Below are 44,883 nucleotides of genomic sequence, written 5' to 3' on the forward strand. Positions count from 1 at the left end.
TAACCGCCGTCAATCTAATCCCTTTAGTAGCAGTCAAAGCTGATGATTCGACTGCCGTTTCAACAACGGCAAATTTTCTAAAGCAGGGGACCAATGACCGTTCCGATGCGGCAAATTTTTTTGATTCAACTGCCACACTTAAAAACAATAATGGCCAATATCAATTAGTTTTGACAATGCCAAGGGGCGCCAACTTCGTTCAAAAGCTGCAAATTGAAGGCGGGCAAGCGGCCCAGATCCAAAAGCAAGCCAATAATCAGGCTACTGTTACCTTTGATCTTCCGAATACTAGTGGAAAGTATACGGTTGATATGAACCTTAATATCATGGGAAATACCATGAATGAAAAGGCTGACTTAAAAGTTGATATGAGCAAGCTTACACAAGTCAGCTCCAGTAGTAGCACTAGCTCAAATTCCACTTCGACCTCCTCAACTAGTTCCGCAGCCACCAGCTCCTCCTCACAATCCACTAAAAATTCGAACAGTTCGCAAACTGGAACTTCCCAAGCAACTAGTACGACCTTTACTAAGCCGCTCGCTGTCTTAAACAAAGATAACCCTGCTAAGACTTCCGAAGCCGCTGGATTCTTTGACAAACAAGTTACGGTTAAACCGGTTGGCGATAATTACCAACTAACCTTCCACCTGATTTCTGGTTTTCAATACTTTAATGCCGATCAAGGAGTTTCAATTGACGGGCACGTAATTTCACCAACTAACCGCCATGACGATGCCGCTAACTACACTGTTACCTTAACCAAGGCTCAATACGAAAAAGGGGGCATTCTCGCAACCTTTAAGTTAGCAATCTTAGGTAACCAGGATGAATCCGCCTACCTAGTCTGGGATCAAGCCGCCTTCAAAGGTGAAAATTCAACTTCAACCTCCCCAACAGTTGTTACTAACCAAAATAACGGCAACGTTATCGATCCAAACAAACAAGTCCAAGACATTGGTTATGCTGTTTACAAGGAAGACCAGGGTGGCCTTTCAGATGCCAATGCTTTCTATACACATACCGCTCACGTTGTTAAAACCGGATCCAGTGGCTTTGATGTTACGATGACCATCCAAGCTGCCCACGGAGCAGCAACTTTCTCCCCGGTTTCAATGGCCGCTGGTCCCATCACTAGTAAAAGCCATCACCTAAGCGGGGGTAAGGATATCTGGACTTATACCTTCCACATTAGTAACGCCAGCGCCTTAAACCAACGGACGGCTGGTCAAATCTTAGTTGGCGTGCCCATTTTAAATATGCCCGCTCAAAATTATCAAGTTTGGTTTGACTTCCATGGTGCTAAAAGTGGTGGTAACGTTTCTGGCTACGGTACTGGTAATGGTACTGCAGCCCTTGGTGGTGGTGCTAACGGCGCAATTAGCGGAAATACTGGTGGCGATATCACCAGTAATATTACCAGCACTCCTGGAGCGGTCAACGCGGCTGCAATTACACCATTTGACCTCAAAGCTGCCCAAAAGTTGCTTGCTCGTTATGCCGTTCCCCACGGGATTAAGCATCGCGTCCAAGCATCGCTGATCGATTACCCAATCATCTCTACCATGATCTTATTTATGCTTGTTGGTTTAGGAATCATTGGTGGAACGATGATTTGGAACTACCGCTTTACGAAGAAAACGAAGGGACATTACTACGATGAATAAAACCAAGTCATTCTGGTATCGGTGGTTGTTAGTAGCGGTTTTTACCATCCTCGGTCTGTTTACCGCTACTTCAGCTAACGCCGCTAACGTTAATTACCAGGCCTTAAAATACGGAACGAACGAAACTTCAATGGCTAGTAGCTACTACGTTCGGCCGGCACAAGTAACGGTTTCTGGAAACCAATACGTGGTGACCATGACCATCCACACGGCCGCAAACCTTGGTCAATGGCCCGTTACTGTCAATAGCATTAATGGTCAAGCACCCCAAAACGTTTCGAAAACCCAAGGTGATGGTGGATACAACTATACTTACTCCTTTACCGCTAAATCACTTAACGGAGTAATTTCAAGTGCCATCTACGTTTCGATCCCCAATGTCTATACTGCCAACCACAACATTAGTTTCAAGTTTGATACTAGCCAACTCCCAGCCCTAAACGGGAAGAGTGCTAAAGTTGGGAGTACTCAAACCAGTAGCGCGGGAACTAGTAGTCAAGCTGCAAGTGTTGCGGGGGCAAATGATCCCCAATTACAACAAAAGCTTAAAAAATTAAACGCCCAAGCAAAGTCCCAATCCCAAGCTGCTAGTAAAAAGGAAAGTCGTCTTGCTAAAAAGACCTTAGAGCAAAATGTTCAAGCCCAAGCAGCTAACGACCGGAACCAAAAGTTGTTCTACTATGTATTAATTGGCGGTTGTCTTGGTTTGGTCATTATCATTGCGGCTGCTACCTACTTTGTCGTTAACGCAAAGAAGAAGCTCCCTCGGCATTAATAACCAAAATTCACCGCTGATTGGTTCGTTTGAATTATCAGCGGTGTTACTTTATCACCTTTTTTCGGAGGCCTTTTATGAATTCTCGCAAACGCTTAATCATTATTCTTGTTAGTTTGTTAGTCATTATCGGCGGTGGTGCCGTAGCAATTCGCTACTTTGTCAACAAACAAGTTGCTCAAAGCCAACGGATCGTCGCGACCACAGATGCTATTACTGAAATTTTTGATAAGTTGGATGTTGACTTAGTTGGCGTGCCAACGACTTCACAAAAACTACCAAGTCGTTATAAAAACGTAACCCATGTTGGTAGCCCCATGTCACCCAGTGTGGAAAAGATCGCTTCTTTAAACCCCTCAAAGGTTTACGCAGTTTCAACCTTAAAAGATCAATATTCTTCATCATTTAAAGCCCAAAGCGTTCCGGTTACCTACCTCAAACTTGATACGGTTGGGCAATTAAAGACGACCTTAAAGCAGCTAGGGAAAGAATATTACCGGACCCGACAAGCTAACCAACAAATTAAGTTAATCAACCAGGCAATTAGCCAAGTTAAGGGCCGCCAACATGGCCGGCACCCCCGGGTCTTAGTTTTAATGGGGATGCCAGGAGCTGGCTATTTAATTGCGACGGACCACTCTTACGTTGGGGACCTCGTGCGCATTGCTGGTGGAAAAAACGTTTATGCTTCTAAAGGTCAAACTTATCTTTCCCCAAGCAATGAAACTTTAGCAACCAAGCATCCAGACGTAATCCTCCGTTTGTCCCACGCCATGCCATCAGTCACGATTCCACAATTTAAGAAGGAATTCCAAACAAACCCGGTTTGGAAGAACATGCCCGCCGTCAAAAATCACCGGGTATATGATTTAAAGCAACCAACCTTTAACGCTTCAGCTAATATGGAAGCGCCAAAGGCTTTACGGCAAGTCAGTCAATGGCTCTACCCAAATAAATAACAATGAAAAAAATAACTTTAACCTATCTCAGCCTTTTAATTTTCTTAGTTTTAACCTTAGGATTGGCCTTTACCAACGGTGCTAGTCACTTTAGTTTAACGAATCTAACCACGACGAACCAAAATACCCTTTTTAATATCCGCCTTCCCCGGATTCTAGCGGCCCTCTTAGCGGGCGCTACCATTTCGGTTAGTGGGGCTTTCTTTCAAGCAGCGCTACGAAACCCGATTGCTGACCCCGGAATTATGGGGGTAGCCACCGGCGCTAATTTTTTTCAATTAATCGGCGGCCTCTTAATTCCTGGGATCTTTTTAAACCGAGTTGCCTGGGCGTTTCTTGGTGGTTTGGTCGCTTTTGAAATTCTCGTTCGTTTCCAACCCAAAATGGATCCTTACCGGCTAATCTTAGTCGGAGTTGCTATTAACGCAATGTTTTCCGGCCTAGTTAACCTAATTCCAACCCTGCCAGGAACCGCCAGTACTTCCCTTGCGACCGTGACCTGGACGAGTACCTTAACCCTCGCGGTTTTAGGCTTAAGCGGTCTAGTTTTAGCCGTTATTTTAGCCCCGTGGGGAAATTATCTCAAAGTTGACGATGCTCAACTCATTTCCCTGGGGCAATCTCCAAAGCGTCTCCGGCGGGGACTGCTTCTCGTAGCGGTTTTCTTGGCCACCACCGCGACCGCCTGCATTGGTGTCTTAGCTTTTATCGGTATTATCGTTCCTCACGTTGGTCGCCGCCTAGTTGGTCATGACTATAACCGACTTCTTCCCTTCGTCATGCTTGCTGGCGGTTGGCTCTTACTCTTCTTCGACACGGTTGGTCGCTTGATCGTCCGGCCAAGCGAGTTACCAGCTGCGGCGCTCTTAGCGATCTTTGGGGGGCCAGCCTTGATTGGTATTTTGCAAGGGGGTCCGCAAAATGCTTAAAGCTGAACACCTAACTTTCGCTTACCCTGGTCAACCAAACCTCATTCAAGACTTACAAATCACCATTCCAGAACACCAAATCACTACCCTCATAGGGCCCAATGGTTCTGGAAAATCGACTCTTCTTCAGCTACTAACTCGTCAATTACGACCAACTAGCGGGACTGTTTTCTTGGATGATAAAGATCTTTGGGAACTTGATGCCCAAACGAGTGCCCAAAAAATTGCCATCGTTCAACAGCAACACCAACTTTACGATGAAATAACGGTTAAAGACCTAGTCCAGCTAGGCCGACTTCCTTATCAATCAACGCTTTTTAGTGATCCCGATAACGAAAATACCGCCTCGATTCTACAACAGCTCAACCTCACTGAGCTAGCAACTAAATTGGTTAACCAATTATCTGGGGGCCAAGCCCAACGAGTCTGGTTAGCCTTAGCTCTTAACCAACATCCCCAATACCTATTTTTGGATGAACCTACAACTTACCTCGATCTCCATTACCAGGCTCGTTTTTTAGCACAACTGAGAGCCCTTAACCAATCGACCGGCCTCACTATCGTCATGATCCTTCATGACCTTAATCAAGCCTTGCGATATAGTGACTATTGTTGCTTATTTGCGAACGGTCAATTAATTACTACGGGCACTCCCGATGAAGTCCTGACCGCTGAGCGAGTAGCTTCAACCTTTAAAATTAATTGTGATCTTGTGCAAACTGATCATGGTCCCGTCTTAGTCCAATACTAACGGCCACTCAGAGCAATTTCTTGTCCACGTGACTTTTGCTTTCTCATGCAAAGGCTTATGATAAAGATAAATTAATCTCATAAAGAAGGTTTGATTATGTTTCCAATGCTTGGTTTAAAAGCAAGTTCTGACCCCGCCCAAATTATGGATCGGCTACGACACCGGCCGGAAGTCTTTGAGTTTTTCACGGACGTTCCAGACTTCACTCCGGAAGGGCTTAACCACCTTAAAAAAATGATTGGCCTGGTTCAAAGCCAAGGGATTCAGCACATCATTCTTCACCAACCAATGAAGTTTCAAGGCCACCATACTGAACTCATCACGCCAGAAAAAGTTTTTCCTGAATTATACGACTTCGTTCACCGGACCGCAGTTACCCTCATCGAAGTTGCCCAGGAACTCGGCATTCAAGCCTTAATTCATGGTTCTTACGATAGTGAACATGGCTTTGACGAAATGTTGGCCTACTATCCCGACCTGGCCAGTGCCCGGCAACTTAACTTCCAAATGTTAGATCGGCTCCAAGCAATCGGTGGTGATAATGTGATGTTTGAAAATTCCATTTCACCTATCTTTTTCTATGGTGACCCAGAAGTTGAACAAACGATTTTGGATCATCACTACCGGCTAGTTTGCGATGTCTCCCACGCTTTTATTAGTGTCCACGGCAATAATGACAAGCTAGTTGCTAGCCTCAATCATGTTAAGCCAGCTATTGTCCACTACCACTTAGTCGATTCAATGGGCCAAACCCACGATAGTCTTCAACTCGGTAAAGGTAAGATTGACTGGCAACGAGTATTGCCGACCCTTAATCCAAAAGCCACTGATATTTACGAAATCAACCTCAAAGACCAAGGTAATTGTGCTGAACAATTGGCAAGCCATGAGTACCTGAAACAATTCGTGAAGTAAGGAACGACAACTTGGATAAACCTTAGATATAACTAAAGAAAGCTGGGAAAAACTTCACGAAGACCTGGAAAAGATAAGGATGAAGGTTGATTTGCAAGCCAAATGCCACTTTGAGTCATATTCAGAGATAACAAAGAAGAGAGGAGGCCGGGAAGAAACACGAGTTTCTTTCCGGCCTCTTGAACTAATCTTAGGTTGTTAGGCTTTATTTATCAGCCTTCGAATACATATCAACAATTTCCTTAAAGAAGCTTACTACTTCACCCTTTGGAACATCAAAGTTTTGATTTTGCCACCAATAAAAAGTACCGATAATTGCACCACCTAAACTATAAGCTAAAAGTTTTGGTTGCTTAGTAGTATTCAATGCCTTATAAATTATCGTATTTTTCGGACCATTTTCTTTGATATCCATCAAAATTTCGCTATAAATCCGCAAAACTTCCGTATACAAGGAATCCCGGCTCCCACTCCGGGTTAAATTTTTGTAAAACCCATTATGAGCTGCGACTGAATCAACTACGGCTTCAATTAAATTATCTTCAGTTTCAGACTTTTCAACCAAAATATTCAAACGATGTTTAATCGTTTGTTCTAGCAAGTCATACTTATCCCGGAAATATCGATAAAAACTACTCCGGTGAAGTAAGGCTTCTTCACAAATTTCATTCACCGTAATCTTCTCAAAATGTTGCTCCTCCAACAGTGCTGTTAAGGCACGTTCAAAATCACGCACTGTCCGATTCATCTTCATCGCAAAGATCTCCCCTATTCCAAAAAAATTTAAAAGGGCTCCCTAGTTATTTAACTAGGTGGGCCCTTTTTGCCTCTCACTTAAGTTAACACTATTTAATGATCAGTCGTCAAGTACCCATTAATTAATCAAATTAAGAGCTATTTCCCTTTAAAAACAAGCATTAATTGACGATGGAGGTTCGTTAAGCTTCCGTCCTCATCATCACTCTTCAAGTGGAATAAATTTGTAATTAAAGCATAACTAAACAAGGGACCTAATACCCCTCGAAGTAATAATTCAGGATTCAAATCTGGATTGGCATCTGGATACTTAGCTTTTATTTCGGCAATATATTTATTAATATGACCGTTATTTACCACCACATTGGCTATCGCAGTCCTAAATGATGGATTCATAAACACCTCTTGGCCAATTATCCTAATTAAAGCGAAATTTTCCCGAGCAAAATTTAACCGATCCCTCATGAACGCTGTAACTAATTCATCAAGCGTGGCATATTCTCCCACCCCTTCTAAAAAAGTATTGCGAAATTGATCATAAAAGCTTTTGGAAAGCTCTTCTAGTAAGCTATCTTTTGACTTAAAGTACTTGTAAATTAAACCTTCACTAACACCAGCTTCCTTAGCAATTTCTGCGGTCGTGGTTCGATCAAATCCTTGCTTAGCAAAAAGCTGTAAAGCAGCAAGCAGAACCTTCCTTTTACCCGCTGGCATTGTGGCTTCCATCAGCGCCTTCTCATATTCTGATCTAACTTCCGCCATTTTGATCACCTAAACTTTCCGGTAACGTTTTAAACCAATAATATTCAAGAATACCAAAATCACTAAGAAAATACAAAGCGCCAAGATATCGCCCCCTAGTTTGGTAATGGACGTCCCTTGTAAAACGATCTTTGACAGCGCATCGCCAGTATAAGTTAGCGGTAAAACTTTCCCAATGTATTGAACCCAACTCGCCATTGAATCAAGGGGGATAATCCCGGAGAAGAAGACTTGGGGCACTACCACTAGGGGAATAAACTGCATCATTTGAAACTCAGAATTAGCTAAGGTCGACATTAAAATTCCAAAAGCTAACGCAACTAAGGCAAAGAGTAAGCTAATCGCAATAATGCTAATTATACTTCCGGATACTTGGAGCTTCAGTAGCCAAATTGTTGCTAAAACAATAACTGTTGATTGAATAACCGCTAATAAACCGTAACTTAACATGTAACCAAAAACAATCTCACTCCGCCGAACGGGGGTGGCCAAAACCCGACCTAGCGTCCCCGTAATTCGTTCGTTGAGTAGGCCCATCCCAGAAATCAAGAACACGAAGAAGAAAATAAAGAAGCCCATTAGAATTGGAATAATCTTAGCAAAGAAGTTAGTATTAGCATCGCCATAACGGTAGTGATTCTTAATTTGCGGTGCGGTTACTTGGTGCTGCTGACCCATTTTTGCTTGTACTGCTACTGGAAGTTGGGCCTGTAACTTTTGAATTGTCGTCGCCATCGTTGTCATGGTTTCGCCAGTAATCGCCGAGCGTAGAGCCTGCTTAGTTAAAGCTGTCTTACTGGAATCGGTGTTGGCATAGGTAACATCATATTTGTGATTAGTGTAGCGAATGATCCCATCGACTTTGTGGTCTGCCAACTTTTGCTTTGCTTGGTGATTACTCAGCTGCGTCACCGAAACGTGCTTAACCTTATCCAGGTTAGTGACTACTGTTGTGTTTACATTCACCGTCGCCAACTTAACGTTGGTGGAGCTGTTAGCTGAAAACATTACGTTCATCAACCACATAATCAAAACCGGCGCGATAAACATTAGGGCAAGGGTTCGCTTATCCCGAACTAATTCCTTTAGGACCCGTTTAGCAATTGCTAGCGTTCTCATTTTTCTACCTCCGCTTCCGCCTTTAGGAAGACATCCTCAATCTTTGTAACTTGGTACCGTTGTTCAAGTACTTGCGGCCGATCAAATTCAACAATCCGGCCCCCAATCAAAAGGGCAACCCGATCCGTTAATTCGGCTTCATCCATCACGTGAGTCGTTACCAAAACACTCCGTTGCTGATCCCGAATTGCTTGTAATTCCTGCCAAATTTGGCGACGGAGCGCTGGATCAATCCCAACCGTTGGTTCATCCAAAATCAATAATTCAGGATCTCCAAGGAGGGCAATTGCTAAGGAAAGCCGTCGTTTCATCCCACCAGAATAGCCGCTTACTCGCTTGTCAAGATCATCCTGAAGGTCAACCACCTGGCTAACGTGTTCGATCGTCGTGGCTAATCCTTTTTGTTGAACCCCCTTCATTTCACCGAAAAATTTTAAATTTTCTCGTGCCGTCAATGATTCATAAAGTGCATCACTTTGGGCCATATAGCCAATTCGGCCAAGAATTTCACGATTAGGCATTTGGGTGTCTAATACCAACGCTTCTCCACGATCTGCTTTTTCAACCCCAAGCATGGTACTAATCGTTGTCGTCTTGCCTGAACCTGAAGGCCCAATCAAACCAAAAATTTCCCCCGGCTTAACATTCAAGCTAACGTCAGCTAGGACTGTTTGTGTACCAAACGTCTTTTTTAAGTGCGTTAATTTAATCTTATCCACTGGAAGCACCTTCCTTATTTTTGGGTAGGTAAGTAATCACTTACCTTTTTAACCACATTATAGTGAGCGTTCACTTACCTGTCAAACAAAAATAAAAAGGGATCCCATTCGCTTAAGCAAAACCCTTTGCTAGTTGTCGAATCACTTCTTTTACCGTCATGATTTCATTGATCCGGGAAATCCCAGTCCCAACTGTAACATAACCATTATCAAAATCCCCTTGTAACATCCCTCGCCGTAGTCCATTTTGATTATCCATCAGGGTACTATTGATTTGCAAAGCATGTTCAAGATTACGAATCCGGGCATTTTCGATAAGCTTATCTCGGAGACCAGTCGGCAATAATCGGTAATAAGCTGGGGTCGTCCGGTATAAAGTTAAATCTTCTGTCTTTGAATCTACAATCAATTGCTTAACTTTTTTAGCCGCTGGATTTTCCCAGGTAGGGATCAAACAAGTCCCTACATATACCGCTTGGGCCCCCAAAGCACAGACTGCGCGGACCGCCCGAGCATCACTAATCCCTCCAGCACAAGCAATTGGAATTTCAACTTGATCTGCGATTCCCACTACCCCAGCAAAGGTACCAAAGGTTATCGCTGGTAAATTACCCCCCTCATCAAAACTGGTAATAATATATAAGTCTGCTTCCATTTGTTCTGCTAGCTGGGCATCCGCTACCGTTGGATGCTGCGTGCGCACCAGGACCTTTGTTTGATGATGATGAAAGGTCTTTACTAGTTGGCGAGCAGTTTGAAAATCATCATTGCAATTTGTTAAGGTCAATAACACCACCGGAACTTGCTCATCAATAACTAAATTTGTTAATTCATCAACTGCCGCGATCCCGGTCCAATCTTGGTGGAGGTTAAGCGTAATTCCAAACGGCGCCGTGGTAATTTTCTTTACCGCTTGAACCTGTTCTTGTATCCGACTGGCTAAAACTTGTGGATCATCGGTAACCATAGTTTGGCCAGCATTCGGTCCCAAAATCCCCAACGCTCCGGCCTTACTAACGGCAGCCACAAAGTTAGCATCGGTCAACCAGTTCATCGCTCCCTGAATGATTGGATATTTAATTCCTAGTAGTTTGGTAACTTCATTTACCATCTGTTTATCATCCCCTTGACATCAAAAGAGTGGGGTTAAGGCGCAACCCTAAATCCCACTCGCTAGCTAAGATTAATTGTTGGAATTGTCCAAAAAGAGTATTCATATGATCGTTTACTTAGTGATCAAATCATCACGATGGAAAAAGTATTTTCACAAATCTGCTCAATAGTGAAGGTTTTGAGCCGTGAGCTTTTATCGTTTGTTAGTATTTATCGGGAGAAGTCCTCGTCTTATTTGACGAATGTCCTCTAATAAAATTAGCTTTAAACTCAAGATGAAGAACCGGATATTTGCTTAGCCAATCAGTTATTATCGATATCCCAAAACCAATTAATCTTAGTATCTCTATCGTAGTCACGCTAGTCAACCAAAACAATAAGCAAAATTTAGTCAAGTGTAGGGATACTCGACTTTTATTATCATATTTGTCGTTTATACTAACACTAATTATAATATTGATATAAGGAGGAACGGTCATGACAGATTTACGCATTCGGCGAACCAAACGCCTAATCCAAACTGCTTTTATCGAGTTAGTCAACCAGATTGGCTTTAAGCAAGTCACGGTTACTAAAATTGCAACAACTGCAATGATTAATCGTCAAACCTTTTATCATCATTATACCGACAAATATGATTTAGCAGCGAGCCTCCAAACCAACTTCTTCGAAGGCCTAGACCATGTTATTTTCACTCACCGGACTGACTTTGCGGTGAATCTTCCCTTCCATCAACGGATCGCCAGCCTGCACAAGTATATTAGTCAATATATTCTTGATAATCGTCAACTAGTCCTAACGCTTAGGAAAACCAATCCTGGTCCTCAAAGTTTTGACCAAATTCTAATTACGCGAATTGATCCTTTATTTAGTAAGATTATTGACCAACCAACGACGGCTTTAACTAAGCAAGCCCTCACCTATCTTGCCTTAGGAGAGCTTGACTACGTGATTGATCACAACCGACTCCCCAATGAAGCAGAATTTCAAGAACTCCACACCACATTAAAGAAAATATTTGAATAAAAAGAAAAACGACCTTATCCAAAACTGAATAAGGTCGCAACGGTAGCTTGGATGGATAAGACCCTAAAATGCCTCTTAGCCATTGTCAAGCACCATGATCGATACCGTTATCGGTATCAGGGCTTAAGGCCCTTAGTTGAGGATTAACCCTCTTCTTTAATATACCACTTTTTCCTGATTTTTAAATCCTTATTTTGATCAGGTTTATTTGGTATATGCTTATTTTCAATAATTTTTCGCTTGACTAATCGTAGGAAAGAGGCCGGGAAGAAACATTGGTTTCTTCCCGGCCTCTCTCTTGGTGTGTGATTGATTTGAGAGCCCACTGATCGTGAACGCTAATTTAAATTAAAGGCCTAACTTAGCCTCAACCAAGTCCTTAACTTCTACATCAGTGGCGCAGTTGTTGATAGCTTCTTCAACTAACTTTGCACATTCCGTAGTGTCTAAGTTCTTCATCGTGCTCCGGGTCCGGAGAATAGACGTTGCACTCATGGAGTATTCATCCAAGCCCATTCCCATTAGTAACGGCAAAGCATACTTGTCACCGGCCATTTCACCACACATGGCAGCTTTGGTTCCATGACGGTGAGCAGCGTCGATAACGTGTTTAACTAAGCTTAAGAAGGCTGGATTAAGTGGTTGGTAAAGGTAAGAAACCTTGTCGTTCCCCCGGTCAGCCGCAAAGTTGTATTGGATCAAGTCGTTGGTCCCAATACTGAAGAAGTCGACTTCCTTAGCCATATTATCAGCGTTAATTGCGGCCAATGGCACTTCGATCATCATCCCAAGCTTAATGTCGTCACCAAGGCCGGGGTAATCTTTTTGCAATTCCGCCTTGCATTCGTTGAAGAGAGCCTTAGCCGCCCGTAATTCAGCTAAGGTCCCAATCATTGGGAACATAATGCTCAATGGGCCAAATTCAGAAGCTCGGATTAAAGCCTTCAATTGAGGCTTGAAGATTTCTGGTTGATTTAAGCATAGCCGAATTGCCCGGTAACCTAAGAATGGGTTCATTTCCTTTGGCAATGGCAAGTAATCCAATGGCTTGTCGCCACCAATATCCATCGTCCGCACAACTAATGGCTTACCCTTCATCCCAACCAAAGCTTGCTTGTAAGCTTCAAATTGTTCATCTTCAGAAGGCATATGATCAGAGTCCATATAAAGAAATTCTGACCGGAAAAGACCAACGCCGTCAGCCCCTTGCTTAACAGCATCCGCAACGTCATCTGGGGTCCCAATGTTAGCGGCAATTTCAAATTCCTTACCATCCTTTGAAACGGAAGGCGCATCAACTAGCTTTGCCCATTCAGCACGTTCCTTTTCAAAGTTAGTAGCCTTAGTTTCGTATTTCGTAACTGTTGCATCATCGGGGTCAACAATAACGTCACCATCGAGACCGTCAACAATGATCATTTGACCATCCTTAGCAACCGTTGTGATGTTTTCGGACCCGACAACGGCTGGAATCCGTAAGGTCCGAGACATAATCGCAGCATGACTCGTCCGGCCACCAAGGTCCGTTACAATCCCCTTCACAAACTTAGCATCCATTTGTGAGGTATCGGAAGGCGTGATTTCCTTAGCCACAATAACTACTGGGTGATCAATCCCAGCAATGTTTGGTAATTGCTTACCAAGCAAGTGGGCCAAAGCTCGCTTAGCAACGTCCTTAACATCAGCGGCCCGTTCTTGCATGTACTTGTTATCAACCATGGCTGCTAACATGTCAGCAAAATTCGTCATTACTTTGTCAACTGCTTCTTCAGCCCCGGTATGGTTATCTTCAATGTCATTCTTAATTTGGCTCATCATTTCTGGATCAGAAAGGATGGCAATGTGAGCATCAAAGACTTCAAGTTCTTCATCACCAAGGCGACCCTTGGCGTTTTCCTTGATCTTATTTAATTCATCAATGGAGTCTTGGAAGGCCTTTTCAACCCGCGTATATTCCGCTGCAGTATCTTCGACCTGCTTCTTGTCGTAACTTAAGTCTGGATCAACTAATAAGTAAGCTGGGGCAATCCCAAACCCATCACTAGCAGCAATCCCTTTAACATCAGTAGACATTTAGTTATTTCCTCCTCGTCTTGGTAAACGTTTAACATTGACCATTATAAAACGCTTCCACAAATTTTACCACCGTTTTTTCTAAAATCGATTGCAAATTCCGTTAACCGCAGTTTAGCGCAATTGAAAGCTGATGTTGGCGAGCTGAAAGACTAAAAATATTACCTTTACCATCCAGTAATACCAATCAGGCGCAAGTCTTTAAGTTTGCTGTTGACAGCGTTTACAACGATATATTAGGGTTAAAACGGAGCAAAAAAGGACATGGTTTTCGGGATTGTTTGTTTTTTATTTCATTTTCAATTTCTTGCAATTATTCAAATATTGAACGATTAGCCAATTCTGCTTTGCTACGAATCGTTTTAATGCTTAGTTTAGTTAGAAGGACGTGGTAATTTATGTTTAATTTTCTAAAGCCATCCCCTGATGCCAAAACCTTGGTTCCTAAGGATAAAATCGAAAGTGTCTATAAGCGGAAACAAACCGGGGTCTTAATTGCAACCTGTATTTCCTACCTTTCTTATTACATTATTCGGTTAATCTTTACGACGGAACAAAAGCCTATCATGAAAGAATATGGTTTTTCTGTCGGTCAAATTGGGTTAATTCTTTCCTGCTTTGGGGTTGGTTATGGGGTTGCCAAGCTCTTTATGGGTGGTTGGGTTGATAAGTCCAATACTAAGAACTTCTTAGCCTTTGGCCTTTACCTTTCCTGTTTATTCAATGCCTTCTTAGGCTTTACACGAAATTTCTATGTTATTTTATTCTTAATGCTGTTAATTTCCTTTACTCAAGCAATGGGGGCTCCTGCCTGCCAACGGGAAATTAGTCTTTGGTTCTCCAAGAAGCACCGTGGGGTTGCCTTCTCCGTATGGTCCTCTGCCCACAACGCTGGGGCCTTTGCCTGTGTGGCAACAATCCAACTGGCAACCTTTCTCTTCTCTGGTTCCTTAACGGCCGTCTTCATCACAGCCTCTGTTGTTTCAGCAATCATTGCTACCTTAATGTTATTGATCAACGCTGAACGGCCAGAAAGTGAAGGGCTTCCCAACATGGCCGTTTACTCCGGTCACGTTGAATTAGACGAAAAGGGCCAATCAACGGCCCAAGAGCTTTCTGATAAGTCCTTTATGCAAATCTTGCTTCACGACATTTTAACGAATAAGGTTGTTTGGGCCGTTACCTTAACTTCCATGTCCATCTACATTGTTCGTTATGGGGTTATGTCCTGGATTCCTTCATACTTACCTACTAAGGGCTTCAGCATTGAATGGGCTAAGTGGTTAGTTGGGATCTTCGAACTTTCCGCTGTTCCTGGAGTAATTATCTTAGGGTTAGTTTCTGACTTACTTAAAGGGCGGCGCTCCCTGGTATGTTTCGTCTGTGTAATTGCTTTGATTGTTTGCTTAATAACTTACTTTACCAGTACCAGCAAAGCGGTAATTACGGTCGTTCTCTTCATCATGGGGAGTTTGATTTACGCTCCCCTTTCCCTAGTTGGGTTGATGGTTAACGAAGCGGTACCAAATTACGCCGTTGGGATGTCGACCGGGTTCATGGGCTTCTTCCAATACGTCTTTGGGGAAACCATGGCAACGGCCTTGATTGGTTTGTTAGTTGACCGCTTCGGTTGGGGTGCTTCCTCAACGATTATCTACATCGCTGCTGCCGTTGCCTTCTGCTTACTTGTTTACCTCGTCTTTAAGGAACGGGCAATCATGAAGATGGAAGACAATGTGAATGATGAAAAAAACTAAGTAATTAGTTTATATTCAAAAAGACGGGGCTGGGAAGAAACGCACGTTTCTTCCCAGCCCCTCGTTCATCTCCGAATGTTACTCAGTAACTAAGGTCAAAGCAGTAGCTGAATGGCAGTTGCTTCCCTAACGGTCGCACCAACCGATTCAGCCTTGCATGGGCTCACAAACGCCAAACCAGTTGGCTGGTTCGCTCCAAAGCACGGCCTTAGTGGATAAGTGCGAACGAAAGGTCGATTCTATGAATCAACCCTCGTCCTTCTTATCCCAACCAGGCCGTCAAGGAGCTTTTTTCCCAACCTCAAGATCGTTAAAACTAGTCTCCGCGCCGGTCTTACTGATCATCACCAAAATTTCGACAAAGCCTTTCATTTTGTCAACGGGTTCTTTTTAACCGGAATAGCTTGTAGAAAGGTGGTGGCAAGGATGAGGAGCGAGCCAATCACCATTGCCGTTGTTAACTTTGTCCCTAAAAAGCTAACCGCGATAATCGTCGCTACCAAAGGTTCAAAGGCGCCTAAAATTCCAGTTGTTGTGGGGGAAATAAAGTTCAGACTCCCTAAGAACATCGAATAAGCCGCCATTGTCCCAAAAATAACGACGTAACCAACCATCCCCCAGTCAGCGGTAGTTAAGTGCGGAACATGGGTAATGAATAATTCTGGCGACATAATTAAGCCCCCAATTAGCATTGCTAAGCCACAAACCGCAAAGGTGTCAAACTCTTTGAGTAACTTAACCGGCATCACCGTGTAAATAGCGGCCGCGACTGCACACCAAAGGCCCCAGAACAAGGCAATCGGTGTCAAAGTCAAACTTCCTAGGCGGCCACCCGTTACTAAAAGAAACGTCCCCAAAATTGCGAGTACGACTGAAATATCATCGATTCGCCGAGGCCAATGCTGATTAACTAAAGCGAGCCAAATAATGATAATTACTGGTTGAAGGTATTGAATCACTGTCGCTGTGGGGGCATTACTATACCGAATAGCTAAAAAGTAGGTTAATTGCGAATTTAATGTCCCAAAAATAGCAAAAGCTACAAGCTGGATTAAAGACCATTTCTGAGTAAGAAGACGTTTTACCCCTTGCGGATTCCGAAACAAGCTAATTAGTGTTAAAACGATCCCGGCTCCTAGCATCCGCACGGCCACTAACCAATTGGTTGTTAACGGGGTATCATGAAATAAATATTGGGCTGCCGCACCAGAGCCACCCCACATCATCGCTCCGACCGCAGCCAAGAAAATTCCCTTAGCTTGCTTACTCATTTTAAATTCTCCTCTTTGATTAGTTTCCTTACTTTAACGCAAGAGTTGTATGTAGTTCAACCATTTCTAAGAAAAGAATTAGCGAAATTAACTCCAGCTTGGTCGCATTTAAAGAGCAATCGATTTTAATTGCTAAACTTTATTTTTTAATTAGACGTTTTAGCCAAACAGAGTGGCTGACTAAAATCATCCAAAATACCGTTATATCAATGTTTTTCAATTTTAAAATAACTAATTTCAAATTAGCTAAATGTCTTATTAAGTAATTCTTGTTATCCGCCCACTTTAAAATTTTTCATCATCAATCCCACCCACTCAAAACTCTGCTATATCAACAGTCTAGCCCCTTATAGAATTTTTTGACCATTTAGCCAAAAGCTTAGTTACTAACTAAAATATCTAATTAAATCAAAAAAGAGACCCTCCTTTGGATCTCTTCTATTATTTTCAATAAATTAACTTGATCCTTTATCCTTCAGCCGTATGGATATCAGCCTTCAAGGTAGCCAAATTAACCTTACTTTGTCGGAAAGTTGGATCATTAACTGGCAAATGTTGTTCAAAACTATCAAAGATTTCTAAGTTTCCATCTAGCTTGCCACCGGTAAATTCCAAGACGTGACCTTCAAACTGCCGATCATCACTAATAAAGTGCAAATGCCACCCCGCTGCCGTCACGGTTCCGAAAACAGCTGGCGAATAATAACCTACCAAACTTCCTTCAATCTTTTCCCGCTCAAAGGTTGGCTGGTGCTTTGCAACCTCAAGCAAGCTCGGATAAGGTGGCTCTTGTTTTGGCGCAATCCGCACTTTAACATGCTTAAAAAAACCATGAACCCGAACATAAGCAAAAACATTTTGAAGTTGGTACTTCGTGATTAACGCCGTTTCCAAGGTGTCCTTAGACGCTTCTCCAATCGTTATTGCCTGAGAAGCTTGGCTTGGAAAATGAACGGTCGCAAAGGGCACGGTTATTGTTAAGTCGGTGACATTGTGAACCGTTCCCGTTGAATCTGCTTGGTAAACTTCACCATCTAAGAAAACCACTTCCCCATCGACCCCCTCAAAGGTCCCAAGACCTTCCGAGCCATGTTTTAATAATTCCTTGAGGGTAATTGTCCCGGCCATGTTACCTGCCATTAAAGATGCCAACGTTCCGTGTTCATAAACTGTTGCCATAATGATGCCTTCTTTGAAACTAGTTTTTAATTCAGAGCTAAATAGTTTTCAATCGCTACTAAAACACCATTCTCATCGTTGGATAAGGCTTGGTGCTTGGCAACTGCCTTGACGGCCTCAATACCATTTGCCATCGCATAACTTTCACCCGCTAACTCCAACATCGTCAGGTCATTTTGACCATCCCCAAAGGCCATTAATTCAGCTGGCGTTAGCCGATGATCGGCTAAGTACCGTCGTAAGCCAGCCGCTTTGTCCATGCCGGCTACAATAATATCTAAGTTACCATAACCGCTGGAAACCGCCGCTAACTTCCCGGCATAGTCCCAGTTAATTTGCCGGCGCAATTCTTCAGTTCGCTCTTTTGGAACTTCAAACATTAACTTAGCAATGGGATCGTTAACTTCTGCTAAACTTTGAATCGGCTGACAACCTGGATAGTGACGCTCCACAATGGCTTGAAAATCAGCGGGGATCTCACCTAGCCAATAAGCTTGGTGCCGGCCAGAAAGAATCGTTTTCGTGTGCGGAATCGCTTGAATCTCCGCCACTAAACTTTGAACTGCTTGGGGATCTAATTGACCGACAAAAACATCTTTTTGATGGTCAATCAGTTCAACCCCGTTTTCCGCTACGTATACTAAGTCATCCTTAACTTCCGCAAAAGTCCGTTGGAGTTGGTAAACTGGATTTCCACTCGCCGCAATAAATTGAATCCCTCGGGCCTGAAGTTCCTGAAAAACCTTTAAGAATCGCGAATGGTCATAATCACTTTGAGAATTTAAAAAGGTCCCATCCATATCCGTCGCAATTGCTTTTATCATGGTTAATCCTTTCCTAAGCTAACAAAAGTGTTGTAACGCATGTACTTATAATGAACTCGCATGTTAGAAACTTCAAACGGCGTCCCATCGTCTAAGAAGAAAACCCCTTCCATTACGCCGACTGGTTCATTGGGGGCTAGTTGCATTTCTTTTTGGTCTTCCGGTGTTGACGGTTCAACCGTAATCGTCATAAAGGAACGGGTAACCGTCTTTGATTTAGCCTCTTCGAGGTAATTAAAAATTGATTTTTCCGCCACCGCTGGTGAAAGGGTTGGAATAATTTTAATCGGAATAAAACCAGTTTCGACCATAAAAGGTTGGTCATCAATCAACCGCAGGCGTTCGATTTTATAGACAAAATCATCGTCACTCAAGAAAAGATCTTGCGCAAGTTCGGGACTTGCTGGAATAACTTGGTAATTAATTAACTTAATACTTTGCTTTTTACCGTCTAGTTGGAAACTGTCGGTAATCCCCAGGTTACTCCCTTCATAGCGAAACATTGCCCGATTCTTTAAGTACAGGGGGTTAATAAAAGTCCCCGCACCCCGCTTTTTAAAAATAATCCCTTGTTGGACTAAAACATCGAGGGCCCGCTTAATCGAACTCCGGCTAACTTGATAGCTTTCCGAAAGGCTCCGCTCGTCTGGAAGGCGCATCCCCGGATAGGCATTTTGTAAAATCTTGGCTTTTATATCGCGCATTACGGAGCGGTACACTAAATCTGCCATTCTAAGTTTGTCCTCAGCTTTCTTTAATTGTGGTTCACATTCCCACGATTTCCGTTTAACATTATTAGTATATCAAATAATTACCAACTGGATACGAACTTTTTGATAATTGGACCGTTCCAGAATAGTAAAATCTGCTTAAAAAGGAGCCCAATTTCTATGAGTAAGAAAAAATCACGGCTTAAGAAGACCCAAGTAGAACAAATTCTTGATAAAAATAAAATTGCCTACAAACAAATTGAATTTCCAACTGTTCAAGATGGGGACGTTCGTTCATTAAAGATCGACCACCAAGGAATTGATGAACACCGGATTTATAAGACTTTAGTCCTTGAAGGCCCGACTACTGGTCCGCTCGTTGGGGTCGTTCCTGTTGATACTCATCTCGATGAAAAAGCCTTAGCTCGGGTTTCGGGAAATAAGAAAGTTGAGATGGTGCCTTTAAAAAAACTGGTTAAAACGACTGGTTATGTCCACGGCGCCAACACTCCAGTGGGAATTTACGAAAAGCACCATTTCCCCATTTATATCGATACTGATGCCCAAAAGGAAGCGACGATCTTCGTTTCGTCCGGGCAAATTGGCCGGTCGGTTGAGCTTAACGCTAACGATCTTGCCAACCTAGTTCACGCCACCTTCGCTGATTTACAAAAAGCCTAAATGCAAACCTATCTAGAAATTTTAAGCCTAGTTTTTGGTTACGGGATCGGAATCCCGGTGATTTTGGGCGCCCTAGTCGCTAGGGTTAGCCATCAAAACAAATTCCTCAGTGTTCAAGTGGCTGGCTTCTGGGCTCAAATTATCTTTGGCGGCCTCGGGATTATCATTCATGAGCTCAGTCACTTAGTGGTTGCTCTGCTATTTGGCCATCACATCAAGGAAGTAGCCTTGATCCGAATTCCGAACCGTCAGGACCCCACTGACCAAAGTCTTGGCTACGTTAGTCATACTTGGAACCAAGCCAGTCTTTACCAACGAGCTGGTAATGTCTTCATCGGGATTGCCCCCGTCTTGCTTTGCCCCCTCGTAATGCTCGGTTTAACCCGACTATTAGTTCCTGAGATATATACTTTCTTATTTAACCATTCCATTGACCAGGTCAACCACGGCTGGGCCACCATCGTTTGGTTCTTGGTAATGGTTAGCATTGCCATTGGCGGTTTTGACCCCTCGCGGGCTGATTTGGAAAATTCCCAAACCGGACTTACTTCTTTATTAATCGTGATCTTAGTAGCCAGCGGCGTTTTGACCCTAATCACTAATCCTACAAGCTTAAAAACCAGTCTATACGCCCTTATGGCTCCGTTGGATGGGGCCTTACTTTTTGCGCTCGTTGTCAATGGACTTGTTTACGTTGCTTTGCTGTTCCTACGCCACTTACTTCACCGATAAACCCGTTGATTCTACCCTTTAAAACGCCTAAAATCAAAGTAATTATCAATATAGAAAGAGGAAATTACCATGGAAACTCGTCATTCATCTTGTACCACTATTTTAGTTGGGAAAAAGGCTTCGCTTGACGGCTCCGTAATGGCCGCCCGCAACGATGACACCTTTTTGCCAGTAACACCGCAACGCTATGTCGTTTACCCGGCTTACCACAACCACCCAAACCAGGTAAAGTCATACTTAAACCACTTTGTTGGTGACCGGCCAGCCGATGGTTACCGTTACCAAGGGGTTCCAAATGTAGAATTAACCAAGGAAGGGGTTTACGACGAAAACGGCTTTAACGAAAAGAACGTTGCTATGTCCGCTACCGAAAGTGTTTACGCTAACGAACGGGTTTTAGCTTTTGACCCCTTAAACACTGAATCTGGGATCAACGAAGACGTGATTGTCGCCCTCACCTTACCGTTTATCAATTCCGCTAAGGAAGGAGTGCAATATCTCGGGCAACAAGTTGCCAAGTACGGTTCCGCCGAAGGTAACGGGGTCATCTTCGCTGACAAAAATGAAGTTTGGTACATGGAAATCGTAACTGGTCACCACTGGGTTGCCCAACGGATCCCAGACGATTGTTATGCCTTGACCGGAAACCGGATTGCCATTCAAGAAGTTAACTTTGACGATCCAGCCAACTTCATGTGGTCCGATGGAATCCAAGCATTCGTAGCCGATCACCACTTGAATCCTGATCGAAAAGGATGGAACTTCCGCCGGATCTTTGGGACTGCTGACGTTTTTGATCAACACTACAACACTCCCCGGCAATGGTACGGTCACAAGCTTTTTAATCCAGAATTGAAGTTTGAACCAACTGATTTTGACCTGCCATTCGTAATGAAAAGTGACCGGCTAATCTCCTTGGAAGACGTTGAATACTACCTTAGTAGTCACTACCAAAACACGCCATATGATCCGCTAGGTCACGAGGGAACGGAACAAGAAAAGCATCTTTACCGGCCAATTTCCCTTAACCGGACTCAGAACTCCCACGTCTTACAAATTAACCCGAACTTACCAGAACATGCTCAAACAATCATGTGGATGACTTTCGGGGGAGTTCCTACCTTCACGCCATACCTGCCCCTCTTTGGAAACGCTGACGAAGCCGACGCCCGGATGCGAAATACTCCAGTTGAACTGGACTTAGATAATCCAAGCTTCTACTGGCTCTTCAACCGTCTAGCTGTCATGGTGGAAGCCTACCACGCCGAATTTGCCCAAGCGGACCTTGATTACCTCAAGAACTTACGGCAATACTTCCACACCTGGGTTGCCCAAACGGCTGAAAAGACGGCTGGCATGGACGCTAAGGCAGCCACCGTCGTCTTGAACAAGGCCCAAACTGAGATGTTAGACAAGGTTGAACACGATACCAAGCAACTCCTTGCTAAGTTAATTACGCAAGGAATTGGCCTTTCCAAGTTGACTTTTAAGATGGATGTTAACTTGTAAAATTAGTTTTAGATAACAGAAAAAGGTAGCCACTTTTGATCAAAGTTGGCTACCTTTTTTGTTAGGTCTTCAAAAATTTCCAATAGTTAATGTCTACCGCCCCATTTTCAACAGAGCATCCCCAATTCCTTTTGGTAAATCTTGTCCATCTCTTGGTAACTCACCAGTCACATTTATCTTTGAAACTGGTCCAGTTAAGATTTCAAAGGGAACCTTCTTTTGTAAGACAAGTTGTCGTAACGCCAAATTAATATAAGTATTTAAACTCATCCCTACAGTATTAAGAATTGGGGTAACTGCTTCTTTTAATTCATCATCTAAACGAATAGTAGTCGGTGTATTACTCATAATAATCTCCTCCTTTTTCAAATTATAACATACTTTTAACATACTTTAGATATACTTTTAAAAACAATTTACCAGTTTATTCTTTCGCTACCGAATCGCCTTGGCCGGGACCCCAAAATTGGCTGTTATTAGGAATATCCTTGGTAAAAACACTTCCAGGGGCAACGACTATCTTATTTCCAATCGCAACTCCTAGGAATATTATCAATTGACGCCAATCCAAACATCATTTCCAATCATAACTAGCTTAGCTTGAACTAGCTACCGTCATTAGGTGATCGGTTGGTGTGACCGTTACAACTACCATTCAGCTACTGCTTTGACCTTAGTTACTGAGTAACCTTCGGAGATGACAAGAGGCCGGGAAGAAACACGAGTTTCTTCTCGACCTCTCTTAATTATTTTATCTAGCCCTAGTTCAAAGCGGCCATTGCCTTGTCTAATAAGGTCAAGTTTGTGTCAGCCGGGTAAACGGCCATTATTTCGTTAATTTCAGGAGCGGAACTCTTCCCAGTAAAGGTAATGTTTAATGGGAAGTAAAGCTTCCGGCCCTTAACGCCAGTATTCTTACCAACTTGCTTAATCAAAGCACTGTAATCAGCGGCCGTTGGTTGCCCATCAAAGGCTTCAATTCCAGCCTTAATCCCGGCTAAGACCTGCTTAGTTTCTGTAGCGTCAAGGTCGTTGAAATCGTCGTATGACAAGTTTTGGTCAAGTACCGTTGCGTAGAACCAAGCATAGTGTAGGACTTCGATCAACTTAGTAACGTCCCGTTGGTGGATCTTGATGACCTTAACCAACAAGTCCTTCAAAGTGGCGTCATCCAGCTTCAAGTCAGCTAATTGGTTAGCTTCTTCGGAGTCATTTTCGTGAACCAAAGTTAACGCCCGGTCAGCTAATTCATCAACATCCATCTTCTTGATGTATTGCGCGTTGATCCAGTCTAACTTCCGTTGGTCGAAGTAAGCTGGTGAACTTGACATCCGCTTAGGATCGTAAGCCTTGATTAATTCTTCCTTGGAGAAGATTTCTTGTTCACCCACTGGTGACCAACCTAAGAAGGCGATGAAGTTGAAAATGGCTTCGCTCAAGTAACCGTGACGATGGTATTGGCTGATGAATTGCAAGGTGTTCGCATCCCGCTTAGAAAGCTTCTTCCCCGTAGCTGGGTTGAAGATTAATGAGATGTGGCAGAAGTGAGGGTGGTCAAAGCCCAATGCTTCGTAAATTGCCATTTGCTTTGGCGTGTTAGAAATGTGGTCCGCCCCCCGAATAACATCGGTGATTTCCATCAAGTGGTCATCAACTACCACGGCAAAGTTGTAGGTTGGCAAACCATTACTCTTTTGGATAACAAAGTCGCCACCCAAATTGTCCGAGTTAAATTCGATGTGGCCTAATGCCCAGTCATCCCATTCGTATACGTGGTTTTTGGGCAGGTGGATCCGAATACTTGGCTGTAAGCCCTTTGCTTCAGCAGCTTTAATGTCTTCTTCAGACGCACCATACCAACGGCCATCATAGTGCGGAGCTTCGCCGTTAGCCTTTTGTTGTTCCCGCATTGCTTGCAATTCTTCTTCCGTGGCGAAGTCCTTGTAAGCAATACCCTTATCTAACAGTTCTTGGATGTACTTTTGGTAAATTCCTTTGTCGTTCCGTTCCGTTTGGTGGTATGGAGCGTACTTTGGATTGGGCTTATTTGGACCTTCATCCCAGTCAATCCCTAACCAGTGAAGGTTTTCCATTTGGGATTCTTCCCCATGGTCAACGTTCCGGGCCAAGTCAGTGTCTTCGATCCGCAGTACCATCGTTCCCCCAAAGTGACGGGCGAAGAGGTAGTTAAATAGTGCTGATTGTGCATTCCCAATGTGCAAGAAGCCCGTTGGACTAGGTGCATACCGAACTCTTACCTTTTTATCCATTACAAAAAGATCCTCTCTTCATATTTACTTTATGCAAGCAAAGAGAGTGGACTAAAAAAGGACCACTCTCAATGAAATTCGTTTTCCATTTTACCACAGAATTTCCCGGGAAATAAAAGAGTTTACTCTTCTAAGCACAGAAGCTCATAATTTTTCTCAATTAGCGGGGCACTTTTAGTTGTAGTCGGTCGGTAAAGTAACTCCGATAGGATAAGTAAATTGCAATTACCGAACCCAAACTCGTCGCCGAAAGTAACATAAAGACCACCATAATTTGATATTTGATGGCGTAAACCGGATCAACGCCGGCAAAGATTAACCCAGACATCATCCCTGGTAAGGCCACTAACCCAACTGTCTTAGCGGAATCAATCGTTGGTTGCATCGCCGTTTTGATACTTTCCCTGATAATAGCCTTTGAAGCTTGAGCGGCCGTTGCCCCCAGGGCCAACATTTCGTTGACTTGCTGTTCCTGTTGCTTATACTGAGTCCGCATTGACCGGAAAGCCAACCCGATTGCCACCATTGAATTTGACGCCACCATCCCCGTAATTGGGACTAGTTGTTGGGCGATTGGCTTAATCGAACCCGAAAGAACCAACAAACCAATCGTAAAAGTGGTGCTACAAAAAATCGCCACGAAAGAATATAAAAAGCCCTGCTTTTGTTTACCGTTCCGTTGGTAAGAATTCCACGAAGCGTTCACAATAATAATTAGTGATAAGGCCAGGGTTAACCAGATATTCGCTACGTGGAAAACCCCTTTTAGGACATACCCGACGATGGTCAATTGGATAATCGCCCGGCAAACTGAATAAATAATATCTTTATGGAGACCTAGTTTTTCTTTCGCACTAATCCCAATCGCTAACAACATCCCTAAAGCAGCAATGACTAACGATAAGTTTGAAACGGTAAGGTTATTACTCATTGACCAAGTGACCTTCTTTCATGTGGAGTAAGTGGCTTGCGGCAGCAATTTCTTCGTTATCGTGGGTGACTTTAATTAAAGTTTTCCCCCGTTGATGCTCCGCCTCTAGTAAATTGAGGACAATTTGTTTTGATTCTTTATCTAACCCAGTAGTAACTTCATCTAAAAGTAAGACTGCTGGTTCCAATAAAAGATTTCTTACTAGGGCGACCCGTTGCCGTTCTCCACCAGAAAGTTCAGTTATCCCCTTCTCAACATAGTCCGTTGGCAGATCAACCGATTTAAGGAGGTGGTTAATCCGGTCATGATCAACTGCTTGGTTGGTAATTTCATACGGAAACGCAAAGTTATCCGCTACCGTTTCCCCAAATAGCAAAGGTTGCTGGATACAATAAGAAACTTGTTGTCGGTAAGCTGGGATTGGATAAGTCTTCTGGGGCTTCCCCTTGAAGTTAATTTCACCCTTACTTGGGGTTAAAAATCCAGCTAGTAACTTCAGAAAAGTACTTTTTCCACTTCCCGAAGGACCAGCAATCGTCAGGTAATCACCTTTTGCTACTTCAAGATTAATTTGCTGTAAAATTTGATGGTCATCGACTTGATAATCAAGCTCCTTTACCGTAATTATCAATTTGGCCGCCTCCTTTTTAGTTTAGAATCATTTTACTTTATCACTAAAGAAGCCGGCAATATATTAGCTCATTGTGATATGGTATACAAAAAAAGCCCCACCGCATTAACGGTGAGGCGACAATGACCCGTACGGGACTCGAACCCATGTTACCAGCGTGAAAGGCTGGTGTCTTAACCAACTTGACCAACGGGTCATCATTTGAGCAAAAATAATCTTACCATAGGGATAGTCAAGTTGGCAACTACTTAATTTAATGTTTTGCAATTCCAAATTTTTGTCGAGCGTAAATCGCTACGTAGACAAGGGTTACCGTAATAATTCCAAAAGCAAAAATAAATAAGGCTTCGTAATTAAACCAATCAATTACAAGGCCACCGAGGAACGGCCCAATTGCCCGGCCAATTGACATAGCGATGTTTGGCATTCCTTGGTACTTTCCCGTTTCACTGGGGTCGGTTAATTGAGCAATATAAGCTGGGACTGCCGGAATTCCCGTCATTTCCCCAATCGTTAAGATCACAAAGGTAATCACAAACATGGTAAAGGTGCGGGCAAAGGTCAGAAGTAAAAACGAAGCCGCAAAGATCAAAATCCCCAATTCAATCTGAGTTCGAATTGACATTACCTTCGCTAGGTTTGGCACTAACGGTTGGAAAATTACGATAATTGCGCCGTTAATTGTCCACAATAAGCTGTAGGCAAAGAAGGGAATTCCCATATCAGTAATCCGCACCGCCATCACTGTTTCCCAAAGCGAATAAGCAAGGTATACAGTCATTAAACATAAACAAAGCGCATAAACTAGATGAATGCCCTGCCGACTACTTTTCTTCTGCTTACTAATAGTTTGAACTTGTTTCTTTGTTTTTTGAACGGGAACATTGAAGGTTACGACCGTCACCAAACTAAAGATCACGTAAGCGCCTGCCGTCACCGTAAAAGTTAAGGTTGGACTTATTGGTAATAAGACCCCAACTAGCAAGGTCCCAATTACAACCCCAACGTTCATTGCCATGTACAAAGCGTTAAAAATATAGCGGGTTGACTTACTAGTTACGGCAGTTCCGTAAGCGTTAATGATCGTCAAGCTAGAACCATCTGCAAAACTGACAATACAAAGCAGGATCGCAAAAATCGGCCAACCGTGGAAGAAAATTAATATTATGGTAGCAATCGTTGCCACCAAAACGGTAACCATCGCTGCTCGGTAAGGTTTCCAGTGGTCAAACAACCAGCCCCCAACATAATTACCGGCCATCATTGACATTGAGATAAAGAACATCACGATTCCGGCAACCGTCATAGTTTCGTGTAAATAGTCGTGGACATACACGGTAATCAACGGCCAGAGTAGCGCGGAACCCGTGTTATTTAATAAACTCGCGACAAAAAGCCACTTTAATTTCATTGTTTTTGGACGCATTATTTTTCCTTTCATAAATGATTAGTAATCGTACCAGCTGAATTGCTAACCCTAGCGTCCCTGTCCGCCACAGCTGGTTCTTAACCATCCTGCCGCTTTCACCAAAATCCTCCTCCGTTCTTTTATTTTTACACTTATTTTATCATAATTTAAATAAAAAAAGCCGATCCAGCAGTGAACCGACTTTTTACTTTTTAATGGTCCTACCCAACTTTACTTGTTGTTAAATGGCACCGCGTTTTCCTTAGTGATCTTAGTAATCCCGTGGAAGTATGGAACCAAGACTTCCGGAACCGTAACAGAACCGTCTTCGTTTTGGTAGTTTTCCAAGATTGCGGCGACTGTCCGGCCAACAGCAAGTCCAGACCCGTTCAAGGTATGCACATATTGGAGCTTACCATCTTCATCCCGGTATTGCATGTGTAAACGCCGAGCTTGGAAGTCCAAGCAGTTTGAGCAAGAAGATACTTCCCGGTACTTGTTTTGGGCTGGCATCCAAAGTTCAAGGTCATGAGTTTCAGAAGCCGTGAAACTCATGTCACTCGTCGTTAGGGTAATTACGTGGTATGGCAAGCCGAGCTTCTTCAAGATATTTTCGGCATTAGCCGTCATCTTTTCAAGTTCATCCCATGATTGATCAGCCTTCGTGTACTTAACCATTTCTACCTTGTTAAATTGGTGCATCCGAATCAATCCCCGGGTATCCCGACCAGCAGAGCCAGCTTCAGACCGGAAACTTGGCGTTAAAGCTGTTACATAGATTGGAAGCTTTTCCATTGGGATGACTTCGTTCCCAAAGTAGTTTGTTAATGGTACTTCAGCAGTTGGAATCAAGGTCATATCTTCCCCATTAACTTGGTAAACATCTTCCTTAAACTTAGGGAATTGTCCCGTCCCGTACATCGCGTGCGCATTAACAATGTATGGTGGTAAGACTTCCGTGTAGCCTTCCTTCATGTGTTCATCTAACATGAAGTTGTAAACGGCCCGTTCCAATTGGGCCCCTAAACCAATGTAGTAAACGAACCGTGCCCCAGAAACCTTAGCTGCCCGATCGAAGTCCAAGATTCCAAGTTGTTCACCAATGTCCCAGTGATGCTTTGGTTCAAAGTCAAAGTGCCGGATTTCGCCGACTTTCCGAAGTTCTTTGGCCCCTTCTTCAGTTAGGCTAACCGGAACCCCTTCATGAGGAACGTTTGGTAGACGCGACATCTTATCGAATAAAACTTCATCATTTTGCGCAACTTGTTCATCAAGCGCTTTAATGTCGCCCCCAATTTTTTGCATAGCCGCAATTGCTTCATCCGCTGATTCGCCATTCCGCTTAGCTTCCCCAATCTTCTTGGAAGCTTCATTTCGTTGCGCCTTCAAAGTTTCGGTCTTCTGCAACAATTCCCGCCGCTTAGCATCAAGGGCCAAAACTTCATCAATTTCTTCGGCCTTAACGCCCCGGGTTGCTAACTTTTCCTTATACCAATCTGGTTGCCGCCGGATCTTCTTTAAATCTAACATTGCAATTCCTCCAAATCATATCTTAGGTATCAAAAAAGGAGCCATTCATCCAAATGATTGGGACGAAATGACTCCTGTTCCGCGGTACCACCCAAGTTTGCTTAAAAAGCACCCTCAAAAGATGGATAACGGCCATTGACCGTGCGGCATTACCCGCCCACATTTACCGTACCGGAAATTCAGCTACTTCTTTTCACCACCCAGAAGCTCTCTAAAGGCCTACTTAAAGTACGTTCCGTGTTTAATATCTGACAGTTATTTTAGCCGGTTTTAATCCTAAGTTCAACCGAAAACCTAAATTTCATTTCCATGACGATAGGAAACTTCGCTTCGACCATTTTGGCTAGTTACCACTAATTGATCGCCAATCTGTTCTTTTAATTCTGTAACGTGGCTGATAACTCCAATCATCCGGGAACCCTGAATTTCAAGTAAAGCATTCAAAGCCGTTTGTAAGGCAGTTTGGTCAAGTGAACCGAACCCTTCATCAATGAAGAGGGCTTCAATTTTTACTCCTCCAGCTTGCCGTTGAATAACTTCACTAAGGCCAAGCGCTAAGGAAAGTGAAGCAATAAAGCTTTCCCCACCGGAAAGGGTCCGGGCACTCCGATCCCGGCCAACATGATTATCATGTACATTAATTTCAAGGCCGGCCCACTTTTGACCATTACCATGCCCAACTTGATCATCAAGCTTAAATTCATATCGCTGTTGGGATAAACGAATAAGATATTCGTTTGCAACCTGCAAAACTTGGCTGAAGTAGCTCTTTAAAACATACCGTTCAAGGCTTAACTTAGTTTCACTATTTCCAGTCACGACCTTAACCAAGGTATTTAACTCCGTTTGGCGGGCTAGTTGATCGGCCTGGTTCTCAACAATTTGGGTTACCTTCTTAATTAGGGTTTGGCGGCGACTAACCTGTTCTTGTTGTTGGCCTTGGTTAGCTAACAACAAGTTTAACTGCTTTTGCGCTTCTGCCAATGCTTTTTGTGCCGATTCAATCGGTAGCGCTGTGGTAACTTTTTCGAGCCGAATTTGAACCTGTTTTTGTTGGGCTTGATTTGCGGCAATGGCTTGTTGATACTGATTAACCGCTGCTTGCAAATCAGTAAGTTGGCCAATTTGTTTCTGCGCTCCCGTTAAAAATTCCCAATCTAGGTCAGGATTAAATTCTGCTAACGCGGCGATCAATTTCTGCTGCAATTCTTGCCGTTGCTGATTGGCATCCTTAGCTTGCTGTTGCAGTTGGCCCAATTCTGTTTTAGCAACTGCCAAGGCTTCCTTAGCAACCTGTTGCTGGTGTTGATTGGCTTCTTGTTTCTGTTCAAACTCCGTAACCTTCTTTGTTAAGTCCTTAATCTGAGTCTGGACTTCTTCGAGGGTCTGGCTCCCCAACCGCTGATCCAAGCTTGTCAACTGGGCTTGCCGACCGGCTAAACCTTCCTTAAGCGTTTGGAATTGATGGGTTTGTTGATCAATTTGCTCCCTTAGGCTCGTTAACTGGTCACCTATGTTTGTGAGCTCAGTTTGAAGGGCTTGGTACTTTTGTTTTTCTGCTTTAATCGTTGCTTGTTGCTTAGTTAAAGTTTCAGCCCGGGTCTTTAAAGCTTGCTTAACATCAGCTAGCTTGCTCTTAACCTGCAAACTAGTTGCTAGTTTCGTTAATTGATCCATCATCGTTTGCTTAGTTGCCACTAAATCGGCTTGGGCATGATCAGCATTCGTTTGGGCCTGACTAACTACTTTAAGTGCTTGATCAACTTGATTTTGGGCTTCTTGAACGGCTTCTTCAGTGACTACTTTTTCCGTTGGTTTAATGGCCGCTACATGCGGATGATCTAAGCTCCCACAAACTGGGCATGCTTCCCCGGGTAGCAGGTCTTGAGCCAGTCGAGCAATTACGTTCCGCGCAAAACCATCTTTTTGCTGAGCCAAATTGGCTTTGGCTTCTTGAAGGTTCTGGTTAGTCTTTTGGACCGCGATCTCGGCTTGTTTAACAACTTGCGCTCTTTTTTCGATCTCGACCTGGGTCGCCATTAACTGTTTTTGATCCGCTTGCCAATTTGCTAATTGTGATAAGGATTGGTTAAGTTGGATTTCTTTTTTGGTTAGTTGATCGCGATCTGGTAATTGGTTTTGGCATTCAACTTGCTGTTTTTCCTTTCTTTTCTGGACTTGGTTAAGTTCGGTTAATCGTTGTTGCGTAGCCGTTACCATATTAGTTTGACTTGTAACCTGTTGTTTTAACCTTGCCCGTTGTTCAAAATCGGGAATCTTCTGTTCTAAGGCCAATTTAGTTTGCCGATGTTGATCAATCGTAGTAGTTTGGCGGGCCAATTGGGTAGCGATTTGGGAAACCTGCTCAACTTCAGCTTGAATTTGATCTAACCTTACCTTAGCTTGCGGTTGCGCTACTTTTGCTTGCTCATAATTTTTCTGAGCTTCTTGCCACTTCAAAAAATCAGCTTGGATCCCTTGGTACCAAACCAATTGACTAATTGTTGCTTGCTTAGCTTTAATTTCTGGTTCTTGCCTGACTAATGTTTCCGCCGTTTGCCTTAACTGGGCTAATTCAGTTTCTGCTTGGGTTTTGTTTTTTGCAACAGTTAGTTGCTCTTGAGCGAAACCTACCTTTTCTTGGCCAGTTTTAATTTCCCGGAAAATTTTTTCTAATTCCCTTTGAGCCTGGGTTTGCAGTTCCTGGACCTTCGTTAACCACACTGGCGTCGCTAATTGATCATCAACTTCACTTTCGCTCTGCTTAAGGGTTTGCAGTTGTTGCTCTTGGGCTTGCATTGCTTGATTTTGCTCGCTCAACTGTTGCTTTAGGCTTGCGGTCCATTGGCGATACAAGCTTGTTTGAAAAAGTTGTTCTAACAAGCTTTCCTTCTCACTACTTGAAGAAGCTAAGACTTGCCGGAATTGTCCCTGGGGTAACATGACCAATTGCTTAAACTGATCCTTATTCAATTGAAGTAAATCAGTAATAAAATTATCAACTTCCTTAATTTGCGTTAACTCAGTTACCTCACCATCCTTTTCAAAGGTCAAGTCCGCCTTGGAACCCCGATCAATTAATTTTCCACGCTTATTTTGAATTGTCTGTTTGGGCCGCCGATTGATCGTATAATTTACCCCTGCATGCTCAAAGGTAAATTTAACCCAGGTTTCTTCCGTAACCGGTGCAAAGTCAGCCCGCAAGGCTGCTGCATTTCGTTCTTGGTTATTTGTCGTTTCGTTAAAAAGGGCAAAAACCATCGCATCAAATAAAGTTGTTTTGCCACTTCCCGTGTTCCCCGTAACCAAGAATAAGGGAGCATTGGCAAACTCTTGAAAATCTACTACCGTGTGGTCATACGGGCCAAAATTCTTTAACTCAAGCTTTAAGGGGCGCATTAGTCTTCCTCCTCTACCTTATTTAAAGCGGTTTGGGCCCAAGTTTGTTGCTGGGCCGTTAATTTATGACCAGTCGTTTGCTGATAAAAGTCACCTAATAAGGTCATCGGGTCAAGTTGATTTAACTTCTTTAGTTTCTGGGTAACCGGGCGATGGCTTTCTCGCGTCCAACTAAGACTTAAGATCTTAGGATAGTACTCCCTTAATTTTGCCATGACATCTGGAATATCTCCTTGGTCGGTTAAAGTTAATAGGTAGTAATCAGCTGGATCGATTTGTTCGACAGCTTGCGGTGCTGTTAATTCCGCAAAGGAGCCGGTCTTTTTAACCATCTCGGGTGATTGGTGAAGCGGATGCCACTGTACGTTGAATGGTTCAGTATCAACAATCCAAACCCCTTTCTCCGTCTCAGCTTCTGAAGCTGACAGCTTTAATGGCGAACCACTGTACTTAATCCGATCTTCAAGTAAAGCCCGGTAATTATGCAAATGGCCTAAGGCAACGTAGTCAAACGGGGCTAATATGCTTGTGTCAACTGCGCTTAAGCCACCAACTTCAGCTAAGGTTTCTGAATCGGCCGTCCGGTGACTCCCCGCCGCAAAGAAATGAGCTACCAGAACATGATGTTTATCCGCGTCAAATTGTCCTTGCATGGTAGCGACCACTTTGGCCATGATCTGGTTAATGTCAGTTAAATGCTCATCCTGGAAATAATTCCGGGCTGTTTGTAAACCAAAAAAAGGTAATAAGAAAAACTGGGTATCACCAACCGTCACTGGCTGAAAAGCATCTTTAAATTCTGTTACTAAATGAAAACCGTTGGCAAGATACCATTCACTTGCCATCCCCAATCGGGGGGCCGAATCATGGTTTCCACTAATTGCTATCAAAGGAAAGTGATCGGCTAAGTTTAGTTGACTAAGCATCTTCCGGAGTTCTTGGACCGCTGCTTCACTTGGCACAGATCGGTCGAAAAGGTCCCCCGCAATCACAATGGCATCTACTTTATCCCTCTTTGCAACCGTTTCAATCTGCTTAAACATCGCCATTTGATCTGCTAAGAGATCAAATCCGTTTAGGCGCTTACCAATATGCCAATCGGCAGTATGTAAAAACCGCATTTTTCTCACCTTCCAAAACTAACTTTTGCTATTTATGATTTTATCATATGTATGTTCTCCAAACGAGTCATAGTAGCATGAAATTTTAAATCTTCAAAACCATCGTTCAACTTACAAAAACATAGTAATAATAAGCTTTTTCTTGCCCTCATCGATGTTTCATTGTAAAATTTAACCCGTTCGAAAACAGTTTAACATTTGTTAAATTTCAAGAATTTTATGCGCGTAATTTTTGAATCGCGGTAAACTGAAAGGCGATATTCTGATTTACTATTTTGAAAGGACACTTAATGGAATGAAGGCCCTAAAAGACCATCCAATAGCTTCGTTTGTAATTAAAACCATTCTGTACTTCATTATTTTGATGTTACTGATTTATATGTATGGTTACTTTGGAATTGGTCAAGCACCATTTATTTACAACGAATTCTAAGCAGAGAAAGAGATATTGACTATGGTTAATAATATTACTAAAACCATCGATCAAGTAGCTCAAATGAACCTTGATCGGATTGCCTATAATGAATTAGGCATAACGCACACTTACCAAGAGCTTTTAAATTACACCAATGCATTTGCCAGTTGGCTCGACCAACAAGCCGATTTACCAGCCAAGAGCCCCATTCTTTATTATGGGGACCACCAATTTGAAATGCCAGTTGGCTTCCTTGGTGGCGCTAAGGCTGGTCATGCTTATATTCCTGTTGAAGTCGGAACGGCGCTCCCCCGTCTCCAATCAATCATCAATACGGCTAACCCTCGCCTAGTGGTCGCAATTGATGACTTTCCAAGCAATGACGTCGATTATGACGGCCAAGTTTTAAGTAAGGACGAATTCACAAAGATTATTACTACCCCAGCAGACTACCGATTAACCCATGAACTTAAGGGAGATGACACTTTCTACATTCTCTTTACCTCAGGAACGACCGGTTCACCAAAAGGGGTTGAAGTAACCCACGACAATATTCAATCCTTTGCTAACTGGATGCTTGGTAATCGCTTTAACTTACCTACCCAAACTAACTACTTAGGGCAAGCACCTTTTTCCTTTGACATTTCACACTTCTATTGGTTAGATGGTTTTCTTTCTGGTTCAACGATCAAAGCTTTACCACTCCACGTGGTGCAAAACTTTGGACAACTATTTAAGGTCCTTCCGGAACTTGATTTCAACGTTTTCGTGGGGACACCATCCTTTGCGGATATGTTACTCTTGAGTCCCGCATTTAATGCGGAACACATGCCCCAACTCACCCACATGGTTTTCTGTGGTGAAGAATTGACCCCATCAACCGTTAAGCGGATCTTTACGAAGTTCCCCGACGTCAAAGTCTTCAACACATACGGGCCAACTGAAGCCGCCGTTGCCATTACTAGTTGTGAAATTACCAAGGAAATGGCTGAAACGATGAAGCGGCTCCCAATTGGTTATGATAAGCCAGGCGTTACCACTTCAATTTGGGACGGAGATCATGAAATCACTACTCCTGGCGAACACGGTGAAATCATCATTACGGGGGATAGTGTTGCCAAGGGTTACCTTAACAATCCGGCAAAGACCGCTCAAAACTTCTTTAAGGTTAACGGGGTTCAATCTTACCGGACGGGGGATGCCGGCTTTATCGATGAAGCTGGGGTTCGTCATATCATCGGCCGGATGGACTTCCAAATTAAGCTTCACGGTTTCCGGGTTGAACTGGACGAAGTGCGCTCAAGCCTCGAACTAAGTCCGCTGGTTAAGCAAGCCGTTGCTGTTCCAAAATATGATAAAAACGGGAAAGCTTCCCACTTAATCGCTTATGTAATTGCTGAACCAAACGACTTTGAAAAGGACGCTGATTTAACCAAGGCCATCCGGCAAAGCTTGAAGGAAAAGATCATGGACTACATGATGCCAACGCAGTTTATTTACGTTGATAGTTTTCCGAAGTCCGCTAATGGTAAGATTGCCGTCAAGCAAATTATTGCGGAGGCTAACAAGTAATGTTGCAATGGATTCAAGATATGCCTAACTTTACGGCATATGGAACACCAACTTACTTTATCTACTTGCTAATCGCCATTCTGCCATTAGGCATTGGCTTGTACTTTGGCAAGCGGTTTGAATGGTATGAAGCCTTAATTAGCTTCATCTTTATCTTTTTGATGTTTGATGGGCAAAGCTATTTACAGGCTTTCTCCTTAATTGGGTATATTGTTTACCAAACCGTAATTGTAATTGGTTATTTCCATTACCGGCAAAAACAAAATGCAAGTTGGGTCTTTTACCTAATTACTTTCTTATCACTATTACCAATTATTATCGTTAAATTCTCACCAGCAATGGTTGGTCACAACTCCTTGCTTGGTTTCTTAGGGATTTCATACCTAACCTTCCGGGCGGCCGGAACGATTATTGAAACCCGGGATGGGGTCGTCAAAGACCTAAATTGGTGGAAGTTTATCCGCTTTATGGCCTTCATGCCGACCATTACTTCGGGGCCAATTGACCGCTACCGGCGCTTCTCAAAGGACTACCAAAAAGTCCCAAGCCGGGAAAAATACCTCGGCTTAGTTGGAAAGGCGATTCCATATCTCTTCATCGGGTTCGTTTATGAATTCGTGATTGACTACTTCTTTGGTCAAGTTTGGTATCCCTTCATGGAACAACGAGCACTCGCCTACGCTCCCCACCTTAGTTGGTGGGTGGTCGGCGTCGCTTACATGTATGCTGGTCACCTATACTTTAACTTTGCGGGTTACTCCTTCTTCGCCGTGGCAGTCTCCTACTTGATGGGGGTTGAAACGCCGATGAACTTTAACAAGCCTTTCCTTTCCAAGAACATCAAAGAGTTCTGGAATCGGTGGCACATGACCCTTTCTTTCTGGTTCCGAGACTACATTTTCATGCGGTTTGTTTTTATGGCAACTAAGAAAAAGTGGTTTAAGAACCGGAATGTCCTCTCCTCCGTTGCTTACATGCTTAACATGTTGACAATGGGATTCTGGCATGGGGTAACCTGGTACTACATTCTCTATGGTTTCATGCATGGATTGGCCCTCGTAGTTGACGACTGGTGGCTTCGTTACAAACGGAAACACCTTAAGATTAAATCCACGAAGTTGACCAAGTTCATTGCTGGTTTTGTTACTTTTAACTTTGTTGTCTTAACCTTCTTAGTCTTCTGTGGCTTCTTAGATAAGCTATGGTTTGGCTTCCCAGGACATCACTAAACATTAATTTTTAAATTTGGAGGAATTTATCATGCAAGAACAAATTCAAGAACTTTTAGCCCAAGCTACTGGCCGTGACGCCGCTGACTTCGCTGACTACTCAGCAGATCTTTACGCTGATGGGATGCTTGATTCGATGGCCACGGTTCAATTCTTACTCTCCTTACAAGATGAATTTGATATTCAAGTGCCAGTTTCCGAATTTGACCGGGATGCTTGGAACACCGTTGATAAGATTGTTGATCGGGTGAAGGAACTCCAAAATGACTAAGAAACACCAACTGTGGTCAATCTTTGGCCCAGTCATTGTCGCCGGGATATTAGCCCTATTGGTATTCGCCCTTCCCTGGAAGAGTGAGCATTCGCAAGCGACCTTACAAAAAGCGGCGGTTTCGTTAAGTCCCAATGTCTTTAAAAATCGCTCGCTAAAGGTTCAAGCCTTAAGTGATAAAAAGGACCACTACGTTCCCTTCTTTGGTTCGAGTGAATTTAACCGGATGGACCGGTACTATCCAGCTACGATGGCGGCTCGTTACCACCATTATCGGCCATTTATGTTTGGTTCCCGGGGAACCCAATCCCTGCCGCAACTCTTTAATATGACCATGATGGCATCCCAAATGAAGAATGGCAAAGCTGTTTTCGTCATCTCGCCTCAATGGTTTGTTAAGAAAGGAGTTATGCCCGCAGCCTTTCGGTACTATAACGGGACATATGCCAACCTGGTTTGGTTAAACCAAGCTAATCCGCAGTCACCTTATGACCGGTATACGGCTAAGCGGCTCGGTCAACTTCTTGGAAACAGCGGCACGGTCGCTAGTTATGCCTACAAAATTGAACGGGGTGAAGCCCTAAACAGTTTTGAAAAGGCAAACTTAAAGGTCCGGATTGCCCTCTTGAGCCATGAAGATGACCTTTTCTCCGGTTACTTCTTAAAGGACAACTATGGTAAGCGAATCTTGCCAAAGGAAAAGTTATTACCAAAGACGTATAACTACCAAGCCCTTTACCAACATGCTATTAAAGCCCATGCCAAAGCTTCAAGTAACAATAACCTGGGGATTATTAACAGCTTCTACAATCAACGAGTCCGGTACGCTAAGCATATTGACGGTACTCAGAAACATTTCTCCTACTTACAAAGTCCGGAATATGCGGACTTACAGGTAGTTTTAAATCAATTAAAGAAAACCAATACTAACGTCGTTTTCATGATTACCCCAGTTAATGCTAAGTGGGAAAAGCGGACTGGTTTAAACATGCACATGTACTACCAGACTGCTGATAAGATTAAGTTCCAGTTGCAATCGCAAGGCTTTAACCACATTATCGATTACTCCCATGCCGGGAATAAACCGGGCTTCATGAACGATACCATTCATATCGGTTGGGCTGGTTGGGTCAACTTTGACAGGCGGATTTCACCATTCTTGGATAATCCCCAACCATCTCCCCACTACCACATGAATAGTGCCTTTCTTTCCAAAGACTGGCAAAATCTTAAGCCAACGGAGAATAATCTCCAACAGTTCAAGGTACAACATCTGAATAAATAGCAAAAAGCAACCTAGGTGCACTGACCAGGTTGCTTTTTTGCTATCCATTTACTAATTCTGCTTAGTCTTCATTTAGAACTAATTTAACCACCGCTTCGCACCGTGGGGTTTGCGGTAGCATATCAACGGGTTGGATGTAGTCAACCCGGTAGGTTGGCGTTAAGCGAGCTAAATTTCGGGCTAAGGTTGCCATGTTACAAGAAACATAGGCAAATTTTCGCGGCTTCTCAGCCAAGATCGTGTCAATTAACTTTTGGTCTAAACCTGTCCGTGGGGGATCGACGACTAAGGCATCGAAGTGTTGACCCGCTTGCCGCCACTTTGGTAATAGTTCTTCGGCTACCCCACATTCATAGTGAGCATTACTAATACCATTCAACTTGGCGTTTTCATTAGCGTCATCAACGGCGGCTTGGATGGTTTCCATTCCTAAAACTTGTTTAACTTGGCTAGCAAAGGAAAGACCGATTGTCCCGATTCCAGCGTAAGCATCAATTAAAGTATCCGTTTTAGTTAGATCAAGGGCCTTGGCTGTTTCCTCATATAAGGTCTCAGTTTGAATTGGATTAAGTTGGAGGAAAGAGCGGGCTGAGAGTTGGAAATCCAGGCCCATTAAACTTTCGGTAACATAGTCCTTACCGGCTAAGTTAAGGGTTTGATCGCCCCAAACCAAGGGCGTATCACCAGGATTAATATTTTGCATGACTGAAGTTACCATTGGCAATTCAGCCTTAATTCGGGTTAAAAGTTGGTGCTTTTTGATTAGCTTTGGGGTGTTAGTAATAAAAGTAACTTGGGTTTCACCGGTGGTCGTTTCTCGAATCGCGATCGTTTTAAGAATTCCGCTGTGGTTACTTTCCTCATAGGTTGGAATTTGTAATTCTTCGATGAACTTTACCAGCGACCGCATCACCGTCATGGTTTGCGGTATTTGGATGGCACATTCCTTGAGGTCAACTACTTCATGACTATTAGCCCGGTAAAGGCCAGCCACCACATGGCCATCAACGGTCCGGACTTGGAATTGGGCTTTATTACGGTAGCCGTATGTTTGGGGACTCGGGAGGGTTGGTTTAACCTGGTAGTATTTGTAGCCCCGGGGTTTAAACTTTGCCAAGCTATCAAGGACGACTTGGCGTTTAAACTTAAGTTGGGCAGGGTAGGCAAGATGTTCTAGTTCAAAGCCCCCGGCAATCCCGGCAACGGAATCCTTAGGTGTAACTCGCTCTTTACTTGGTTGCTTAAGCCGGTGGATCTTAGCGGTTAGGTAACGTTCTTGAACTTTTGTGACTTCTGCCACAATTACTTCGCCCGGCAAGGCACCGGGGACAAAACAAACCTTATGCTTAAAATACCCAATTCCTTGGCCTTCGATTCCTAACTTTTTAATCGTTAAGGGGAACCGTTCACCAATGGTAACGTGGACGGGGGTCGCTTGATGTTTCATGAAAAAACTCCTTCGCTCGATAATGCTGGTTACCATTCTAGCATTGTTGGGGGATGATTGCCCGGGAAATAAAAAGAAACCGGTAACCTAATTTTGGAAACTTGCTTGTTAAAAGTTTATGGACTAGTCGATATCTACCGGGGATGTTTCCTAAAGTCAAACCAGTAATCAGCACCCAACCGGTTTAAAAAATTTAGCATTAATACTTCTCGCTCTGTAATACGGCTTATTCATCCCCCTTGTTTTCACTTTCGTTCTCTTATAAAATACTATCAAGAACGTTTGTTTAGGGTGGTGGAGTACATGGACTATTCAAAAGAACCGCATGGTGTTTATTTAATGATCGACAATAAGTCTTTCTACGCCACAGTAGAGTGCACTACTCGTAACCTTGACCCCCTCACCACCCCCTTAGTCGTCATGTCTGAGGCTGATAACACGGGGAGTGGCTTGATTTTAGCTTCCTCACCCGCCGCTAAGGAACTCTTTGACTTGCATAATGTCAACCGGGCCCGAGATTTACCCGCGGATGACCGGCTGTTAGTCGTTCCACCCCGGATGAACCTTTATATCAAAAAGAATCTCGAAGTCAATGCCATCTATCAGCAGTTCATCCCGCCCGAAGATATTCTGCCGTACTCAATTGATGAATCATTGCTCAACCTCACCCATTCTTGGAAGTTAACTGATAATAATCTTTACAAGGTAATTAAAAAAATTCAAGCGACGGTCTATGAACGCTTGCACCTGGTTACCACCATTGGAGTTGGTAATAATCCTCTCCAAGCCAAAATCGCTTTAGATATTTATTCCAAGCATAATGAAGAACGAATTGGGGTCATTACCAATAACACCGCTACCCAGAAAATTTGGGAGATCGAAAACATCACGGATGTCTGGGGCATTAACCACCGCATGGCCGCCCGCCTAAATAAAATTGGGATTACCAGTATGTATCAACTAGCTCATACCGATCCTCATTTACTCAAGAGTGAAATGGGCCAAATGGGTATCCGCTTATACGCTACTGCCTGGGGAATCGACCGAACTGTATTGAGTCATCAGCCCCTTAAACGGGACCGGTCAATTGGTAATTCCCAGGTCCTTCCCCGGGACTATGTAAAGAAGGGGGAAATTGAATTGGTTATCAAAGAAATCACGGCCCAAGTTGCTTCCCGCCTCCGGGCTCGGCATAAACAGGCGAACGGGGTTTACCTCGGGATTGGTTATGCCAAAGGTGTCGTCGACGAAGATGGCCGAACTGGGTTTGCCCACTCTAAGAAGCTCGACGTTTCAACTGCTGATGAACGAAAACTAATCCTCCCAATTTTGGAACTTTTTGAGCAACATTGGCAAGGACAGCCTGTTCGCCACATTAGCGTTAGCGCTAGTCGACTTAGCGAACGATTTGGCGAACAACTAAATCTCTTTCAAAGTCGAGCCGCAAACATGGCAATTGACGTTGAGGACACGATGGATAGAATTCGCCAAAAGTTTGGCAAAACGGCGATCATGAAAGCAAGTAGCCTGGAAAAAGGGGGTACCTTTATTTCCCGGTCAAAACTAGTTGGTGGTCACAGTGGGGGCCAGAGTTTTGAATAGTTTTAATCCCCAACCAATCGGTAAGAAGATCTGTGAACAAATTGCCCGTCATTTTAAGCAGACTCGCCAAACCCGCTACTGGATAGCAATAGCTTACTATTCCCCGGATGATTGTTATAACCTGTTTTTCAATTCTCGCCGCCCCCACCACTGGCAACGCTCTTGGCCAATTGCCATTTTGAATGACCTTGAATTTGATGAACTCATCGCCGTCTTAAATGTGATTCGCCAGCAATACCACTTTACGTTTGAATACAGCGGCTTTAATCATCTCGAATTGGATCGCCTCCAGCACGAAGTAAAACGGTGACAATTGACATCCCCCATTAAAACCGCTATACTCATTACAATTTAAAATTCAGTTTGGCATTTAATGCAGTCCCGTGAGGCGCAAATGACCAGTAAATCTTTCTTGGTAACCTTTAGCTAGACTAAGACTACCAGAGTAGAAAATTACCGTCCTTGCCCAATCGGGGGAAGGACTTTTTTAATATCTGGAGGTTATCATGGCTGAAAAACAAAGTTCGAGTGAAATTACGCCGATTCCCCTAAATGCCCGGCACACCACCCGCTGGGATATGTTTGCGACTTGGGTCGGCGCAAATGCTAATAACGGAACTTGGTTTGTTGGTGGCGTTATCGCTGCTTGTGGGTTTGCGGTTGCAATGCAAGTTTTGGTCCTTTCATCAGCCCTCTCCTACTTGTTCTTAAGTTTAGTTGGTTACATTGGTTATAAAACCGGGGTTTCGACGATGACCATCGCCCGGGCCTCTTTCGGGGAACGGGGAAGTTACATTCCATCCCTGGTTAACATCACCCAATTTATTGGTTGGACGGCCGTTAACACTTTCATTGCTGCCCAATCCGTCAGTCTTCTCTTCCACGATCTCTTTAAATGGCCAGTTTGGGGCCAACCAAACGGTGAGTGGGGCCTTATTATTGGGATCCTCATTATGAGTATCCTCCACATTATCAGTGTTGCTAGCGGTTCTCGTTCGATCCAAATGATTGAACGGATCGGCATTATCGTGGTTTTAATCTTTGTAATTTGGGAATCTGCGGCGGTCTTTAAAACGGTCTCTTTAAGTCAAATTGCCCATTGGTCAGTTCCCCTCAAACAAAAGATGGCAACTGGCGCCGCCATCGACTACGTGGCGGCCTTTAACTTAGCCTGGGTAACCGCCGGAGCTGACTTTACCCGTTTTACTGCTGACAAGCACAATTCCATTCTCTCCCCCTGGTTAGGTGCCATGGTTGGGGTGGTTTGGTTTGCCTTTATTGGCTTAATCTCAACGATTGGGATTGCAATTACCAGTGGCGTTTACGATGCCAACAACTCCGATCCTTCAACCATTGCCAGCAAGCTTGGCCTTGGAGTAATTGCTCTACTCGTCATTATCTTAACTTCCATGACGGCCAATGCGGTTAACTTACTGGGAGCCGGATCAGCCCTTTCCAATATTTTTCCCAAGCTACGCCTTAAGTACTCCCTCTGGACCGTTGTGGCCTTAGCCACTCTCGTTACCTTCATTCCAATGTTTGTCGGGAGTTTCTTAACTACCTTTGAAAGCTTCCTTGACTACGTTGCCATGGTTCTTGGTCCAACGATCGCCATTATCTGTACTGATTTTTACTTTATTAACCATGGTAACTATCACGTGACGGAATTTGGTAAAATTAATGGTGAATACTGGTACCGAGGTGGTTTTAACCTCAGTGCCATTATCACTTTTGTTGCGGGGGTCGCTATCTTCTTAGCAGGTCACCAATTACCAATTTTTGTGAACACTGTGGGGATGACCTTCATCGACATGTTATTCTCAGCCCTGCTCTATGCAGTCCTGATGCGTTTTTTAGAAAGGAAGTAGCTCATGTTAATTAAAAATGTCCATGTAAATAACGCAAAGGAAGTTACCGACGTTCAAATTGAGAATGGGAAGTTTTCCCAAATTGGGACTAATCTCACTGCCAAGCCTAGCGAAACCGTAATTGATGGGGAAGGTAAGCTGTTATTACCACCATTTATTGATTCTCACGTTCACTTAGACTCAACTTTAACCGCCGGTGAACCAGAATGGAATGAAACCGGGACCTTATTCGACGGTATCCGTATTTGGAGTGAACGAAAAAAGGACCTTACTAAGGCCGACGTAAAGAAGCGAGCCAAAGCAACCATGTTAAACATGATTGGCCATGGAATTCAGCACGTCCGGAGTCACGTTGATGTTACTGATCCCCACCTTATCGCAACTGAAGCTCTACTAGAGCTCCGGGAAGAAATGAAGGATAGCATTGACCTCCAATTAGTTGCCTTCCCCCAAGAAGGGATTTTGAGCTTTCCTCATGGTAAGGAACTGATGGAACAAGCAGTTAAAGAAGGGGTTGACGTTGTTGGTGGGATTCCCCACTTTGAATTCACAACTGAATATGGTTGGCAATCCGTACACTTCTTGATGGCTCTCGCTGATAAATACGATAAGTTAGTCGACGTTCACTGTGATGAAATCGATGATCCCGCTTCTCGGAACCTAGAAGTCCTAGCTACCGAAGCTTACGAACGACAAATGGGTTCGCGAGTAACAGCTAGTCACACTACGGCTATGGGTAGCTACAATGATGCCTATACCTACAAGCTTTTCCGGCTCTTAAAGATGAGTGGTATCAATTTTGTGGCTAACCCATTAGTTAACGTTCACCTCGGTGGCCGGTTTGATACTTACCCTAAACGGCGGGGAGTTACCCGGGTGAAGGAACTTAACGCTGCGGGAATTAATGTTTCCTTTGGGGAAGACGACGTTAAGGATCCGTGGAATCCGCTCGGGAATGGTAATATGCTCGACGCCGTTACCATGGGCGTCTACATTGCTCACTTAATGGGCTATGGTCAAATCCAAGATTCTTATAAATTCGTCACGACCAACGCTGCTCGGACCCTCCACATCGAAGACCAATACGGGATTGAAGTCGGCAAACCTGGCGATTGCATTCTCTTAAACCAAAAGGATTTCTACAACGCTCTTAACGAACATGTTGAAGTTCTCTACAATATCCGCCACGGAAAGGTAATTGCTAAGACGACCCCCGCTGTTACTAAACTGAATGTAAATTAAAGAATGACAAAGCGGGTGGGAAAAAAGCTCCTTGACGGCCTGGTTGGGATAAGAAGGACGAAGGTTGATTCATTAGAATCGGCCTTTCGTTCGCACTTATCCGTTAAGGCCGTGCTTTGGAGCGAACCAGCCAACTGGTTTGGCGTTTGTGAGCCCATGCAAGGCTGAATAGGTTGGTGCGACCGTTAGGGAAGCAACTGCCATTCAGCTACTGCTTTGACCTTAGTTACTGAGTAACATTCGGAAATGACAAACAACCTAAGATTAGTTCAGGATGAATTTTACCATCCTGGACTTTTTTATTACCCTAAAGATAGAGCTAAGGTCGTCCATAGCCTCAGGGACTGCGAGTCCGTATCACAAAATGACCTCCGCTATCTTTGCTTTGATATTTTGATTTTCAGGTTGTGGGACTACGAGTTCGAGTATCGGAAATGA

The 44,883-nt window shown here is 43.6% G+C and carries 39 protein-coding genes and 1 tRNA gene (1 of these 40 cut by a window edge); 20 read left to right on the forward strand and 20 right to left on the reverse strand.

All coding sequences use genetic code 11. The annotated features are described in order from the left end of the window. From H5993_RS00275 to H5993_RS00300, 6 genes are all read left to right on the forward strand, one after another. A protein-coding gene (locus H5993_RS00275) for an NEAT domain-containing protein (RefSeq protein WP_204775769.1) crosses the window boundary here: on the forward strand, window positions 1-1,664 show its 3' portion. Its footprint begins 76 nt before the window's first position; only the last 1,664 of its 1,740 coding nucleotides appear in the window; its start codon lies off the left edge, out of view; the stop codon is at window positions 1,662-1,664. Further along, the gene (locus H5993_RS00280) at window positions 1,657-2,439 is read left to right on the forward strand and encodes an NEAT domain-containing protein (protein WP_180870902.1); all 783 of its coding nucleotides are present in this window, start codon (window positions 1,657-1,659) and stop codon (window positions 2,437-2,439) included. Before H5993_RS00275 ends, H5993_RS00280 begins: the two co-directional genes overlap by 8 nt. A gap of 77 nt (window positions 2,440-2,516) precedes the next feature. Continuing rightward, the gene (gene isdE, locus H5993_RS00285; RefSeq protein ID WP_204775770.1) at window positions 2,517-3,398 is read left to right on the forward strand and encodes a heme ABC transporter substrate-binding protein IsdE; all 882 of its coding nucleotides are present in this window, start codon (window positions 2,517-2,519) and stop codon (window positions 3,396-3,398) included. A 2-nt stretch (window positions 3,399-3,400) separates the two neighbouring features. Then, window positions 3,401-4,327 carry a FecCD family ABC transporter permease gene (locus tag H5993_RS00290; protein WP_204775771.1) on the forward strand — a complete coding sequence of 309 codons (927 nt, stop codon included), beginning with the start codon at window positions 3,401-3,403 and terminating at the stop codon, window positions 4,325-4,327. Further along, a complete protein-coding gene (locus H5993_RS00295; protein WP_204775772.1) occupies window positions 4,320-5,078 on the forward strand; it encodes an ABC transporter ATP-binding protein in 759 nt (252 codons plus the stop codon). Before H5993_RS00290 ends, H5993_RS00295 begins: the two co-directional genes overlap by 8 nt. A gap of 96 nt (window positions 5,079-5,174) precedes the next feature. Further along, window positions 5,175-5,993, forward strand: coding sequence for a TIM barrel protein (locus tag H5993_RS00300; RefSeq protein ID WP_204775773.1), 819 nt, complete (start codon window positions 5,175-5,177; stop codon window positions 5,991-5,993). A 205-nt stretch (window positions 5,994-6,198) separates the two neighbouring features. Here H5993_RS00300 and H5993_RS00305 read toward each other — a convergent pair whose 3' ends face one another. From H5993_RS00305 to H5993_RS00325, 5 genes are all read right to left on the reverse strand, one after another. Beyond that, the gene (locus tag H5993_RS00305) at window positions 6,199-6,747 is read right to left on the reverse strand and encodes a TetR/AcrR family transcriptional regulator (RefSeq protein ID WP_204775774.1); all 549 of its coding nucleotides are present in this window, start codon (window positions 6,745-6,747) and stop codon (window positions 6,199-6,201) included. 140 nt (window positions 6,748-6,887) lie between these two features. Next, entirely contained in the window at window positions 6,888-7,511 is a 624-nt protein-coding gene (locus H5993_RS00310; RefSeq protein WP_204775775.1) for a TetR/AcrR family transcriptional regulator, read from the reverse strand. 9 nt (window positions 7,512-7,520) lie between these two features. After that, window positions 7,521-8,630, reverse strand: coding sequence for an ABC transporter permease (locus H5993_RS00315; RefSeq protein ID WP_204775776.1), 1,110 nt, complete (start codon window positions 8,628-8,630; stop codon window positions 7,521-7,523). Further along, window positions 8,627-9,349: an ATP-binding cassette domain-containing protein gene (locus tag H5993_RS00320; RefSeq protein ID WP_204775777.1), complete on the reverse strand. Its 723-nt coding sequence runs from the start codon at window positions 9,347-9,349 to the stop codon at window positions 8,627-8,629. Before H5993_RS00320 ends, H5993_RS00315 begins: the two co-directional genes overlap by 4 nt. Before the next feature lie 112 nt (window positions 9,350-9,461). Next, entirely contained in the window at window positions 9,462-10,460 is a 999-nt protein-coding gene (locus H5993_RS00325) for an NAD(P)H-dependent flavin oxidoreductase (protein WP_204775778.1), read from the reverse strand. 479 nt (window positions 10,461-10,939) lie between these two features. On the opposite strand from H5993_RS00325, the gene H5993_RS00330 reads away from it, so the two are divergent. Beyond that, the gene (locus H5993_RS00330) at window positions 10,940-11,488 is read left to right on the forward strand and encodes a TetR/AcrR family transcriptional regulator (RefSeq protein ID WP_180870921.1); all 549 of its coding nucleotides are present in this window, start codon (window positions 10,940-10,942) and stop codon (window positions 11,486-11,488) included. A gap of 348 nt (window positions 11,489-11,836) precedes the next feature. Here H5993_RS00330 and ptsP read toward each other — a convergent pair whose 3' ends face one another. Further along, window positions 11,837-13,561, reverse strand: coding sequence for a phosphoenolpyruvate--protein phosphotransferase (gene ptsP, locus H5993_RS00335; RefSeq protein ID WP_204775779.1), 1,725 nt, complete (start codon window positions 13,559-13,561; stop codon window positions 11,837-11,839). Between the two features lie 398 nt (window positions 13,562-13,959). Here ptsP and H5993_RS00340 point away from each other — a divergent pair, with 398 nt between their 5' ends. Next, window positions 13,960-15,318: an MFS transporter gene (locus H5993_RS00340; RefSeq protein ID WP_204775780.1), complete on the forward strand. Its 1,359-nt coding sequence runs from the start codon at window positions 13,960-13,962 to the stop codon at window positions 15,316-15,318. A 368-nt stretch (window positions 15,319-15,686) separates the two neighbouring features. Here the strand turns inward: H5993_RS00340 and H5993_RS00345 are convergent, their stop codons facing one another. The 4 genes from H5993_RS00345 to H5993_RS00360 all read right to left on the reverse strand — a co-directional run bounded on the left by H5993_RS00345 (window position 15,687) and on the right by H5993_RS00360 (window position 19,323). Next, entirely contained in the window at window positions 15,687-16,589 is a 903-nt protein-coding gene (locus H5993_RS00345) for a DMT family transporter (protein ID WP_204775781.1), read from the reverse strand. A 468-nt stretch (window positions 16,590-17,057) separates the two neighbouring features. After that, window positions 17,058-17,768: an acetolactate decarboxylase gene (gene budA / locus H5993_RS00350; protein ID WP_204775782.1), complete on the reverse strand. Its 711-nt coding sequence runs from the start codon at window positions 17,766-17,768 to the stop codon at window positions 17,058-17,060. A gap of 26 nt (window positions 17,769-17,794) precedes the next feature. Beyond that, a complete protein-coding gene (locus tag H5993_RS00355) occupies window positions 17,795-18,592 on the reverse strand; it encodes a Cof-type HAD-IIB family hydrolase (RefSeq protein WP_204775783.1) in 798 nt (265 codons plus the stop codon). A gap of 2 nt (window positions 18,593-18,594) precedes the next feature. Beyond that, entirely contained in the window at window positions 18,595-19,323 is a 729-nt protein-coding gene (locus tag H5993_RS00360) for a GntR family transcriptional regulator (RefSeq protein WP_204775784.1), read from the reverse strand. Window positions 19,324-19,482: 159 nt separating this feature from the next. On the opposite strand from H5993_RS00360, the gene ybaK reads away from it, so the two are divergent. From ybaK to H5993_RS00375, 3 genes are all read left to right on the forward strand, one after another. Beyond that, window positions 19,483-19,983 (forward strand): Cys-tRNA(Pro) deacylase, encoded by a 501-nt coding sequence (gene ybaK / locus H5993_RS00365; RefSeq protein WP_239457920.1) that lies wholly within the window; start codon window positions 19,483-19,485, stop codon window positions 19,981-19,983. Further along, a complete protein-coding gene (locus H5993_RS00370) occupies window positions 19,984-20,715 on the forward strand; it encodes a hypothetical protein (protein WP_204775785.1) in 732 nt (243 codons plus the stop codon). It abuts the gene before it with no gap. Window positions 20,716-20,784: 69 nt separating this feature from the next. Continuing rightward, on the forward strand, window positions 20,785-22,224 hold the full coding sequence (locus H5993_RS00375) for a C69 family dipeptidase (RefSeq protein WP_204775786.1): 1,440 nt from the start codon (window positions 20,785-20,787) through the stop codon (window positions 22,222-22,224). Window positions 22,225-22,317: 93 nt separating this feature from the next. Here the strand turns inward: H5993_RS00375 and H5993_RS00380 are convergent, their stop codons facing one another. The 9 genes from H5993_RS00380 to H5993_RS00420 all read right to left on the reverse strand — a co-directional run bounded on the left by H5993_RS00380 (window position 22,318) and on the right by H5993_RS00420 (window position 33,514). Further along, complete coding sequence (locus tag H5993_RS00380) at window positions 22,318-22,572, reverse strand: type II toxin-antitoxin system RelB/DinJ family antitoxin (RefSeq protein WP_180870936.1); 255 nt, start codon at window positions 22,570-22,572, stop codon at window positions 22,318-22,320. Window positions 22,573-22,985: 413 nt separating this feature from the next. Next, window positions 22,986-24,494, reverse strand: coding sequence for a glutamate--tRNA ligase (gene gltX, locus H5993_RS00385; protein WP_204775787.1), 1,509 nt, complete (start codon window positions 24,492-24,494; stop codon window positions 22,986-22,988). 160 nt (window positions 24,495-24,654) lie between these two features. Further along, window positions 24,655-25,425: an ABC transporter permease gene (locus tag H5993_RS00390; RefSeq protein ID WP_204775788.1), complete on the reverse strand. Its 771-nt coding sequence runs from the start codon at window positions 25,423-25,425 to the stop codon at window positions 24,655-24,657. After that, a complete protein-coding gene (locus tag H5993_RS00395; RefSeq protein ID WP_204775789.1) occupies window positions 25,418-26,056 on the reverse strand; it encodes an ABC transporter ATP-binding protein in 639 nt (212 codons plus the stop codon). Before H5993_RS00395 ends, H5993_RS00390 begins: the two co-directional genes overlap by 8 nt. A 123-nt stretch (window positions 26,057-26,179) precedes the next feature. Continuing rightward, a tRNA-Glu gene (locus H5993_RS00400) sits at window positions 26,180-26,252 on the reverse strand. Between the two features lie 57 nt (window positions 26,253-26,309). Next, the gene (locus H5993_RS00405) at window positions 26,310-27,482 is read right to left on the reverse strand and encodes an MDR family MFS transporter (protein ID WP_180870943.1); all 1,173 of its coding nucleotides are present in this window, start codon (window positions 27,480-27,482) and stop codon (window positions 26,310-26,312) included. Window positions 27,483-27,695: 213 nt separating this feature from the next. After that, the gene (gene serS, locus H5993_RS00410) at window positions 27,696-28,994 is read right to left on the reverse strand and encodes a serine--tRNA ligase (protein WP_204775790.1); all 1,299 of its coding nucleotides are present in this window, start codon (window positions 28,992-28,994) and stop codon (window positions 27,696-27,698) included. Window positions 28,995-29,288: 294 nt separating this feature from the next. After that, window positions 29,289-32,393, reverse strand: coding sequence for an AAA family ATPase (locus tag H5993_RS00415; RefSeq protein WP_204775791.1), 3,105 nt, complete (start codon window positions 32,391-32,393; stop codon window positions 29,289-29,291). Further along, the gene (locus tag H5993_RS00420) at window positions 32,393-33,514 is read right to left on the reverse strand and encodes an exonuclease SbcCD subunit D (protein ID WP_180870949.1); all 1,122 of its coding nucleotides are present in this window, start codon (window positions 33,512-33,514) and stop codon (window positions 32,393-32,395) included. Before H5993_RS00420 ends, H5993_RS00415 begins: the two co-directional genes overlap by 1 nt. Before the next feature lie 295 nt (window positions 33,515-33,809). Between H5993_RS00420 and H5993_RS00425 the strand changes: the two genes are divergently transcribed. From H5993_RS00425 to dltD, 5 genes are read left to right on the forward strand one after another with little or no spacing between them, the layout of a single operon-like run. Further along, a complete protein-coding gene (locus H5993_RS00425) occupies window positions 33,810-33,947 on the forward strand; it encodes a teichoic acid D-Ala incorporation-associated protein DltX (RefSeq protein WP_180870951.1) in 138 nt (45 codons plus the stop codon). A gap of 21 nt (window positions 33,948-33,968) precedes the next feature. Then, window positions 33,969-35,501, forward strand: coding sequence for a D-alanine--poly(phosphoribitol) ligase subunit DltA (dltA, locus tag H5993_RS00430; protein WP_204775792.1), 1,533 nt, complete (start codon window positions 33,969-33,971; stop codon window positions 35,499-35,501). Further along, entirely contained in the window at window positions 35,501-36,730 is a 1,230-nt protein-coding gene (dltB, locus tag H5993_RS00435) for a D-alanyl-lipoteichoic acid biosynthesis protein DltB (protein ID WP_180870954.1), read from the forward strand. Before dltA ends, dltB begins: the two co-directional genes overlap by 1 nt. Window positions 36,731-36,761: 31 nt before the next feature. Beyond that, window positions 36,762-37,001, forward strand: coding sequence for a D-alanine--poly(phosphoribitol) ligase subunit DltC (gene dltC, locus H5993_RS00440; RefSeq protein ID WP_180870956.1), 240 nt, complete (start codon window positions 36,762-36,764; stop codon window positions 36,999-37,001). Then, complete coding sequence (dltD, locus tag H5993_RS00445) at window positions 36,994-38,286, forward strand: D-alanyl-lipoteichoic acid biosynthesis protein DltD (protein ID WP_180870958.1); 1,293 nt, start codon at window positions 36,994-36,996, stop codon at window positions 38,284-38,286. The genes dltC and dltD overlap by 8 nt, the downstream gene beginning before the upstream one ends. A gap of 61 nt (window positions 38,287-38,347) precedes the next feature. Here the strand turns inward: dltD and rlmD are convergent, their stop codons facing one another. After that, window positions 38,348-39,733 (reverse strand): 23S rRNA (uracil(1939)-C(5))-methyltransferase RlmD, encoded by a 1,386-nt coding sequence (gene rlmD, locus H5993_RS00450; protein ID WP_239457921.1) that lies wholly within the window; start codon window positions 39,731-39,733, stop codon window positions 38,348-38,350. 303 nt (window positions 39,734-40,036) lie between these two features. Between rlmD and H5993_RS00455 the strand changes: the two genes are divergently transcribed. The 4 genes from H5993_RS00455 (at window position 40,037) to codA (ending at window position 44,445) form a co-directional block, all read left to right on the forward strand. Further along, window positions 40,037-41,335, forward strand: coding sequence for a Y-family DNA polymerase (locus H5993_RS00455; RefSeq protein ID WP_180870962.1), 1,299 nt, complete (start codon window positions 40,037-40,039; stop codon window positions 41,333-41,335). Then, the gene (locus H5993_RS00460; RefSeq protein WP_204775793.1) at window positions 41,328-41,645 is read left to right on the forward strand and encodes a hypothetical protein; all 318 of its coding nucleotides are present in this window, start codon (window positions 41,328-41,330) and stop codon (window positions 41,643-41,645) included. The genes H5993_RS00455 and H5993_RS00460 overlap by 8 nt, the downstream gene beginning before the upstream one ends. A gap of 196 nt (window positions 41,646-41,841) precedes the next feature. Next, on the forward strand, window positions 41,842-43,203 hold the full coding sequence (locus H5993_RS00465; RefSeq protein ID WP_180870965.1) for a cytosine permease: 1,362 nt from the start codon (window positions 41,842-41,844) through the stop codon (window positions 43,201-43,203). Window positions 43,204-43,206: 3 nt separating this feature from the next. Then, window positions 43,207-44,445 carry a cytosine deaminase gene (gene codA, locus H5993_RS00470; protein ID WP_204775794.1) on the forward strand — a complete coding sequence of 413 codons (1,239 nt, stop codon included), beginning with the start codon at window positions 43,207-43,209 and terminating at the stop codon, window positions 44,443-44,445. The last annotated feature ends 438 nt before the right edge of the window (window positions 44,446-44,883 follow it).

Origin of the sequence: Limosilactobacillus alvi (assembly GCF_016900115.1) — a bacterium.
Classification (GTDB): domain Bacteria; phylum Bacillota; class Bacilli; order Lactobacillales; family Lactobacillaceae; genus Limosilactobacillus; species Limosilactobacillus alvi.

Coding starts and splice junctions, on each gene's coding strand:
- H5993_RS00465 (WP_180870965.1), top strand. CDS start 41,842: ATGGCTGAAAAACAAAGTTCGAGTGAAATTACGCCGATTCCCCTAAAT.
- dltD (WP_180870958.1), top strand. CDS start 36,994: ATGACTAAGAAACACCAACTGTGGTCAATCTTTGGCCCAGTCATTGTC.
- budA (WP_204775782.1), bottom strand. CDS start 17,768: ATGGCAACAGTTTATGAACACGGAACGTTGGCATCTTTAATGGCAGGT.
- H5993_RS00290 (WP_204775771.1), top strand. CDS start 3,401: ATGAAAAAAATAACTTTAACCTATCTCAGCCTTTTAATTTTCTTAGTT.
- isdE (WP_204775770.1), top strand. CDS start 2,517: ATGAATTCTCGCAAACGCTTAATCATTATTCTTGTTAGTTTGTTAGTC.
- gltX (WP_204775787.1), bottom strand. CDS start 24,494: ATGGATAAAAAGGTAAGAGTTCGGTATGCACCTAGTCCAACGGGCTTC.
- ptsP (WP_204775779.1), bottom strand. CDS start 13,561: ATGTCTACTGATGTTAAAGGGATTGCTGCTAGTGATGGGTTTGGGATT.
- H5993_RS00360 (WP_204775784.1), bottom strand. CDS start 19,323: ATGGCAGATTTAGTGTACCGCTCCGTAATGCGCGATATAAAAGCCAAG.
- H5993_RS00305 (WP_204775774.1), bottom strand. CDS start 6,747: ATGAAGATGAATCGGACAGTGCGTGATTTTGAACGTGCCTTAACAGCA.
- H5993_RS00375 (WP_204775786.1), top strand. CDS start 20,785: ATGGAAACTCGTCATTCATCTTGTACCACTATTTTAGTTGGGAAAAAG.
- H5993_RS00315 (WP_204775776.1), bottom strand. CDS start 8,630: ATGAGAACGCTAGCAATTGCTAAACGGGTCCTAAAGGAATTAGTTCGG.
- H5993_RS00355 (WP_204775783.1), bottom strand. CDS start 18,592: ATGATAAAAGCAATTGCGACGGATATGGATGGGACCTTTTTAAATTCT.
- H5993_RS00455 (WP_180870962.1), top strand. CDS start 40,037: ATGGACTATTCAAAAGAACCGCATGGTGTTTATTTAATGATCGACAAT.
- dltC (WP_180870956.1), top strand. CDS start 36,762: ATGCAAGAACAAATTCAAGAACTTTTAGCCCAAGCTACTGGCCGTGAC.
- dltB (WP_180870954.1), top strand. CDS start 35,501: ATGTTGCAATGGATTCAAGATATGCCTAACTTTACGGCATATGGAACA.
- H5993_RS00295 (WP_204775772.1), top strand. CDS start 4,320: ATGCTTAAAGCTGAACACCTAACTTTCGCTTACCCTGGTCAACCAAAC.
- H5993_RS00415 (WP_204775791.1), bottom strand. CDS start 32,393: ATGCGCCCCTTAAAGCTTGAGTTAAAGAATTTTGGCCCGTATGACCAC.
- ybaK (WP_239457920.1), top strand. CDS start 19,483: ATGAGTAAGAAAAAATCACGGCTTAAGAAGACCCAAGTAGAACAAATT.
- H5993_RS00370 (WP_204775785.1), top strand. CDS start 19,984: ATGCAAACCTATCTAGAAATTTTAAGCCTAGTTTTTGGTTACGGGATC.
- H5993_RS00280 (WP_180870902.1), top strand. CDS start 1,657: ATGAATAAAACCAAGTCATTCTGGTATCGGTGGTTGTTAGTAGCGGTT.
- H5993_RS00330 (WP_180870921.1), top strand. CDS start 10,940: ATGACAGATTTACGCATTCGGCGAACCAAACGCCTAATCCAAACTGCT.
- H5993_RS00425 (WP_180870951.1), top strand. CDS start 33,810: ATGAAGGCCCTAAAAGACCATCCAATAGCTTCGTTTGTAATTAAAACC.
- codA (WP_204775794.1), top strand. CDS start 43,207: ATGTTAATTAAAAATGTCCATGTAAATAACGCAAAGGAAGTTACCGAC.
- H5993_RS00300 (WP_204775773.1), top strand. CDS start 5,175: ATGTTTCCAATGCTTGGTTTAAAAGCAAGTTCTGACCCCGCCCAAATT.
- H5993_RS00345 (WP_204775781.1), bottom strand. CDS start 16,589: ATGAGTAAGCAAGCTAAGGGAATTTTCTTGGCTGCGGTCGGAGCGATG.
- H5993_RS00340 (WP_204775780.1), top strand. CDS start 13,960: ATGTTTAATTTTCTAAAGCCATCCCCTGATGCCAAAACCTTGGTTCCT.
- serS (WP_204775790.1), bottom strand. CDS start 28,994: ATGTTAGATTTAAAGAAGATCCGGCGGCAACCAGATTGGTATAAGGAA.
- H5993_RS00405 (WP_180870943.1), bottom strand. CDS start 27,482: ATGCGTCCAAAAACAATGAAATTAAAGTGGCTTTTTGTCGCGAGTTTA.
- dltA (WP_204775792.1), top strand. CDS start 33,969: ATGGTTAATAATATTACTAAAACCATCGATCAAGTAGCTCAAATGAAC.
- H5993_RS00380 (WP_180870936.1), bottom strand. CDS start 22,572: ATGAGTAATACACCGACTACTATTCGTTTAGATGATGAATTAAAAGAA.
- H5993_RS00390 (WP_204775788.1), bottom strand. CDS start 25,425: ATGAGTAATAACCTTACCGTTTCAAACTTATCGTTAGTCATTGCTGCT.
- H5993_RS00310 (WP_204775775.1), bottom strand. CDS start 7,511: ATGGCGGAAGTTAGATCAGAATATGAGAAGGCGCTGATGGAAGCCACA.
- rlmD (WP_239457921.1), bottom strand. CDS start 39,733: ATGAAACATCAAGCGACCCCCGTCCACGTTACCATTGGTGAACGGTTC.
- H5993_RS00420 (WP_180870949.1), bottom strand. CDS start 33,514: ATGCGGTTTTTACATACTGCCGATTGGCATATTGGTAAGCGCCTAAAC.
- H5993_RS00325 (WP_204775778.1), bottom strand. CDS start 10,460: ATGGTAAATGAAGTTACCAAACTACTAGGAATTAAATATCCAATCATT.